Genomic DNA, 54468 nt, shown 5'->3' with positions numbered 1-54468 from the left:
CCCAGCAGCCCGGCGGGCCCGGGGGAGACCAGGAAGTCGGCCGCCGCCGTGCGGTAGTCGGCGACGCTCCGTCGGCGGAGCGCGCCGGAGCGGATGAAGGGCGCGGAGAGGGCGAACAGGGCGTGGGCGTCGACCCCGACCGCCGGACGGATCGGGGCCGGGGCGAGGGTGGTGGCCGACGACGGGGAGGACATCCGGGCTCCTGGAGTTAGGTTAGCCTAACCATATCCAAGGAAGCCCTAGGGTCGGGTCGCCCGCTCCAGTTCGAGCAGGACGGAGTGGTACGGCCGGCCGGTGGCGTGCTCCATGCCGACCTCGCACATCCGGTTGGCGGAGAGATGGGCCGAGAACGGACGGGCCGTCACCTCGGCGGCCTCCCGCTCGGTGGCCGACTCGGTCAACTCCCGGTGCAGCATGCCCCGGTCGCCCGCGAAGGCGCAGCAGCCCGCGTCGTCCGGCGTCACCACCTCGTCCGCGCAGGCCGCCGCCACCGTCCGCAGCTGCTCCTCGTCGCCGAGGTGCCGCATCGAGCAGGTCGGGTGGAGCACGGCCGACTCCACCGTCCGCAGCACCTTTAGCGCGGGCAGCAGTTCGGCCGCCCAGACGATCGAGTCCAGCACCGTCAGCTCGGCGTGCAGTTCACGGTTGCGCGCGGTCAGGTACGGGACCACCTCGTGCGCGATGCCGAGCGTGCAGGAGGAGGCGTCCACCACCAGCGGGAGCCGGCCGCCGGCCGTCCAGCCCCAGGCGGCCTCGACGATCCGGTTGGCCATCACCACGTTGCCCCGGTCGTAGCCCTTGGAGTGCCAGATGGTGGCGCAGCAGGTGCCGGTCAGGTCGGACGGGATCCAGACCGGCCGACCGGCCCGGGCCGAGACCGCGACCAGGGCCTCGGGCAGGGTCGGTCCCTGATGGCCCTTCGGTTCGCCGAAGATCCGGTTCACGCAGGCGGGGTAGTAGACGGCGGCGGCGCCCGGCCGGGTGGTCGGCGGCATGGTGCGCTCCGCCGCGCCGGGGAGCGCGGGCAGCCAGGCGGGCACCAGGTCGGGGCGGACGGCCCTCCGGGCGGCGCCGGTCACCGACTCCAGCAGCCGGTCGCCGATCCGCTCGGCCGCGCCGACCGCGAGTCTGGCCGAGCGCTCCACCGCCCCGAAGTGCTCGGCCAGTTTGGCGGCGGTGCGCTCCTCGCGCGGCGAGTGCCGCTGGTGCCTGAACTCCTTCATCAGCGCCCCGGTGTCGATGCCCACCGGGCAGGCCAGCCGGCAGGTGGAGTCGCCCGCGCAGGTGTCCACGGCGTCGTAGCCGTACGCGGCCAGCAGCTCGGACCCGACCGGGGAGTCGGCCGGCTGGCGCATCAACTCACGGCGCAGCACGATCCGTTGGCGCGGGGTGGTGGTGAGGTCGCCGCTCGGGCAGGTCGGTTCGCAGAAGCCGCACTCGATGCACGGGTCGGCGATCGCCTCCACCCGGGGGATGGTCTTCAGCCCGCGCAGATGGGCCGCCGGGTCGCGGTCCAGCACCACCCGGGGCGCCAGGATGCCGTTCGGGTCGAACAGGCGCTTGGTGCGCCACATCAACTCGGTCGCCTGCGGGCCCCATTCGAGCTCCAGGAACGGTGCGAGGTTGCGCCCGGTCGCGTGCTCGGCCTTGAGCGAGCCGTCGAACCGCCGCACCGTCAGCTCGCAGAACGCGGCCATGAAGGCGGCGTACCGGTCCAGGTCGTCCTGCCGGGCCGGGTCGAAGGCGAGCAGGAAGTGCAGGTTGCCGTGCGCGGCGTGCCCGGCCACGGCGGCGTCGAAACCGTGTTCGGCCTGGAGCGCGAGCAGCGCCTCGCAGGCCTCCGCGAGTCGGGACGGCGGGACGGCGACGTCCTCGGTGATCAGGGTGGTGCCCGGCGGGCGGGCCGAACCGATCGCGCTGACGAAGGCCTTGCGGGCCTTCCAGTACCCGCCGACGGCAGCCGGGTCGCGGGTGAAGGCGTTGGTCGCCGAGGCGACCGGCGTGATCAGCGGCAGCCCGGCGAGCAGCCCGGCCGCCACCGACTCGGCCGCCGCCAGCGCCGCCTCGTCCGGGGCGCGGAACTCCACCAGCAGCGCGGCGGTCTCCTTCGGCAGCCCGGCCCAGTCGGCCGGTACGCCCGGCACGGCGGCCGAGGCCCGCAGGGTGTTGCCGTCCATCAACTCCACCGCCAGCGCGCCTGCTTCGTTGAACGCGGGAACGGCGGCGGCCGCCGCGCGCAGCGAGGGGAAGAACAGCAGCGCGGCCGAGACCAGCCGGTGCAGCGGCAGGGTGTCGAAGACCGTCTCGGCGATGAAGCCGAAGGTCCCCTCGGAGCCGACCATCAGCCCGCGCAGGATGCCGGCCGGGGTCGAGGCGTCGAGGAAGGCGTCCAGCCGGTAGCCGTTGGTGTTCTTGATCTCGTACTTGGCCCGGATCCGCCGCACCAGCGCCGGGTCGGCCTCGATCTCCGCCTTCAGCGCCAACAGCCCCGCGCTGAGCGCCGGTTCACGCTCGGTCAGCAGCCGGTCGGCGTCCGGGGCGGCGGTGTCGACCACGGTGCCGGAGGGCAGCACGACGGTGAGCGAGGCGAGCGTGCGGTACGAGTTGCGGGTGGTGCCCGCAGTCATCCCGGAGGAGTTGTTCGCCACCACCCCGCCCAGCGTGCAGGCGATCGCACTGGCGGGGTCGGGGCCGAGCACCCGCCCGTGCCGCGCCAGGGTGGCGTTGGCCCGGGCCACCGTGGTGCCCGGCCTGATCCTGGCCCGCTCGCCCTCGACCTCGATGCCCGCCCAGTGCCGCCGGACGTCGACCAGGATGTCCTCGCCCTGCGCCTGCCCGTTGAGACTGGTGCCGGCCGCCCGCAGGACCACGTGCCGACCGTGCCGGTGCGCGTACCCGAACACCGCCGACACGTCCGCCACCGTCTCGGCCAGCACCACCACCTGCGGCACGAACCGGTACGGGCTGGCGTCCGAGGCGTACCGCACCAGGTCCGACACCTTGCTCAGCACCTTGCCCGAGCCGAGCAGCGCCTCCAGCCCCTGTCGCAGCTCCACCGGGGTGCCGCCCGCCCGCTCCGCCCCGAGGCGGTCGTGGGCGGGGGCCGCCAGGGTGGTCGGCCGCAGGGCCTCCGGGTCCGGCTCCAGCAGTGGCATCGACGGCACCTCTCCTCGACTCCTACGGGCAGGCTCCAGCTGTACCAGAACCGCGCCGCACCGGCGGGGGATACGCCCTCCTGAGGCCGGGTCAGGCCGGGTCCCGCCGGCTCAGTGCGACCGCAGGTGTCCCAGGACGGTGCGCATCGCCTGCTCGACCGCCCGCACGGACTCCTCGGTGTGGTCGAGCACCTCGAAGCCGTGGTGGCCGTTGGGCACGTCGACCACCTCGACGGCCGTACCGGCCTCCTGAGCGGCCGTCAGGAACGCCTCGATCGTGACGTCGATCTCGGGGTCCTCCAGGCCCGCCCGGGTCAGCACGACCGGCAGCCGGCCGGCGCCGCCGACCGCCTTCGCGGGCGCGAACCGGGGGTCGACGATGCTCCAGCTCGGCAGCGCCGCCAGCACCGGGTAGGTGGCGGCCAGGCAGCGCAGCCAGGACGGCGGCGCGGAGAGCCAGTCGGTGCTGAGCAGCCCGCCGCCGGAGAAGAACCAGACCGCGACCCGGTCCCCGTCCACGCGCGGGTCGGCGCGGACCAGCTCCACCGCCTCGGCGATGTCCTGGGCAGCCTGGTCGTAGTCGGCCAGCCCGTGCAGGCGGTGATCCACCGTCACCCCGACCACGCCCTGGCTCGCGGCGTACCGGCCGTACCCGAGGTACTGCGGCCAGTCGCGCGGCATCGGCTCGAGGTCGGCCGGGAGCGGGCCGCCGTGGACGAACACGACGGCGGGGCGGGGCCCGTCCGCCTCGGGCAGGTGGAGGTCGACCCGGCCGATCCGCTCGCGCGGGTACTCCGGCAGGTCCAGCAGGAACGGCCGCAGGAACATCGGCACCTCCTCGGCCGGCGCGGCGATCCGGTGCCCCTCCCCGGCGGCCGCCGCCAGCAGCGTGTCGGCCAGCTCGGCCGGGCAGGAGAGCATCGGCCAGTGCCCGGTGGGGAGCTCGAAGAAGCCCACCCGGGGGTCGGCGAGCACCCGGAACTGCGGCGGGCCCGCGGTCACCAGGTGCTCGATCACCGCGATGCTCAGTCCGCTCGCGGTGCAGATGATCCCGCTGGTCGGCACCGCGGCGACCGCGCCCGAGAGTTCGAGCGGCTGGGTCAGGGTGGCCCGGGGCTGCGGCGCGGCGAGCGCGGTCAGCCGGTCCAGGTCGGCCGGGGCGAGGCCCTCGGTGCTGCCCCAGCGCTGCCACTCGTCGGCGGCCGGGGACGGGAGGGTCCAGCCGTCGCCGGCCGGGGCGGTCAGCTCCTCCCGGACCGCCGCGTCCTGGATCAGGGCGATGGCGGCGTCGCCGTGCTGCGGCATGCCCGCGTCCAGGTAGACGATCCGGGCGACCCGCTCCGCCCTGCGGTCGGCGGCGCCGAGCACCGGGTGGATGCCGTAGCCGTGGCCGACCAGCACCAGCTCGGGTGCGGCGGCCTCGTCGATCAGCCGCACCACGTCCGCGATGTGCGTCTCCAGGTCGGTGCCGGGGCCCGCCTGGTCCCGGCGGTCGCCCATGCCGGTGAGGGTGGCCGGGTGCACCTCGGCGCCCGAGGCCAGCAGCCGCTCGGTCACGTCCTGCCAGACCGGGCCACCGGTGAAGCTCTCCGACACCAGGATGAAAGCAGTCATGATCGGTCTCCTCCGCTTGTCACACGATCAGCCGGCCGGACCGCCGTTCCGGCCGTCCGCTCCGGTCCGTACGGTAGGAGCTCCCCCTGAGGGAGATTCAAGTGATGACATGCTTGGGGCATGTGGAGCATCGGAGAACTCGCCGAGCGCGCGGGGGTCACAGTCAAGACGGTCCGCTTCTATTCGGACCAGGGCCTGCTGCCGGAGGCGGCCCGCAGCAGCGGCGGCCACCGCCGGTACGGCCCCGAGGCGCTCGACCGCCTCAACCTGATCCGCTCGCTGCGCACCCTCGACCTGCCGGTCGCCGACGTCAGCCGGGTGCTCGAACGCGAGGAGGTGCTGGAGGACGTCATCGCCGGCCAGCTGAAGGAGCTCGGCTCGCAGCTGACGGCACTGCGCTGGCGGGAGTCCGCGCTGCAGCTGATCCAGGACTGCACCGCCGAGGAGCGCACCGACCGGCTCCGGCTGATCGGCGCCGTCAGCACCCCGCCGAACACGTCCGCGATCGCCCTGTTCTGGCGCCGGCTGCTGCCGCTGCGGATGCCCGCGCGGCTGGTCTCCTCGATCCTCGACGCGGCGGTGCCGCAGCCCCCGGCCGATCCGACCCCGGCCCAGGTGCTGGCCTTCGCCCGGCTGCACGCGCTGGCCGACGGGGTCAACCGGGCCGACTGCCGCCCGGCCCCGCCGCACGAGGAGGGGTACCGGCCGGAGGTGTTCTACGACGGACTGGCCGAGGCGTACGCGCTGGCCAGGACGGACCTGCTGGCCTACCGGCCGCCGGGGGAGCAGGCGGTGGACTGCTTCGTCGCCGCCTACGCCGACTCGCGCGGGCTGCGCGACACCCCGGCGTTCCGGCAGCAGCTCAGCGGCCTGCTGGGGCAGAGCGAGGACGCGGTGATGGGCCGCTACTGGAAGCTCACCGCCGAGGTCTCCGGCTCCCCGGAGCCCACCATGGGCGCCACCCACCACTGGCTGCAGACCGCTCTGGACACCCGGGTCACGACCGGCTGACCGGGGCCGGTGCAGGCGGCGGTCGGCGGCGGTTCGGGGGACGGTCGGGAGGCGGTCGGCGGCGGGTGGTGCCAGGCTCGGAAGCGCTCGGCCCGACCCGCTGAGCACCCGTCAGCCCCCGCCGGCCGTCGTCGGCACCGCACGGAGGAGAGCCCGTCCATGGCCACACAGATCTTCGTCAACCTCTCCGTCTCGGACCTCGGCAAGGCGGTCCGGTTCTTCGAGGCGCTGGGGTACTCGTTCAATCCGCAGTTCACCGACGAGCACGCGAGCTGTCTGGTGATCAGCGACACCATCTACGCGATGCTCCTCACCGAGGCCCGGTTCAAGGACTTCACCAAGAAGGCGGTCGTCGACGCGACGAAGAGCACCGAGGCGATCATCGCGCTGAGCGCCGAGGACCGGGCCGAGGTCGACACCCGGGTGGACCGGGCGATGGCCGCCGGGGCGAGCCCGGCCGGCGACCCGATGGACCTGGGCTTCATGTACAGCCGCAGCTTCTACGACCTGGACGGCCACCACTGGGAGTACGTCTGGATGGACACGGCCGCGATGGAGCAGCAGCAGTAGCAGCGGCGCGCCGTCACCCGTCCTGGCGCCTGCGGTGGCGTCAACTCCCGGCGGGGCCAAGGGTGGGGGTTACCTGTACGCCGATTCGGGAGGCCCGGGAGCTTGTCCGCCACCGCAGTAGCCGACCCACCCAAGGCACCGCCCGCCCTGAGCCGCCGTCAGACCAACGTGGTCTTCGCGACCATCGTGCTCGGCATGCTGATGGCCGCGCTGGACCAGACGATCGTCTCCACCGCCCTGCCGACCATCGTCGCCGACCTGGGCGGCGGCGGGCACATGGCCTGGGTGGTGACCGCCTACCTGCTGGCCGAGACGGTGGCCACCGTGCTGGTCGGCAAGTTCGGCGACCTGTTCGGCCGGAAGATCGTGTTCCAGCTGAGCGCGGTGGTCTTCATCGTCGGCTCGATCGTCTCGGGCGCCGCCAACGGGATGATGCTGCTGATCATCGGCCGCGCGGTGCAGGGCATCGGCGGCGGCGGTCTGATGGTCACCGCGATGGCCCTGATCGCGGACGTGATCCCGCTGCGCGAGCGCGGCAAGTACCAGGGCGCGCTGGGCGCGGTCTTCGGCGTCACCACCGTGGTCGGCCCCACCCTGGGCGGCCTGTTCACCGACCACGCCTCCTGGCGCTGGTGCTTCTACGTCAACGTGCCGATCGCGATCGTGATGGTGGCGATGGCGGCCTCCACCATCCCCTCGGTCAAGGCGGCGGTCCGCCCGGTGATCGACTACGCCGGCATCGTGCTGGTGGCGCTCGGCGCCTCCGGCCTGGTGCTCGGCCTGGAGTGGGGCGGCAACGAGTACGCCTGGGGCTCACCGGTGATCATCGGCCTGTTCGTCGGCTCGGTGCTGCTGCTGGCCGCCTTCGTGCTGGTCGAGCTGCGGGCCAAGGAACCGATGCTGCCGATGCACCTGTTCCGGAACTCGGTCTTCACGGTCTGCTCGATCCTCAGCTTCATCGTCGGCTTCGCGATGCTCGGCGCGATGACCTACCTGCCCACCTACCTCCAGTTCGTGGACGGGGTCTCGGCCACCATGTCGGGCGTGCGGACGCTGCCGATGGTGGTCGGGCTGCTCGGCACCTCGATGCTCTCCGGCGTGGTGGTCAGCCGCACCGGCCGGTACCGGATCTTCCCGATCCTGGGCACCGGGGTGATGGCGGTCGGGCTCTGGACCATGTCCACCATGGGCCCCGGCACCGGGGTGTGGCTGGAGTCGCTCTACATGTTCGTGTTCGGCCTCGGCATCGGGCTGGCCATGCAGGTGCTCACCATCGCGGTGCAGAACACCGTGCCGTACCACGAACTGGGCACCGCCACCTCGGGCGTGACGTTCTTCCGGACCCTCGGCAGCGCGTTCGGCACCGCCGTCTTCGGCACCCTGTTCGGCAACCAGCTGACGCCCAGGCTGGCCCGGGCGGCGGCCGAGCAGCCGAGCGTGCCGCCGGGGGCGGCGTCCAGCCCGGCCGGGCTGGACGCGCTCACGCCGGAGCAGGCTGCGCCGTTCATCACCGCGTACGCGGACACCGTCAACTACGTGTTCCAGTGGGTCGTTCCGGTCGCCCTGGTGGGCTTCGTGGTGGCCTGGTTCCTCAAGGAGGTGCCGCTGCGCGACAGCGCCAGGGCGGCCGCCTCCGACCTCGGTGAGGGCTTCGGCGCGCCGGACACCGCCGACGCGGACAAGCAGTTGGAGCGGGCGCTGGCCAACCTGCTGCGCAAGGCCAAGGGCCGTCCCGGCGTCGGGAAGCAGATCCTGGCGGACTCCGGCAGCAGCCTGCCGCCCGCCCAGGCCTGGGCACTTGGCCAGATCTACTGGCGCGGCCGGTTCACCGGCGGCGCGGACGTGGAGTCGATCGCGGTCGCCCACCACCTGCCCGGCGACGTACTGGAGCCGACCTTCGACCGGGCCGTCCGGACCGGCTACGCCACCGCCGAAGCCGGTCGGCTCGACCTCACCCCGGCCGGCCGGGCCGAGGTGGACCGCCTCTCCGAGGCCTGGCGCCGCTGGCTCGGCCACCACCTGGACGACTGGGACGTCACCGACCCCGACGACCGGGCCAGCCTGGACCGGGCGATCGAGTCGATCGCGGCCCGCCTGTTCGAGGAGGAGCAGGAGCACGCCTCGGTCTGAGCGGCCGGCCGAGCCTACGTGCGGGGCCTGGCCGAGTACCTGCTGATCTGCGAGCGGGACGACGTCGATCCGCTGGGGGCGGGCCAACTGCACGTTGGCGCGTCCGTGAAGGACCCGTCCACACGGCCGGGCCGTCGCCCACTGCGCGAAGATCACCCCGAACACCCTGGCCAGGGCACCAGGCCCCGCCGCACAGGTCGGCACCGGTCAACGGGCGGGGAAGGCCTGCAACTGACGGTCCCATTCGTCGGCCGCACTCAGCAGTCCGGCCCCGGTGAGCTCGATCTCCAGCTCGTACGGGGTCAGGTCGCCCTCGATGTCCGGCCGCCATGGCGGCGAGGCCTCGAGCGACAGATGGACCCGGACCGTCACCGACCCGTCGGTGCGGCCGGCCAGACTGAAGGCCAGGATCGGTTCGATGAACGTCAGGGACGGCGTCCACTCGCCTTCCCCGTCCCGCTGGGCCACGGCGATCCTTCCCCCGGCGGCAGCCCGTAGCCAACGGGACAACCGTCGGCCCTCGTCGGTCAGCAGGGCTGGATCGCTGAAAGTCCAACGGCCTTCGGGGGTCGTCACCCTGCCACCGATGACGAGCCAGTTGTCGTCGTAGGAGTCACCGTTCGTCGCGGCGAACTGGTAGCCCACGGGTCGCAGCTCAATACTGCGGTCATCGCTGGTCAGTAGCACCGCCACAGGATGTCACGAGCGACTGGCGCACCGGCCGCACCGGCCTCGCGCTCACGGCTGGAACGTGGAACGGCAGGCTGGGGCGGGCTCAGGGCAGGGTGCGGCCGAGTCCGCGGAGCAGGTCGGCCAGCGTGGTCAGCTCCTCGGCAGCCCGGTCGTCGCCACCCTGCTCGGGGCCGGGCGGTGGGTCACTCGTAGCGGTGCAGCAGTGCCTCGCGTTCGTTCTGCTCGATCATCTCGATGGTCAGTGCGGGGTCGCGCAGATGGGAGAGGGTCACCTCCGCCGAGCTGGGGGCGGCGTCCGGGGCGAGCCACTGTGCGGGCTTCCAGGCGGCGCCGCGTAGGAAGGCCTTGGGGCAGTGGCCGTAGACCTCCTCGACGCCCACCACGACCGCGCTGCGGGGCGGCTTGCCGACGGGGGTGAGCCGGGCCAGCAGCTCCGGGTCGGCCGAGACGAAGGCGCTGCCGTTGACCCGGAGCGTGCTGTCCCGGCCGGGGACGACGAAGAGCAGCCCGACCCGGCCGGTGGCGACGATGTTGTGCAGGCTGTCCAGCCGCTTGTTGCCGGTGGCGTCCGGGATGGCCAGGGTGCGGTCGTCGAGCACCGAGACGAAGCCGGGCGGGCCGCCGCGCGGGGTGACGTCGCAGCTGCCGTCCGCTCCGGTGCTGGCCATCAGCACCAGCGAGGAGCAGCCGATCAGCCGGCGGGCGCTGTCGTGCAGGCTGTCCACCTGCTTGCGCCGGGCGTGGTCGCCCGGCTGCTCGTACAGCTCGCGGAGCTGCTCGGCGCCGGTCAGGGCGCCGGACTTCAGGGCCTGGAATGCGTTCGGTGAGGTCACGTACCCGCACGCTAGCCGACCGCCGATCTTGGGGCCAGGGAATTGTGCTGATAGTTTCTCCGGGAAAGAAAGGGGTGGGCCATGGAGGCTTCCGTCGTGGTGCTCGGTGCGGCGGGCGGGATCGGCCGGGCCTGCGTGCGCCGCCTGCGGGCCGGCGGTGCCCAGGTGATCGCGGTCGACCGCACCGCCGACGTACTCGAACTGGCCGACTGCACACCGCTGTTGGGGGACGCGACCGACCCGGAGGTGCTCCGGGAGGCGTTCCGGCTGGCCGAGCACCCGCCGAGCGCCCTGGTGCACGCCCTGCTCGGCGAGGACCGCGCCCCGCTGGCCGAGCTGACCGCCGAGCGCTGGCACGCCGTGCTCGACACCGGCCTGGTCTCGGCCTGGCAGGCCGGTACCGAACTGCTCCGCGCCGCCGCCGGCCGCCCCGCCTCGCTGGTCCTGGTCGGCTCGGTGCACGCGCACGGCGCCGCCCCCGGGATGGCCCCGTACGCCGTCGCCAAGGCCGGGCTGGCCGCGCTGGCCCGGGCCGCCGCGGTCGAGTGGGGCCGGTACGGGCTGCGCTGCAACGTGGTGGAGCCGGGGTTCGTGCCGGTTCCGCGCAATGCCCACCGCTGGCAGGATCAGGACGAGTTGGGCCGTATCCTGGCGGCCTACCCGCTCGGGCGGCTCTGCTCGCCGGCGGAGGTCGCCGAGGTGGTGGCGTTCCTGGCCGGGCCCGCCTCCTCGTACGTCACCGGTACCTGTCTGCCCGTCGACGGCGGAGCGCTCGCCGTCCTCCCGGAGGTCAAGCCCAGATGACCACGCACCCGATGAAGCCGATCGACGACCGCGTCAGTGAGCTGGGCGAGGGCCCGGTCTGGGACGTCCGCAGCGCCACCCTGCGCTGGGTCGACATCCCCGGCGGGCGGGTGCACTGCTCCGACGGCAGTACGGAGGAGCTGCCCCCGCCGGTGACCGCGGTGCTGCCCACCGCCACCGGCTGGGCCACCGTCCGGCAGGACCGGGTGGTGCAGGGGGACCGTGCGGTCGCCGTCCCGCTCGGCGCGGCCGACCGCTGCAACGACGCCAAGACCGACCCGGCCGGCCGGATCTGGGTCGGCACCATGTCCCGGGGTGAACTCACCCGGCGGGCAAGCCTGTTCAGGCTCGACGCGGATGGCGTCACCGAGGTGGTGAGCGGCGCCTCGATCTCCAACGGCCTGGGCTGGAGCCCGGACGGCCGCCGGATGTACTGGGCCGACACCCCGACCGGCCGGATCGACGTGTTCGACTTCGACCCGGCCGACGGCAGCGTCCGCGACCGGCGGCCGTTCGCCGCCACCGAGCTGCCCGACGGACTGACCGTGGACGCCGAGGGCGGCGTCTGGGTCGCCCGCTGGGGCAGCGGCCTGCTGCACCGGTACGCCCCCGACGGCACCCTGGACACCGTGCTGCCGGTCGGCGTCCCCCATCCGACCAGCTGCGCCTTCGGCGGCCCCGATCTGCGCACCCTGTACGTCACCACCGCCCGCCGTCCGGGAGCGGACGGTCAGTTCGCCCGCCACGCCGGGCAGTTGCACGCGATCCGGCTGGCCGTGCCCGGTCTGCCGGCCACCCCCGCGCTATTCCCGCCGGACGCAACCTGACGGAGTGAAGCAGGACACAGCATCGCCCCCTCCCGGCCCTCTTGCGCACCGTGGCACAATGACCGCAGAAGTAGCAGTGACGTTCAGCGCACTCCGGGGTCGGTGAAAATCCGAACCGGCGGTTACAGTCCGCGACCCGTCCGCAGCCAGCGGCCGGTTGACCAGGTGAAATTCCTGGACCGACGGTTAAAGTCCGGATGGGAGGCGTGCGCGGGCGAGTGGTGACCAGCGGTGCCACGGCTCTCCCCGAAGAGCCGTGGATCAGGAGGAGAGCTCTCGATCACGGGAGCCGGTCCCTGTGCATCCGCCGGGTGCCGTTCGTCGTGTCATCTCCCAGTGCCGCCCCGGAGTCCGCGCCCCAAGCGCGAGGAGAACCCGGGTGTTCACCGGCATCATCGAAGAGCTCGGCGAGGTCGTCTCCATCGAGGAGATCGGCGAATCGTCGCGGATCCGCCTGCGTGGCCCCGTGGTCTGTTCCGACGCCGGGCACGGCGACTCCATCGCGGTCAACGGCGTCTGCCTGACCGTGGTCGACACCCCTGACCAACTGGCCTCCGCCACCGGCGAGTTCAGTGCCGACGTGATGGCCGAGACGCTGCACCGGTCCAGCCTGGGCGCGCTCGCACCCGGCTCCCGGGTCAACCTGGAGCGGGCCATGGCGCTCGGCGCCCGGCTCGGCGGCCACCTGGTCCAGGGCCACGTGGACGCCACCGGCGCCCTGCTCTCCCGCGAGCCGGGCGACCTGGACGCCGAGGGCCTGCCGCGCTGGGAGGTGCTGCGCTTCTCGCTCCCGCAGTCCATCACCCGCTACCTGGTCGAGAAGGGCTCCATCACCGTGGACGGCGTCAGCCTCACGGTGGTCGAGGCCGCGATCGACAGCTTCACCGTGAGCCTCATCCCGGCCACCCTCGCCCTCACCACGTTGGGCACCAAGGCGATCGGCGACCCGGTCAACCTCGAGGTGGACGTCCTCGCCAAGTACGTCGAGCGGCTGCTCGACACCCGTACCCTGCCCGATCCGCTCGCTGGGGGAGCCTCGTGAACTGGCTGAACGACACCGCCTTCTCGATATTCGGGCAGTCGGTCAAATGGGCGGACATGGTGGGCAACCTGCTCGGCCTGACCGGGCTGGTGCTCGGCTGGCGCCGCCTGGTGCTGAGCTGGCCGGTCCAGCTGCTGGCCGGCGCGCTGCTGATCGCCGGGTACCTGGCGGCCGAGCACCCCTCGTCCGGGCTGATCGGCAAGCAGGTCATCGTGATCGTGGCCGCCGTCTGGGGCTGGACCCGCTGGCGGCAGGGCCGCAAGGCCACCGGTGAGATCGAGGTCCGGTTCGCCACCGGCCGCGAGCGGCTGCTGCTGGTCGGTGCCACCGCACTGGCCACGGTGGCGCTGGCGGGGGTCTTCCTGGCCTACCCCTGGCTCTCCTGGAGCCCGTGGGCCGACGCCTACATCTTCGTCGGCACGCTGGCCGCGATGGTCGCCCAGGCCCGCGGCTGGGTCGAGTTCTGGTTCGCCTGGATCGCCGTCGACCTGGTCGGCGTCCCGCTCGCCTTCGCCAGCGGCTACACCTTCTCCGGCCTGACCTACGCCCTCTACTTCGTCCTGGTGCTGCTCGGCCTGCGGGCCTGGTGGCTGCGCACCCGCACCCCCCGTCCCGCCCAAGCGGCCGTCCTGCAGGGAGTCTCGGCATGACCATCCAGCCCGACCACGACATCCGCCACCTGATCGACGACGCCTTCGCGCTCGACCCGGTCGAGCGGGCCATCGCCGAGATCGCCCTCGGCCGCCCGGTCATCGTGGTGGACGACGAGAACCGCGAGAACGAGGGCGACATCATCTTCGCCGCCTCGGCCGCCACCCCGGAGCTGATGGCCTTCACCATCCGCTACACCTCCGGCGTGATCTGCGTGCCGATGACCGGCGAGGAGCTGGACCGGCTCAAGCTGCCCCCGATGACCCAGGTCAACGAGGACCGCAAGGGCACCGCGTACGCCGTCTCGGTGGACGCCCGCGACGGTGTCGACACCGGCATCTCGGCCGCCGACCGGGCCCGCACCGTCAAGCTGCTGGCCACCGCCGCCACCGAGCCGGGCGACCTGACCCGCCCCGGCCACGTCTTCCCGCTGCGCGCGGTCGAGGGCGGGGTGCTGGCCCGCGACGGCCACACCGAGGCCGCCGTCGACCTGGCCCGGCTGGCCGGCCTGGCACCGGTCGGCGCGATCGCCGAGGTGGTCAACGACGACGGCACCATGGCCCGGCTGCCCGAGCTGGTCGCGTTCGCCCGCGAGCACGGTCTGGCGATCATCTCGATCGAGGACCTGATCGCCTACCGGCGCCGGACCGAGCTGCACGTCGACCGTGCCGCGGTCACCCAACTGCCGACCATCCACGGCGAGTTCACCGCCGTCGGGTACAAGGGCACGCTGGACGGGGTCGAGCACGTGGCCCTGGTCGCGGGCGGGCTGGGCGCGGACGGCAAGCTCCCGGTCGGCGAGGACGTGCTGGTCCGGATGCACTCCGAGTGCCTCACCGGCGACGTGTTCGGCTCGCTGCGCTGCGACTGCGGCCCGCAGCTCCAGACCGCGCTGGCCGAGGTCGCCGCGGCCGGCCGCGGCGTGGTGCTCTACCTGCGCGGCCACGAGGGCCGGGGCATCGGCCTGACCCACAAGCTGCGCGCCTACGAGCTCCAGGAGCAGGGCCGCGACACCGTGGACGCCAACCTCGAACTCGGCCTGCCCGCCGACGCCCGGGACTACAGCATCGGCGCCCACATGCTGGCCGACCTCGGGGTGCACTCGCTCACCCTGCTCACCAACAACCCCGACAAGATCGCGGCACTGGCCGGGCACGGCCTCAAGGTGACGGACCGCCGGGGCCTGGAGATCGCCCCCGGCGAGCACAACGCGGCCTACCTGCGCACCAAGCGCGACCGGATGGGCCACGAGCTGCCGCGGCTCGACCAGAACTCCTGACACCCTTTCCGCACGTACCACCACGACAGACGACAGACAGGACGAACGACGTGAGCGGCCACGGAGCCCCCGAGCTGACCCTCAAGAACTGCGCCGACCTCCGGGTCGCGGTGATCGCCGCGCAGTGGCACCAGGAGGTGATGGACGGCCTGCTGGACGGCGCCCACCGCGCCCTGAAGGAGCTCGGCATCGAGGAGCCGACCATCGTCCGGGTGCCGGGCACCTTCGAACTGCCGGTCGCCGCCAAGGTGCTGGCCGAGCGCGGCTACGACGCCGTGGTCGCGCTCGGCGTGGTCATCCGGGGCGGTACCCCGCACTTCGACTACGTCTGCCAGGGCGCCACCCTCGGCCTCACCCAGGTCAGCGTCGACACCGGCGTCCCGGTCGGCTTCGGCGTGCTGACCTGCGACAACGACCAGCAGGCACTGGACCGCGCGGGCCTGCCCGGCTCGGCCGAGGACAAGGGCCACGAGGCGGTCACCGCCGCCGTCGCCACCGCCGCCGCGCTGCGCTCGGTCGCGGAGCCCTGGCGCTAGGGCCTGGCTGGTCCCGGCTGCCGTGGTGTCCAAAGGACTGTCCACGGTCCGGGACTGTTTACCGTCCGTCAGCCCGCAAGCCGTAAGGTGAGCCCATCATGGCTTCGAAGACATTCGAGGAGCTGTTCACCGAGCTCCAGCAGAAGGCCGCCACCGGCGACCCCTCGTCCTCCCGTACCGCGCAACTCGTCCAGCAGGGCGTGCATGCCATCGGCAAGAAGGTCGTCGAGGAGGCCGCCGAGGTCTGGATGGCCGCCGAGTACCAGTCGGAGGAGGAGACGGCCGAGGAGATCTCGCAGCTCCTCTACCACCTTCAGGTGATGATGGTCGCTCGCGGGCTGACGCTCGACGACGTCTACAAGTACCTCTGAACCGCACCCTCCTGCACACCCCCGTTCACCACCACAGCGAAGGATTCACCTCTCATGCTGCGCATCGCCGTCCCCAACAAGGGTTCGCTCTCGGGTCCCGCGGCGGAGATGCTCCATGAGGCCGGGTACCGCCAGCGCAAGGACCCCAAGGAACTCGTGCTGGTCGACCCGGAGAACCAGGTCGAGTTCTTCTTCCTGCGCCCCCGGGACATCGCCGTCTACGTCGGCTCCGGCCGGCTCGACATCGGCATCACCGGCCGCGACCTGCTGCTGGACTCGGCGTCCAACGCCGAGGAGGTGCTCGCGCTCGGCTTCGGCGGCTCGACCTTCCGGTTCGCCCGCCCGGTCGGCTTCGACGTCTCGGACGTCGCGGGCCTGGAGGGGCTGCGGATCGCCACCTCCTACACCGGCCTGGTCGAGCAGCACCTGGCCGAGCAGGGCGTGAAGGCGACCGTCACCAAGCTGGACGGCGCGGTCGAGACCGCGGTGCAGCTCGGCGTCGCCGACGTGATCGCCGACGTGGTGGAGACCGGCACCAGCCTGCGCAACGCGGGCCTGGAGATCTTCGGCGAGCCGATCCTGGTCTCGGACGCCGTGGTGATCCGGCCCAAGGGCGCCGGCGAGGATGCCAGGGTGGAGCAGTTCCTGCGCCGGCTGCAGGGCGTGCTGGTGGCCCGCAGGTACGTGCTGATGGACTACGACATCCGCGCCGAGCACGTCTCCGCGGCGGTCGCCCTGACGCCGGGCCTGGAGTCGCCGACCGTGTCCCCGCTGCACACCGAGGGCTGGGTCGCGGTCCGCTCGATGGTGCTCCGCAAGGAGGCGCAGCGGATCATGGACGACCTCTGGAGCATCGGCGCCCGCGCCATCCTGGTCACCAACATCCACGCCTGCCGGCTCTGACGACCGCTCAGGGCGGGACCGGCTCGCGCCGGTCCCGCCCTGCCTCTTCTGGAGAACCACCGTGTCCAGCCCCGTCGAACTGCCCGTCACCTGGGCACCGCGCCGCAACCGGGTGGTGCTCGCCTCGATCTGCGCGCTCTTCCTGGTGCTGTTCACCGCGCTGGCGTTCGCGCTGCCGTCGAACTGGCAGTTCAACGACCGGGTGGCGATCTTCGTCAGCGGGCTGCTGTTCGCGGCGGTCGGCCTGATGCTGGCCCGGCCCCGGGTGAGCGCCGACGCCGAGGGCGTCACGGTGGTCAACTTCGTCCGCCGGCACCGGCTCAGCTGGCCGCAGATCGTCCGGGTGAACTTCCGTCAGGGCGACCCCTGGGTGATGCTCGACCTCGCCGACGGCACCGCGCTGGCCGCCGTCGGCATCCAGCCCGCAGGCGGTCGGGAGCAGGCCGTCCGGGCCGCCCGCGCACTGCGCGACCTGGTCGACGGACAGGGCGCGGCGCGGAGCTGACGGCTTCCTTGTCCTCGGATCGATATCGTTTACGCTGGTCGAGCCGGAGCAGAGCTCCCTCCGGTCCGCCCGCGACCAGAGGAGTGACACCTCCCCTCGATGGACGATCCGTCCGGTAGTACCCGCGCCGTCCCGCCTCCGCCCGCCGGAAGGCAGGCGGCACTGTGATCACCGCCTGGCTGCTGCTGCTCGCGGCCGTGCTGCTCATCCTCGCCAACGGTCTGTTCGTGGCCGCCGAGTTCGCCCTCGTCACGGTGGACCGCGGCGCGGTCGAACGCGCCGCCGCGACCGGTGACCGCAAGGCGGAGAGCGTCCTGAAGGCGCTCCGCCGGCTCTCGTTCCAGCTCTCCGGGGCCCAACTCGGCATCACCGTCACCTCGCTGGTGGTCGGCATGCTGGCCGCGCCCGCGCTCTCGGTGCTGCTCAGCCCGGTCTTCACCGCGGTCGGCGTGCCCGAGCGGGCCGCGCACGGGGTCTCGGTGGCGGTCGGCATGCTGCTGGCCACCGTGTTCCAGATGGTGGTCGGCGAGCTGGTCCCGAAGAACTGGGCGATTTCCCACCCGACCCGGGTGGCCGCCGCGGTGATCGGCCCGCAGCGGCTCTTCTCCACCGTCTGCGGCCCGCTGATCGGCTTCCTGAACGGATCGGCCGACCGGCTGGTGCGCGGCCTCGGCATCGAGCCGCAGGAGGAGCTCGGCCACGCCCGCACCCCGGCCGAACTGGTCTCGCTGGCCCGGCACTCGGCGAGGGAGGGCGCGCTGGACGAACAGTCCGCGACGCTCTTCGTGAAGACCCTCAGCCTGGCCGAGCTGACCGCCGAGAGCGTGATGACGCCCCGGGTCGACGTGGCCGCGCTGCAGCAGGACGCCACCGCCTCGGACGTGCTCAACCTGACCCGGGCCACCGGCCTGTCCCGCTTCCCGGTCTACGCCGACAGCCTGGACGAGGTCACCGGCACCGTCACCCTGAAGGACGCGCTGGGGGTCAGGGCCGAGCGCCGCTCGCACACCCGGGTGGCCCAACTGGCCACCCCCGCCCTGCTGGTGCCCGAGACGCTGCCCGCCGAGCTGCTGCTGGACCGGCTCCGCCGGGAGCAGCCGATGGCCATCGTGGTGGACGAGTACGGCGGCACGGCCGGGGTGGTGACGATCGAGGACATCGTCGAGGAGATCGTCGGCGAGGTGCAGGACGAGCACGACCGGGACGACGTGCCGGAGCTGCGCGCCCTGCCGCCCCGGCACGGCCTCCCGGTCTGGGAGGCCGACGGCCGGGCCAGGACGGACCAGTTGGAGGCGATCGGCCTGCACGCCCCGGACGGCCCGTACGAGACGCTCGGCGGCCTGCTCTCCGACCTGCTCGGCAAGCTGCCCGCCCCGGGCGAGCAGGCCTTCCTGCCCGGCTGGCGGTTCACCGTGCTGGGCGTGGAGCGGCACCGGACCAGCCGGGTGCTGGTCGAGCGGGTCGGCGAGTTCTCCGCGGACGGGGGCCGGGACCGATGACCGCGCTCCAACTGGCGGCCTCCGTGCTGCTCCTGCTCGGCAACGGGTTCTTCGTCGGCGCCGAGTTCGCGGTGATCTCGGTCCGGCGCAGCCAGATCGAGCCGCTGGCGGAGGCGGGCAACCGGCGGGCCAGGACCGTGCTGCACGCGCTGTCCAACGTGTCGGCGATGCTGGCGACGGCTCAGCTCGGCATCACGGTCTGCTCCCTGCTGCTCGGCGCGCTGGCCGAGCCGACCATCTCGCACCTGCTGGCGGGCCCGCTGGAGGCCCTCGGCGTCCCGTCCGGGCTGATCCACCCGATCGGCTACGCGGTGGCGCTGGCCCTGGTGGTCTTCCTGCACATGGTGGTCGGCGAGATGGTGCCGAAGAACATCGCGCTGGCCGGACCGGAGCAGGCCGCGCTCTGGCTCGGCCCGCCGCTGGACCGGCTGTCCCGCTGGCTGAGCCCGGTGATCCGGTTCCTGAACGCCTTCGCCAACGGCCTGCTGCGGCTGGTCAAGGTGGAGGCGAAGGACGAGGTGGAGTCGGTCTTCACCACCGAGCAGCTGCTCTACCTGCTGACCGACTCCAAGGAGGCGGGCCTGCTGGACCAGGGCCGGCAGGAGCGGCTGGAGGACGCGCTGGAGCTCGGCGGCCGGCCGGTCACCGACGTGCTGCTGCCGGCCGGTCAACTGGTCACGGTGGGGAGCACGGTGACCGCCGCGGAGATCGAGGAGATCGCCGTCCGGACCGGGTTCTCCCGCTTCCCGGTGGTCGGCGCGGCAGGCGAGGTGCTCGGCTACCTGCACGTCAAGGACGTCCTGGACGTCGACGACCGGGACGCCCCGATGCCGGCCCGGCTGTGGCGCCCGGTCACCGTGCTGCGGGGGAGCCTGCCGCTGGACGACGCCCTGGGCGCGATGCGGCGGGCCGCCTCCCACCTGGCCGCCGTGGTCGACCAGGACGGCCGGCCGCTGGGCCTGGTCGCGCTGGAGGACGTCCTGGAGGAACTGGTCGGCGAGATGCACGACCCGGACCACCGGGCCCGCTGAGGCGCCCGGCCCGGCAGCCGGCCCCGGTCGCGGGCCGGTCAGGCGCGGCCGTCGATCAGCTCGCCGTAGGCCTGGACCAGGTCGGGCAGGCGGAGGGTGGCGAGGTCCTCGCGGGACGGGGTGCCGGTGAGGGCGGAGAGGCGCAGGTCGCGGTAGGCGCAGCACTTCTCGTAGAGGGTCCTGATGAAGCGTCCGTTGCCGAGGTCGTCGATCCAGCCCTCCTGGACCACGTGGGCGCAGATGCTGGCCAGCTCCTCGGTGGCGTCCCGGTCCCAGGAGTCGCCGCCGCCGGCGGCCAGGGTGCGGCCGATCGCGGTGAGCTCGGTGGGGCGGTAGCTGGGGAAGTCGACCCGGGTGGTGAAGCGGGAGTTGAGGCCGGGGTTGGTGGCGAGCAGCCGGTTCATGCCCTCGGGGTAGCCGGCCAGGATCACCACCAGCCGGTCGCGGTTGTCCTCGGCCCGCTTGAGCAGCACCTGGAGGGCCTCGTCGCCGTACGCGTCGCCCTTGCTGTAGCCGGAGTTGGAGAGGCTGTAGGCCTCGTCGATGAAGAGCACGCCGTCGAGCGCGGAGTCGATCAGCTCGTTCGCCTTGACCGCGGTCTGGCCGAGGAACTCGCCGACCAGGTCGGCCCGTTGGGCCTCCACCAGGTGGTCACCGGAGAGCAGGCCGAGGGCGTGGAAGACCTGGCCGAGGATCCGGGCCACCGTGGTCTTGCCGGTGCCGGAGGGGCCGGAGAAGACGAAGTGGCGTTTCGGGGGCTGGACCGGCAGGTCCTGGTCGGCGCGCAGCCGGGACATCCGTAACTGGGCCGACAGCGCCCGGACCTGGCGCTTGACCGGGTCGAGGCCGACCATCTGCTCCAACTCGGCCAGCGCGGCGTCCAGGCCCTGCGGGCTGCGGCGGCGGCCGGTGACCGGACCGGCCGGGGGAGCGGCGGCGGGGGCCTCGGCCCGGACCGGCAGCGGGGTGGGCTCGGGCGCCGGGGCCGGGGGCTCGGCGGCCGGGGCCTCGTCGAGTTCGAAGAAGGGGACGAAGTCCTCGTCGGGCATCGGGAGTTCGCCGTCGCGGTCGTCGACCGGGACCAGGACGTCGAGCACGCCGTCCTCGGTGGCGATCGCGGCCAGCCGGGCGGCGGTGTCCATGAAGGCGGGGTCGGCCCGGTGCACGGCGCGGTAGAGCGGGAGGGCGGCGGCGCTGCGCCCGGCGCCCTCGTACGCCCGGGCGAGCCAGTAGCGCAGCTCCTTGCGCTGCGGCTGCTCGGACCGGCAGCGGGCCAGCGAGGCGGCCAGCGGGTGCTGGGCCTGCGCGCACATGTCGAGCCGGACCCGGGCCATCCCGGCGAACAGGCCGGCCTCGATGCCGAGCAGCGGGTCGTCGAGCAACTGGTCGGTGTCCCGGATGAGTTGCTCCCAGTCCTTGAGCAGGTAGGAGCGGCAGGCGTGCAGGAAGCGGACCGAGGGGTCGTGCTCCGGCGCCGGGCAGCCGGCCAGCGCGGTGTCCAGCTCGGCCAGATGGCGCCCGTCCAGCCAGTGCGAGGCGTGCGCCAGCGAGAGGTCGCGGGTGTCCTCCAGCACGGGCTGCACCCACCAGCCCAGCCAGAACCAGGAGCTGAGCGGACGGCGGTGCCTTTCCCGCTGCTCGCCGAAACGTTTCTGGTGGCGGTGCATCGCGAGCAGCGCACCCGAGGTGTCGCAGCGCAGCGCGTGCAGGCCGAGCCAGGCGTCGGCCATCCCCGGGTCGAGTTCGACGGCCGTGCGGAACTCCTCCTCCGCGCGGGCGTACGACCCGGCCGCGTACGCGTCCATGGCGCGCAGCCAGGCGCGGTCGGCCAAGCGCTCGGGTCCTGCTGTACCGGAACTGTCCACTGTCACTCAGCCCCCCGCCGTGTGCACCGAAGGCACCCCCTGCCAGGAAAGCGTACCGGTGGGAGGCTGATCCGTAAGGGTGCAGCGCGGAGTCAAATCCGGCCGTGCGGGCGGGGGTTGGAGAAAGGGGAACGGCACCTCCGGCTCACGGGGGAACAAGTCGGAGGTGCCGCGTCTAATGTTGCGCGATCAACTACTCTCGCGCTGAGCAGAACCTAAGTCCTGAAGACTGCCCAGGTCAAGGGCGTGGAACAGGCTCACCGAGGGTGCTCCGGACGATCCGTCCGGTGACTCCGTGCACCAGTCGATCGGCGTACGGACGGCTCGGATCGGCGGCGAAATGCGCCAGCTCGTCCCGGGCCCAACCGGCCCAGAACTCGGCCAGTTCCGGCCCGTCCCGCCGCTCGCCCCGGGCCCTGGCGGCCGGCTGGTCGAGCTCCATCCAGACCAGCGCGGCCAGCTCCGGCCGGATCTCGCGCCGCCCGGCGCCCACCCCCTCGATCAGTACCACCGGCGCGAGCGGCACCCGGGCGGTGCCCGCGAAGCGGTGCGCCACCCAGTCGTAGACCTGGTGCCGGGCCGGTTCGCCCCGGCGCAGCGGCGCGATCACCTGGTCCAGCAGCCGCCCGGTCCAGCCGAACGGCTCGGTGTGGGTGGCGAGGTCGTCCAGGTGCACCACCGGTGCCCCGTCGAGCGCCGCCGAAAGCCGGGCGGCGAAGGTGGTCTTGCCCGAGCCGGCGTGCCCGTCCACCGCCACCAGCCGCACCGGACCGCAGGACGGCGGCAGCGCGCGCAGCTCGCCGGCCAGCGAGAACAGCTCGGATCGGGTCACCGCCCCACTCTACGGTCGGGCCCGACCCGACGAAGTGGCACCGACAGTCAGGTGATGTGCCGAATCGGACCGTGACGGCGCGCCCGGTATCGGGCATACTCACATCGCCAAGCCAAGTGAACGAGCGTTCACCGTGATCCGGTGGCGCTCTGGCCGACCTGCCGTGCCGTACCCGAACCCCCGTGGGGACCGGCGCCCGACCGAGGAGGCGACGTACCGTCATGACCCCCGCCGCTGCCAAGCCCGTGGACCGCCAGCTGCCGAGCGAGGAGGCCAAGGAGCTGCTCGCCCTCACCAGGGACCTGGTGCGCAACGAGGTGCAGCCGCGCGCCGCCGAGGACGAGGCGGTCGGCCGGTTCCCGCGCGAGGTGTTCGCCACCCTGGGCGAGGCCGGGCTGCTCTCGCTCCCGTACGAGGAGCAGTACGGCGGTGGCGGCCAGCCCTACGAGGTCTACCTCCAGGTGCTGGAGGAGCTGGCGGCCGGCTGGCTGGCGGTCGGGCTCGGGGTCAGCGTGCACACCCTGTCCTGCCACGCCCTGGCCACCTTCGGCAGCCCGGAGCAGCGCGAGCGCTGGCTGCCCGGGATGCTCGGCGGCGACCAGCTCGGCGCGTACTGCCTGTCCGAGCCGCAGTCCGGTTCGGACGCGGCCGCGCTGCGCACCCGGGCCGACCTGGACGGCGAGAGCTACGTGGTGAACGGCACCAAGGCGTGGATCACCCACGGCGGGCACGCCGACTTCTACAGCACCATGGCCCGCACCGGTGTGGACGGACCGCGCGGGATCAGCTGCCTGCTGGTGCCCGGCGACAGTGCCGGCCTGTCGGCCGCCCCGCCGGAGCACAAGATGGGCATGCGCAGCTCGCCCACCTCGCAGATCCACTTCGACGGGGTCCGGGTGGACCGGGACCGGCTGGTGGGCGAGGAGGGCCAGGGCTTCCAGATCGCGCTGTCCGCGCTGGACTCGGGCCGGCTCGGCATCGCCGCCTGCGCGATCGGGGTGGCCCAGGCCGCGCTCGACCTGGCGGTGGACTACGCGGGGACCAGGCAGCAGTTCGGCCGCAGCATCGCCGAGTTCCAGGGCCTGTCCTTCATGCTGGCCGACATGGCCACCAAGGTGGAGGCCGGCCGGGCGCTCTACCTCGCGGCGGCCCGCCGCCGGGACGCCGGGATGGCGTTCTCGAAGGAGGCCGCGATGGCCAAGCTGTTCTGCACCGACGCCGCGATGGCCGTCACCACCGACGCCGTCCAGGTGCTCGGCGGGTACGGCTACACCCAGGACTACGCCGCCGAGCGCTACATGCGCGAGGCGAAGGTGCTGCAGATCGTGGAGGGCACCAACCAGATCCAGCGGCTGGTGATCGGCCGTCACCTGACCGGGCGCTGACCCGGGGCCGGAGGACGTGAGGTCCGGCGTTCGCTTCGCGGCGGACGCCGGACGACCGCGGGCCCGGCGCCGGGATCAGTGCCGGACGAGGCTGCTGCGCGAGCGCTGGGCCGGGATCCGCGGGCGGCGCTCCAGCGGGCCCGAGCCCGGGGCGCCCGCGTGCGAGAACGGGTGCGTGCGCCAGTCGAACTGGTCGGCGGAGCTGCCCGGCTGGAGGGTCTCGTCGGCGGCGTGCTCGATCGAGTCGCACTCCGTCAGGTCGTCGGTGGGGGCGCCGGTGCCGGGGCAGAGCGCGGCGGAGAAGGGGTGCCAGGCGGTCGGCAGCACCGCGTGCTGCGGCAGCCGCTCCTCGTCGCCCAGCAGGGCGATCGGACGGTCGCACTCCGGGCAGTGCACCCGGAAGATCTCCCAGGTCTCCATCCCGCCCGGATCGACCCCCGGGAAGTCCTCGGAGTCGAAGCGTTCGTCATCCTCCGCAACGGTGCGGGAGGGCTGGTCAAGAGCAGGCATGTGATCCCCCTCGGAATCGGGCCGACCGACGTCGGCCCTGGCCAAGAGCACCAGTTCCCGCTGACGGGGGCTCATAACCCTGCACTCGGACGCAGTGTGATGCACGTCATGTGGCGTTCGCCACATTCGCGCGGCATGTGCCGGAGCGCGCGCCCCCTGACCCGAAGTCAGCCCACCGGACACCCTGCTGTCGGCGGAGCGGGCCCCGGGGCAGTAGGTTTGCGGACTGTGGAGGATCTAGACCAACGCATCGTTCAGCTGCTCCTCGAGGACGGCCGGATGAGCTACACGGACCTGGGCAAGGCCACCGGCCTGTCCACCTCGGCGGTGCACCAGCGCGTGCGCCGCCTCGAACAGCGCGGGGTGATCCGCGGCTACACGGCGATCATCGACCCGGACGCGGTCGACCTGGCGCTCACGGCGTTCATCTCGGTCAAACCCTTCGACCCCAGCTCCCCGGACGACACCCCGGACCGGCTGGCCGGGCTGTCCGAGATCGAGGCCTGCCACAGCGTGGCCGGCGACGAGAACTACATCCTCAAGGTCAGGGTCGGCGCCCCCGGCGACCTGGAGGACCTGCTGGCCCGGATCCGCAGCGCGGCCGGGGTGTCGACCAGGACCACCGTGGTGCTGTCGACGCCGTACGAAGCGAGGCCGCCCAAGCTCTGACCCGGTGGAAAACCGCCGGTCCGTACGGGTGCAGACTTACCCTCATGAGCGCACCCACCCACCGGACCGTGCTGCTGCGCGGCGGTTCCGTCTACAGCCCCGTCGACCCCTTCGCCACCGCGATGCTGGTCGAGGGGGAACACATCGCCTGGGTCGGCAGCGACGGCGCCGCCGCGCCGTACGCGGCCACCGCCGACGAGGTGATCGAGCTGGACGGGGCGCTGGTCACCCCCGCGTTCGTGGACGCGCACGTGCACGCCACCTCGGCCGGTCTCGCGCTGACCGGGCTCGACCTGACGGGCAGTCCGTCGCTCGGCGAGGCGCTGGCCGCGATGGCGGCCTTCGCCGCCGGCCGGGAGGGCGTCCTGATCGGGCACGGCTGGGACGAGACCAAGTGGCCCGAGGGGCGCCCGCCGACCCTGGCCGAGCTGGACGCCGCCGCCGGCGGCGCCGCCGTCTACCTCTCCCGCACGGACGTGCACTCCGCCCTGGCCTCCACCGCGCTGCGGGAGCTGGCCGACGGCCTGGCCGACCGGGCCGGGTACGACCCGCAGGGCCCGCTCAGCCGGGACGCCCACCACACGGTGCGGCGCGCGGCGCTGGCCCACCTGACGGCCGGTCAGCGCCGGGCCGCCCAGCAGGCCGCGCTGGCCCGGGCCGCCGCGCTCGGCATCGGCGCCCTGCACGAGTGCGCGGGCCCGGACATCTCCTCCGAGCAGGACCTCGCCGAACTGCTCGCACTGGCCGCCGAGGGCGCCGGACCCGAGGTCTTCGGCTACTGGGGCGAACTCGCCCCGGCCGGCGTCGAGACCGCCCGCCGGACCGGCGCGCTGGGCGCCGCGGGCGACCTGTTCGTGGACGGCGCGCTCGGCTCGCACACCGCCTGCCTGCACGCCCCCTACACCGACGCCGACCACACCGGCGCCGCCTACCTGACGGCCGAACAGGTCGCCGACCACGTCGCCGCCTGCACCGAGGCGGGCCTCCAGGCCGGCTTCCACGCCATCGGCGACGCGGCGCTGACCGCCGTCCTGGACGGCGTCCGGGCCGCCGCCGACCGGGTCGGCCTGGACCGGGTCCGCGCGCAGCGGCACCGGATCGAGCACGCCGAGGCGCTGGACGAGAAGGCCGTCGCGGCCTTCGCCGAGCTCGGCCTGACCGCCTCCGTCCAGCCCGCCTTCGACGCCGTCTGGGGCGGCCCCGACGGCATGTACGCCCAGCGCCTGGGCGCCGACCGGGCCGCCGGGCTGAACCCGTTCGCCGCGATGCTCAAGGCCGGTGTCCCGCTGGCCTTCGGCTCGGACGCCCCGGTCACCCCGCTCGACCCCTGGGGCACCGTCCGGGCCGCCGCCTTCCACCGCACCACCGCGCACCGGATCTCGGTCCGGGCCGCCTTCACCGCCCACACCCGGGGCGGCTGGCGGGCGATCGGCCGGGACCAGGACGGCGTGCTGGTCCCCGGCGCGGTGGCCAGCTTCGCGGTCTGGGCGACCGGCGAACTGGTGGTCCAGGCCCCCGACTCCCGGGTGGCCGGCTGGTCCACCGACCCCCGCTCCGGCACCCCCGGCCTGCCCGACCTCACCCCGGGCGAGCCGCTCCCCACCTGCCTGCGCACCGTGGTCCGGGGCCGCACCGTCCACACCGCCTGAGCCCCCGCGCCCCGTCCGCCCGCCGTCCCTCCAGGGGCGGCGGGCGCACTCGTCCCCGGCGGATGACAACCCGGGGCGGGGGCTCGGTCTCTAGGAGGGTGAGGTCCCGACCGCGGGACAGGGGGAGAGGAATCCGTGGCACCCGATCCACGCGAGTTGGACGCCTACATAGCCGGCCGGCACCACCGACTGCTGCGCAGCGCCTATCTGCTCTGCGGCGACCCGCACGAGGCGGACGACCTGGTGCAGTCCACCTTGGTCAAGGTGATCCTGGCCCGGCGCCGGATCGACCGCATCGACAGTCTCGACGCGTACACCCGCCGGACGCTCTACAGCACCTTCATCAGCTCCCGGCGACGGCTGTGGCGCCGCGAGCAGCCGTACGGCGAGCTGCCCGACCGGGCCGGGGGAGCCGCCGGGGACATCGAACTCGGCGTGCTGGTCCGGGCCGCGCTGCGGCAGCTGCCCGCGCGGCAGCGGGCCGTGCTGGTGCTGCGGTTCTGGGAGGACCTGGGCGTGGCGGAGACGGCGCAGGTGCTGGGCATCGGTCAGGGCACGGTGAAGAGCCACACGGCCAGGGCACTGGCCTCGCTGCGCTCGACGCTGGGCGACGCGCTGGCCGACGAGATGCTGGACGAGATGGGAGCGGCAGCCTGATGGGGGACCTGATGAACGAGGAGAGCGCCGTGCACGGCCTGCTGGACCGGGCCCTGGACCAGGTGGAGTTCCCGGCCGTCGACCCGGTCGCCGCCGTCCGGGCCCGGGCGCAGACGGCCCGCCGCCGCCGACGGGGGCGCCGGGCCCTGAGCGCCGCCGTGGGCGCCGTGGTGCTGGCCGGGGCCGTGCTGGCCGTACCGTCCCTGCGCTCCGACCGGGAGAGCACCCCGCTGCGTACCGACGACCGGTACTACCCGGTCGGCACCCTGCTGCCGGCGGACGTCTCCGGGCTGCGCGTCGCCGAGCTGCCGGGCGGCCCGGTGGAGAGCGGACCGCCGAACAAGGCGGTCCGGGGGACCACTTACACCTTCGACCGCAAGGGCCGGTCGGGCTTCCTGGAGGTGAACACCGTCGACCCGGCCCGGGGCCCGGGGGCGCCGGACCTGAGCGAGATGTTCACGGGCTGCCCGACGGCGCTGCCGCCGAGCCGGACCTGCTGGTCGAGCGACCGGCACGACGGCTCGGTGCTGGAGGTGAGCACCGTGACGTCGTCCAGCCGGGCCCCGCAGGGCGAGGCGGCGCCCTGGTTCGGCCCGGTCGTCGGTGTGACGATCCTCTACCGGGACGGGCGGCTGGTGCAGTTGAACGCCGTCACCGCCCTGGGCAGCCCGGCGCCGGTCACCGACCCCCCGCTGCTGACCGAGGGCGAGCTGATCGCGATGGCCGGCAGCCAGGCCTGGTTCGGCCGGGACAGCGTGGGCTGAGCCGGGGTACGCCGGACCCTCGGCGACGGGGGTGTCGAGGGTCCGGGGTACTGTCGTCCGACCAGGATGGACCTGCACAGACAGAGAGGTGGTGCGCCGATGGCACTGCCAGTCGAGCAGGAGCGCCCCGTGGCAGCACCCGAACCGGAGCCCGCGGCTCCCCGTACCGGCCGCTCGGTCCGGCTGGTCGCCGGACTGCCCCGGACGGGGCTGGCGGTGCTCTGCGGTCTGCTGCTGGCGCTCTCCTTCCCCCCGTACGAACACCTCTGGCCGCTGTCGGTGGTCGGCGTGGCCGGGCTCTCGCTGCTCACCCGGGGGCGGACGGCCCGGCAGGGGGCGTGGACGGGCTTCGCGTTCGGGCTGCCGTTCTTCCTGATGCTGCTGTTCTGGCTGCGGGTGATCGGCCTGGACGCCACCATCGGCCTGTCCGCGCTGGAGGCCCTGTTCATCGCGGCGATGGGCGCTGGTCTGGCCGCCACCTCCCGACTGCCCGGCTGGCCGCTCTGGGCCGCCTGCCTCTGGGTCACCCAGGAGTGGGCCAGGGACCGGCTGCCGCTCGGCGGCTTCCCCTGGGGCCGGCTCGCCTTCGCCAACACCGCCACCCCCTTCACCCCGCTGGCCGCGATCGGCGGCGCCCCGCTGGTCACCTTCGCGGTCGCGCTCTGCGGCACCCTGCTGGCCTGGGCCGTGCTCCGGCTGCGCCGCGGTCCGCGCCGCAACCCGGTGGCCGCCGCGCTGGCCGGGCTCGGAGCGGCCGCCACGCTGCTGGCCGGCTACCTGGTCCCGGTCCCGACCAGTGCCGCCGACACCGTCAAGGTCGCGGTGATCCAGGGCAACGTGCCCAACCCGGGCATGCACTTCCTCGGCACCCCGATGACGGTGCTGAAGAACCACGCCAGCGCCACCGAGCAGCTCGCCGCCGACGTCGCGGCCGGCCGGGCCGAGCGCCCCGACATCGTGATCTGGCCGGAGAACTCCTCCGACTTCGACCCGTTCGAGAGCGCCGAGGCGTACGGCCGGATCGACGCCGCCGTGAAGGCGATCGGCGTCCCCGTCCTGGTCGGCGCGCTGGTGGACGGCCCGGACGAGCAGCACGTGCTGAACCAGGGCATCGTCTGGGACCCGAAGACCGGCCCCGGCGCCTCCTACACCAAGCAGCACCCGGTGCCGTTCGGCGAGTACGTGCCGTTCCGGGACCAGCTGTCCAAGGTGATCACCCGGCTCCAGCAGGTGGCCCGGGACTTCTTCCCCGGCACCACCAGCGGCGTGCTCCAGCTCGGCCCGGCCCGGATCGGCGACGTGATCTGCTTCGAGGTCGCGTACGACGACATCGTCCGCGACACCGTCAACGAGGGCGGGCGGGTGCTGGTCGTGCAGACCAACAACGCCACCTACGCCAAGAGCGGCCAGCCCGACCAGCAACTGGCGATGTCCCGGCTGCGCGCGGTCGAGCACGGCCGGGCCGTGCTGATCGCCGCGACCAGCGGGATCAGCGCGATCGTCGCGCCCGACGGCGAGGTGACCCAGCGGACCGAGGAGCTGACGGCGGCCCAGTTGAGCGCCGTGGTCCCGCTGCGGGACGGCACGACGGTGGCCGACCGGGTCGGCGCCACCCCGGAGTGGGTGCTCGCCCTGGCGGGCCTGGCGGCCTGCGGCCTGGTGGCCTTCAACGGCCTGCGCCGGCGGAAGGGCGCCGGGACCCCGGCCGAGGGCTAGGCCCAAGGTCCGACCGTTCCCGCCGGGGCCCACGACCGGCACCCGGCCGGTGTTCCGACGGCCGCAGGGCCGTCGGAACACCGGCCGGGTGCCGGTCGTTGTGCCAGGTGGTGCCCGGTAGCCGGGCCGGATCAGCCGGTCGGGCGGTGGAGCGGGCACCACGACGGAGTGGATTCGTACCGTGAGCCAGCAAGTTCCCCCGGCCCCCTCGGCCCCGCGCGGCCGGGTGCGGCGGGTCCTGCCGTTGTTGATCGCCGCCTGGCTGGTGCTGGAGATCTGGCTGCTGACCGTGGTCGCCGCGGCGACCAACTGGTTCGCCGTCCTCATGCTGCTGCTCGGCGGCATCCTGCTGGGCGGCTGGCTGATCAAGCGGGCCGGGCTGAAGGCGATCAGGGCCGCGGTCGAGCAGAGCAGGCAGCCGCAGTCCCAGCAGGCGCAGACCGGTACCAGCATGACGGTGCTGGCGGGCATGCTGCTGATGCTGCCCGGCTTCCTCTCGGACGTGCTCGGGCTCTCGCTGCTCTTCCCGCCGACCCGGGCGCTCTGGCGGGCGCTGGGCCGCCGGTTCGCCAGTACGGCGCTGCGCTCCACCGCGCCTGCGGGCGCGGCGGGTCCGCTGGCCGACGCGGTGCGGCTGCAGGAGCAGATCCGGATCCACCGGCCCGACGGCAAGGTGATCCAGGGCGAGGTGGTCGACCCGGCGCAGCCCTCGGGGTCGTCTGGGCCGTCTGGGTCGAACACCGACTACCGGCCGCCGATCAACGGCTGACGCGGGCAGCGGCGAGCCGGAAACGGAAAGCCGAGGGGCCCGGGCTTCGGGAGAAGCTCGGGCCCCTTCGGGTTCGGTCGCCGCCGGATGGCGGCCTTGGTCAGGCGCTCTTGCGGGTGTCGCGGGGGTGGACCGCGAGGTTCATCCCGCCGGAGCGGAGAACGGCCAGGCGCTCTGCCAGGACCTCCTCCAACTCCTCCCTCGTCCGACGCTCCATCAGCATGTCCCAATGGGTGCGTGTCGGCTTGGTCTTCTTCTCCTCCGGCTCATCACCGTCCAGCAGCATGGCCTCCTGGCCACAGAAACGGCATTCCCAGGCCGAGGGGATCTCCGCCTCGATGGAGAAGGGAACCTCGAATCGGTGTCCGTTCTGACATGCGTACTCAACGGTCTGGCGGGGAGCCAGATCAATTCCACGGTCGGTCTCGTAGCTAGTGGCCCCGAGTCGCGTGCCGCGGAGAGCTCGCTCGCTCATGAATCGTGCCTCCAGGGCTTATGGCCCACAGGACTAGTGGTCGCTGTCATCGTCGTTCGGTCAACGCTCGGCCGTCGACGAAGATTCCCGTCCGGGGACATGCGTCGCCTGTCGTACCGCCACTGTTTGTACCCATCGTCGCCCGATTTGTCACATCTGAGCGTATTTATCACCCAGTGTGTCACCTATTGTGCGGAGAGCGACCGGTGCAGGTGCGGCGCGCCAGCTTACCGCCGCTCCGTCACCACACCGGACGCGGGCGGACCGACGGCGGGTCCTTCGGCATCTCGGGGGCGCCGACCGGGGCGCTGACGGAGGTGCCGGCGGGGGCTGCGGAGGCGGCCGGTTCGGCCTTCAGGTCGACGGCCGGGGCCTCGGTCCTGGTGTCCCGGTGCGGCAGCAGGGCGATCACGGCCTCGCGGTGGGCGGCCTGCGCCTCGTCGTCCAGCGGGTCGACGGTGACCGGGACCTGGAGCCGGACCGGGGCGCCGGTGCCGATCCGGGCGTAGCCGCGGCCGGCCGGGGTCCGGGTGGCCGGGGTGATGTCCAGCGGGCCCGCCAGCACGGCCTCGGCGGTGCCGGGGGTGGCCGGGCCGAGCACCACCCGGGCTCGGGTGGTGGCCCGGACGGTCGGCGAGATCCGGTCGTACGCCGTCAGGTCGTCGGCGACCACCACGGTGACCCGGGCGGCCCGGCCGTGCCGCAGCGGCAGCTCCAGCAGCTCCTGCGGGTCCGGCCGGCCCTCGGCGTGGGCCAGCTCGGTCAGCTCGGTGGGGTGGTCGAGCAGCAGCCAGAGCGGACGGGTGACGTCCTCGGGGGCGGCCACGCCGTGGTGGCGGGCGGCGTTGAGGGCGGTGAGCCGGCGCTCGGTCTCCTGGGCGGCCCACTCCAGTGCGGCCAGCGCGCCGTGCAGGCTGGTCTCCACGGTGTGCACGCCAGGCCGGTTGACCAGGCAGGCGTGCTCGCCGGTGCCCGCGCCGTCGATCACCATCAGGTCGCCGTGGCGCAGCGCCTGCAGCGCGATCGAGCGGACCAGGGTGGAGGTGCCGGAGCCCGCCGTACCGAGGGCGAGCAGGTGCGGCTCGGAGGAGCGGGCGCCGGTGCGCCAGATCACCGGCGGCTGCTGGGCGGTGCTGCTGCCCTGGGTGACCGGGATGGTGCGGCGGCTGCCGTGGCTGTCGGTGAAGCCGAGCACGATCTCGCCCGGGGTGGTGACGAAGGGCTGGGCGGCGATGTCGGTGGCCAGCGGCGCGAGCGCGGTGACCCGGAGCCGGTTGGACTCCTCGTCCCAGTCGAAGCGGTACTCCCGGGAGCGCCCGGCCTTGCCCTGGATCACCTGCTCGATCCGGGCCCGGGCGGCGGGCTCGGTGTCGGTGAAGTAGGCCGGGTAGCCCAGGTCGAGGACGGCCAGCCGGCCCTCGCCGTCGAACTCCCAGCCGCCGAACACGTCCTTGTAGCTGCCCTCGGCGCGGTACAGCGGGCTGAGCTCGTCCGGCCCGGCCAGGTAGGGCGTCAGGGCGGCGTACAGCGCGGTCAGCTTGAGGTCGGCGGCGTCCGGCTCGGGCGGGGCGGGCGGGGCCTTGGGGGAGCGGCCGACCCAGGCGGCGCTGGCCATCAGGGCGACCAGGGCGAGCAGCGGGCCGTGCGGCAGCAGGAAGACGCCGAGCAGGCCGGCCGCGGTGAGGAAGAGCGTCGGGCCGCGCTTCTCCTTGGGGGTGGCCGCCCAGCGGGCCTTCAGCCATTCGGAGTGGTGGCGCAGGCCCCGGCCGATCACGGTGAGCGGGGCGAACATGTCGGAGGCGTGGTCGCCTGCGGTACGGGCCAGGTCGCGGCCGCGGCTGAGATGGCGGGTCAGGGACATTCGGTACTACTCCCCGGGCAGCTCGGGACGGGTGGGGGGTCGCGTACGGCCCGGGGCGGTTGGGAGCCGCACCCGGGCCGGAGTGGAGAGCCGATCCGCAGTCAGAACTTCAGGCCGCCGAGCAGGCTGGCCAGACTCGCACCGCCCGCCTGAATGCTGGGCGCGATCGAGGACCCCGCGATGTAGAAGCCGAGCAGCGCGCACACCAGTGCATGCGAGATCTTGAGACCGTCTCGCCGGAAGAACAGGAAGGCGATGGTGCCGAACAGGACGATGCCGGAGATGGAGAGAATCACGCGACTGCTCCTCGGTCTGGGGACGGCGGGACATCTAAAAGAAAAAAGGCGTTACCGAAAGTGCCCTTATCGTGACAAAAAGTAATAGATGATGGAACGTGGCAAACGGGTGGTTCTCTCCGGGCCGCCGGGCTGGGCCGTGTACGAGCGGCAAAATTCGCCCGAACGGCCGTCCGGCTCACTCCGCCGCGTGTCGTCCGATACCGTGCCGTACGGCACTACCGACCCGATCCGAGAGGGCCCAGTCATGGCCGACTCCGCACCCCAGACCCCGGACGCCGAGGTCATCGCCCTTGCCGGCAAGCTCTTCGACGCCGCCCGCACGGGCGACACCGCGCTGCTCACCGCCTACCTGGACGCCGGGGCCCCGGCCGACCTGGCCAACGACCGCGGCGACTCGCTGGTGATGCTGGCGGCGTACCACGGCCACGCCGAGACGGTCCGGACCCTGCTCCGGCACGGCGGCGACCCGGACCGGGTGAACGACCGCGGCCAGACCCCGCTGGCCGGCGCCGTCTTCAAGGGCGAGGCCGACGTGATCGACGCCCTGCTGGAGGGCAGCGCCGACCCCAGGGCCGGCGCGCCGACCGCGATCGAGACCGCCCGGATGTTCGGCAAGGACGATCTGGTGGCCCGGTTCGAGCAGGCCTGACCTGCGGTACTAGGCTGTTCGGCCATGGAGATTCGCACCACCGGTTACGGTCACCCCGACGCCGAGAAGCTGTCGGCAGAGGTCCAGCAGGAGTACATCCAGCGCTACGGCGGGATCGACCTGACGGTGATGCACCCCGACCACTTCGACCCGCCCGCCGGGCTGTTCGTGGTCGGTTACCTGGACGAGCTGCCGGTGGCCTGCGGCGGCTGGCGGGTCAAGCAGGCCGGCCCCGACGACGTGCGGGACGGCGACGCCGAGCTGAAGCGGATGTACGTCTCCGCGAACGCCCGGGGCCGCGGCCTGGCCCGGCAGATCCTGCGGCACCTGGAGCAGGCGGCGGTCGGGCACGGGCTGACCCGGCTGATCCTGGAGACCGGCACCGAGCAGCCGGAGGCGATCGCGCTGTACGGCTCCGAGGGGTACCTGCCGATCACCAAGTTCGGCTACTACCGGGACTCCCCGGAGAGCCTGTGCTTCGGCAAGGAGCTCGGCTGACCGTGGTCGATCTCCAGGGGGTGGCCGACCGGCTGGCCGCGGTCGACGGAGTGCTCGGCGTCTGCCTGGGCGGCAGCCGGGCCCGTGGCGCGCACGGGCCCGGCTCCGACTACGACCTCGGGCTGTACTACCGGGGGCCGCTGGACACCGGCGGACTGCGGGCGCTGGCGGCCGAGCTGACGGGGCGTCCGGTCGAGGTGAGCGAGCCCGGTGGCTGGGGCCCCTGGGTCGACGGGGGTGCCTGGCTGCGGCTGGACGACGCCCCGATGGACTGGATCTACCGCGACCTGGACCGGGTGCGCGGGACCTGGCAGGACTGCGAGCAGGGCCGGTTCGAGCTGGCCGCCCAGATCGGCCACCCGTTCGGCTTCGCCTCGTTCTGCTACCCCGGCGAACTGGCGCTCGGGGTGCTGCTGGCGGACCCGAGCGGTGAGCTGACGGAGCTTCAGGCCGCCGTCCGGAGCTACCCGGTGGCGCTGCGGGAGGCGGTGCTGGAGCGGGCCCGGTTCGAGGTGCCGTTCAGCCTCGCGACCGCCCGCAAGGGCGCCGACCGGGGCGACACCACCTACCTGCACGGCTGCCTGTTCCGGGCCGTGCTGCTGCTCGCGCACGCACTGCACGCCCGGGCCGGGCGCTGGCTCCTGAACGAGAAGGGCGCCGTCCGCGAGGCGGCCGAACTCCCGGGCGCACCCGCCGACTTCGCAGCCCGCGCGCACGGGCTGTTCGGGCTCCCCCCGGCAGCGGCGCTGGCCGGGGCCGAGCGGCTGGCTGCCGAGGTGCTCTGAGCCCCGCGCTCGGCGCTAGGGGCGTCAGTGGTACCGGCACCGCAGGACCACGGACTTGTCGGGTGGGGGAAGGCGTTCTGCTCCTACGGGTCGATGCAGACCGACATGATGTGGACCAGGGGTCCATTCGGGCGGAAGGATGAGTTTCTCCATGCGGATGGGTCTGAAGGTCGGCGGTCTGGTTGTTCTCGGCCTGGCGGTGGTCGCGGGGTGCGGATCGCCCAAGGCTGTGGTCTCCGACTGGGGGCCGGTGAGCACTGATGTCGAACGGGCGGCCAAGTGCGTCGCGTTCCCTGACGGGATTGCCCAAGTGAAGTGGTCCGCAAGGACCATCGGAGCGAACTCGAGGGTCCCGGGTCCGGTGGGGCAGCAGATGTACGGGATCGCCTGGCTCGCCAAGCCGGGGGCCGCCGTCGACATCATGAAGTCCGGGAAGTGGGATCCGGTGAAGCTGTCGGAGGTCGGCCTCAAGCGGCTGGGGATCGCAAGCCCGTCGGACGGTTGGTTCAACGCCCAGTCACCGTCGGACAGTTCTGTCGCTGGCGGTGACACGCTGTACTTCAACGCTGCCGAGAACGCTGTGTACTTCTCGGTCACGGACCCCAGCTGCTGATCGACCGTCACCAACTCCGCAGCTGATGCTGCAGGCGAGTCGGTCATGACTCATCGAGCTGAATGAGGAGGATGGCTATGCGGATGGGTCTGAAGGTCGGCTGCCTTGTGGTTCTCGGCCTGACGGCAGTCGCGGCGTGCGGATCGACCAGGGCCGCAGTCGCTGAGTGGGAACCGGTGAGTGCCGATATCCAACGGGCAGTCGAGTGCGTCAGGCTCCCTGACGGGATTGCCAGAGTGATGTGGTCCGGAAAGAGCATCGGGGCGAACTCGAGGGTCCCGGGTCCGACGGACCACCAGATGGACGGCATCGCTTGGCTCGCCGAGCCGGGGGCTGTCACCGCCATCATGAAGTCCGGAACGTGGGATCCGGCGAAGCTGCCGGCTGACCGCCCTGAGGGGCTGGGGATGTCGGGTTCGCCGGACGGCTGGTTCCATGCCCGGCCGCCGGAGGACGGATCGGCCCTCGGTGGGGACATGTTCTACTTCAGTGCTTCCGAGAACGCTGTGTACTTCTCGGTCCTGAACCCCGTGTGCTGACTACCTGTCACCAGCTTTCTGCCCGTACTCGTTCCTAAGCGTTGTCTTCGCGGCCATTGGCGACCGTTGCGCGCCACGCTGGGACTCCGGGTTCTGATTCTGAGCCTCGACCGTGCGATGGAGTCAATCCGGCGGGACTGGGAGGAGCTGACGGTCAGCTATGCAGTTGCAGCAACCGGTCAGGTGACTCGCCAGGCAGCCGACTTGATCTCCGAGTATTGCCGGGGCGCCGGGCGAAGGTCGCTCCGCCGAGGCTCTGGCGGGTGCATGGCACCGTCCTATCCGTGTGCGCAGTTGTAGTGGCCGGTCCGTTTCGTCGGCCATGGCGTTGGCCTGAACCCTGGATGTGCCCTTGGGGAGACCTGATGGGAAGGGCACGTGGTGCTGCTACTCGTCGTCGGGGTGCTCCGAGTAGAGCCTCGCGATCTTCTCGCGCAGGTGTGCGACGACCCTCTCGCTCACCCCTGACCGGGCCACCACCGCCTCCAACTCCAGGTTCGCCTCGTGTGCGAGGACGGCCGCGTTGATGAGGTCCTCGGCCGGCTGGGCGGAGGGCCCTTTGTCCCTGACGTTCGTGCTCATGACTTGCCAACGACTGGAGGGTCCGACGGTTGCGCCAAGCTGCCTTCAGGTGACGTGAAACCGGTAGGTCGCGCACGCCGATCGCCGCTGCCACTATGCGCGTCCACGCCGCGCACGTGGCACAGTCGGCCAAGGCTCCCCCGAAGTTCGTCGGCACGGGCCCGCGAATCCCGACGCCTGTTCTCGGACGACCCGGCGGAGTCGCGTGGAGCCCCGCAGTGGAGATTGCCGTGACCAAGCGCGGTTCGACCATTCGCAAGGCGCGTGTGCGCGCGCTCGCTGCTGCCCAAGGGCAGAGCTACCAGCAGGCAGCCCGTGCCCTCAGAAGGGATTCTGCCAAAGTCATGAAGGAGCGCACCGATGCTGAGAAAGCCGCTTGGCGGGCCTGGCCCTTGGCGCCGGAGATCTTGAAGGACCGTCGCGATTACTACCTCTGGCAGATGCTGGGGTCCGACCTGCCGGAGATGGTCAAGGTCTGTCTCTTTGGCCTCTCCAGTCGTGTGGGCACCACCAGGCTCTTTGATCCCAGTGGAGTGCGATGCACGATGGACGAACTCGCCTCCGATACTGGACTGGACATCGAAGCGGCATGCCTGGCTGTGCATGTCGCCGAGGCAAACGGCTGGTGTGCCGAAGGGCTTGGGCCAGCTCGCCCGGTGTGCTGGCGCGCTCCAGCCACCTCGCCACCAGCGGTACCAGAGCCAGCACTTCGGCCTCACCCAGCCGCAGTCGGGGTTCCGCCTTGATCACCCCAAACAGCGTCACCGCAACTGTGCGCTGACGTGCGCAGGGACGGGAGGCACAGGTGGGACTCCGACCGGCCGTGGTCGATGGTCCGTCAGGCTTGGGCGGTGCGGAGGGGATCGGCGGTCTGGGGGAAGTAGCGGCGCCAGGGGTCGAGGAGGGGTGCCTAACGGTGGCGCTGGCTGACCGTGGACCGAGGTCCGCGACATCCGCCGCTTTGTCCACCGGGGCATCCGTTCTTCCGCTCGAACCGTCCTCCACGAGGCTGGACGTTCGACAGAATGTCGGAGTGGAGAATCGGATCACTGGTGGTGAGATCTACGGACCGGTTGTTCAGGCCGGGACGATCGGCGAGTTGCACATCCACAGCGGTCCACTGCCACCTGGCGATCGGTTAGCGGACTACCTCAAGGCCGCCGCCCAGGCCGCCGCCGAGCACCCCTACCCAGCTGTGCTCCCCACTGTTGTTCCATCGCTGGCTCAGATCCATCTGCGGCGGATGGTGCGGCTGCTCTCGCCTGACATCCACCCAGCTGAGAGTAGTCACCCACCAGTCCCAACTGACGAGGTGCTGGGCGGTATTGCCGGTGTGACTGTCGTCGTGGCCGAGCCGGGCGGGGGAAAGTCCAGCCTGCTGCGATTGCACCTTGCTGGGGTATGTGAGCGCTGGTTGCGGGGGGAAACCCACGAGGCGCTTCCAGTACTGGTCCATGCCTCAGCCCTGGTTGCTGGGCCGCTAGCGGACTGCGTCGCCAGAGCGGTCAACCTCGACCTCGGGGGACTGGCCGAGGCGATGCCGGCAGAGCTTTTCCGGCAGCCACCAGCGGCCGGGGCACAGTGGATGGTTTTGGTCGACGGTCTGGACGAACTCCCCGAGCCGCGTGACCAGGAACGGGTGCTGCGGAAGATCATCGCCTGGCAGCAGTCCCACACAGACCGTTACCGCTTCGTACTAGCCTCCCGGCCGCTGCCGGACAGCGTGCTCCACCAGCTCGGCGAGTCCGTCGTCGTCCACGAACTACAGTCCTTCGGGCCGGCCGAGATCGAACAGGTTGCGGCCAGTTGGTTCCGGGGCTTTGAGCTCACTCATCCCGAGGCCGTCGCTAAGCGTTTCATGGCCGCCGTCCAGCGTGCTGGGCTGACCGTGCTGGCGGGCGCCCCCCTGATGATCGCCATGCTGTGCCAACTGCACGCTGCCTCACCTACCGAGGGTCTTCCGCGTAACCGCGGCGCGCTGTACGAGCGCTTCGTCGAGTTGCTTCGCGAACGTCGGCGGCCCGCTGGCCCAACCGCCCAGGCTCTCTCCGGGCACGGTCCGACCGCTGTGGCTGCCGCCGACCGTGTGCTTGGCGAGTTGCAGGAGCATCTCGAGGTCATCGCACACCGTCTGCTCTTCGCCGGACACGGTACCCCCACCGTGCTGGACCTGCTGGCGAAGCGAGTTACGGCTCCGGCCCGCGTCCCGCCTGCGGAATGGCGGGGCTTCCTGGTATCGGCCCTGCTGTCCACCGGGCTGCTGACCGTGACCGCCAACGGCTACGTCGCGATGCATCGGAGCGTGCTTGAGTTCCTTGCTGCTCGGCACGCTACCCGGACCCCTGCCGCTCGGGACGCGGAGCTGCGTCGAGCGTTCCGATCTGTCCGGCATCGGAGCCTGCAGGCTCCCAAAGGCATTCGCCCACGGCTGGCGCGCTGGCGGCCGTGCTCTTGTCCGACTCTGCCAGACTCGTACTTGGGCTTCGTCATCGATGCCGCCCCCGAACAGGCAGTTCGGCACCTTGGTCGACTGGCCACCGGGGGTGCCGGTCAGTATGGCTGTTGGTTCGTTATTGATCAGTCGTGGCTCGGCACTGGGGTGCCAGTCGGCCTGGTTCTCACCGCTCTCCGGGAGCTGCGGTTCGAGAGAAGTCGTTGGTCGCGCCCTCAGATGGAGCGGGTAGTGGCAGCGGTTGCTGCAGCTGAGAACTTGGCCGAGCTTGGGGATGCCCGCGGGGCTGAGGTGCTCGCGGGACTGGCTGCCAATCCGCGGCTGCGGTATGCCGACCGGGGGTTTGCCGCAGAAGCGTTGGCTGCCCTCGGCGACGCCAGGGGAATCGATGAGTTGCACACGTTGGTGGCCAACCATGATCGTGTGGGCGGCTACCGGCAAGTGGTTGCCGGGCATCTGGTCAAGGTGGCGGGGGCTGAGCGAGGCATTGCCGCCTACCGGGAGGCCGTCGCAAATCCGTCCGCCACGAGCATCGACCGGGTGTTCACAGCGATCTCGCTCACCAAAGCGGTCAGTGCTCGGGCGGGCGGTGAGGAGCTTTACACCCTGGCAACAGACCCGGGTCTCGACCCGGGTCAGCGGTCCTTCGCGGCGCGTCAGCTCGCTACTGCCGCCGGGGATCCTCGCGGTGTGCAACTGCTGTGTTCCGCTGCTACCAGCGCTGGCCTCCGGGTGCGATTGCTGGCGATTTCGGACCTGATCGGTTGCCCAGGCGGAGCTGAGGCATTACGCGAACTGGCGGCGAACGGCGCACTCCCGCGACTGGTTCGGTGGGCGGCGAGTCGCGCGGCTGCCCGGGGGCGGTGAGGCACGAAGGGCACAGCGCTTGCTGTCTCCAGCGCTGTGCCCTCGATGTGTCCTCCCGGAGCGAAGAACCCGCGTTTTCACAGGTCAGCCGGGTCTGCTAGCGGTAGTTCACGAAGCGCTCCAGGACCAGGGCCGTGATCACCGCGTACCAGAGCAGTGGCACGGTCCAGTGGTAGTGGCCGACCGCCCGGCGGAGGGCGGGGAGGTTGTGCAGGGTCAGGTACCAGGCGAGTGGCAGCACCACTGCCCAGACCAGCATGCAGTACGGGCAGAGCGCGCCGATGGAGTACAGCGCCTGGCCGATCAGCCAGACCGTGAAGCCCAGGCCGAGCAGGCTGCCCAGTTGGAGTGCCAGCCAGTACCAGCGTGCGTACACCGCGCCTGCGAGCAGGCCCGCGCCGGTGGTCAGCACGGCGGCGAAGGCAGCCAGGCCGATCAGGGAGTTGGGGAAACCGAAGGCGGAGGCCTGGTCGGTGAGCATGACGGAGCCGCAGCTGATGATCGGGTTGATGTTGCAGCTGGGGACGTAGGACGGGTCCTCCAGCAGCTTGATCTTGTCGAGCGTCAGCATGGCGGAGGCGAACAGCCCGAGGACGCCGCAGGCGGTGAGCAGCAGGCCGAGCGGGCGGGTCCGGGTCATGGCGTGCCCACGCTCTGCTGGATCAGGGTCTTGAAGGCGTCGCCGGTGATGGGCTGGTTGCCGGGGAAGATGTTGAGTTTGGTGCCGTCGAGCTGGACGGTGGGGGTGCCGGTGACGCCGCTGTTGTCGAAGGCGGTGGAGACCTTGGCGGCCCAGGGGAGGTAGGTGCCTTCCTTGACGGCCTTGACGAAGGCGTCGGTCTTGAGGCCGGGGACCTTGTCGGCGAGGTCGAGGATGGTGTTGGTGTCGCCGAAGCCGTCCTTGCGCTCGTCGGGCTGGTTGGCGTAGAGCACGTCGTGGAAGGCCTTGAACTTGTCGACGCCTTCGTTGAGGGCGGCGCCGGCGGCGTTGAGTGCGGTGCGGGAGCCCTTGCCGCCGAGGTTCTTGTCGAGGAAGGTGGCGAGCTGGTACTCGATCTTGTAGGTGCCGTCGTCGGCGAGTTGCTGCATGGTGGTGCCGGCGCTGGTCTCGAGCTTCTCGCAGATCGGGCAGCGGAAGTCCTCGTAGACCTTGAGGGTGTGCGGGGCGTCGGCCTTGCCGTAGGTGATCAGGGTGCCGTCGGGGCCGGAGGCGTTCGCCGGGACCACCAGCGTGGTCGGGGCGGCGGCAGGCACGGGCTCGGCGGCCGGAGTGCGGGCTGCGCCGACCACGGCGGCGGTGGCACCGGCCAGGGCGAGGACGGCGACGACCGCGGCGGCGGTGATCACCCGGCGGCGGACGACGGCGCGGCGGGCTTCGGCCTCGCGGGCCTGCTGGAGCCGTGCGCGGGCGGGGGTGGGCTGTTCGGGCGTGGTGTTCATGGTGGTCCGTCAACTCCTGGAGGCGGGCGGGCCGCAGTGGGCCGGGCCGGGAAGGGGTGAGCCGCCGGAGGGTCGGACCTGGAGGGGTGACGCGCTCCGTCAGCGGGCGAGGGCGAACTCGCCCGCCGGGGGGCCGCGCCGGGGTGCCGGAGTGAGGACGACGTCCTGGGGCCGCAGGAGCACGGGGGCGGCGTGCGGCGACGGGCTGAGCGCCCGGGGGCAGAGCGGCAGCGGGGCCAGCAGCACCCGCAGCGGCGGCGGCAGCAGGCCCGCGAGCATCCGGGCGGCCTCGGCCAGGGCGGTCAGCGCCGCGTCCCCGAGCCGCAGCCAGCAGGCGGCGGCCAGCGCCAGCACCAGGTGGACCAGCAGGACCAGGGCCCGTCCGGTGCCGGGGGTGTCGGTGAACAGCGGACCGTCCAGCGAACCGCCGCCGCAGACCAGCAGGTCCACGCCCCTGGCCGGGGTGGCACAGGCGTCCTGCCCGAGGTTGAAGCCCACGTTCAGCAGCAGTTCCACCGGTACCAGGACGGCGATCACGTGTGGCAGCCGGAGCTGCTGCGCCCCGCAGACCGCGAGCGCGAGCAGGAAGACGACGGCCGTCGCGGCGGCCACCAGCAGCAGCGGGAGCGGATGCCCGGTCACCAGCACCTGGCCGAGCGCGGACAGCGGAACGGCGAGCGCGGTGAACACCGCTGCCCGCAGAGCCCTGGTCGGCCGCATCCTGGTCATCGAGACCGGAGTATGCCACGCCCCGACCCGCCCGCACGAGGGGCCCCGGCGCGGAGCACCGCAATCCCCGCCCGGCGTACGACACCTGACGGAGTCGCACAGGCGGACCTAGCCTGGAGGGGTGCGGAGGTGAACGGCATGCCGAAGAGACGGCCGCCGACGGGCGAGCTGCTGGCCGCCCGGATTGCCGGGCAGACCGAGGTGCTGGCCGGGCTGGAGCCGCTGGTGCGGGCGGACGCTCCCGATGCGGTGCACCGGATGCGGGTGGCCTGCCGGCGGCTGCGGAGTGCGCTGCGCGAGTACGGCGGGGCGGAGCCGGCCGGGGTGTCCGGGGAGCTGGGCCGGCTCGGGCGGGCGCTGGGTGCGGCGCGGGACGCCGAGGTGCTCGGGGCCGAGCTGACGGCGGCGGCGCGGGAGCTCCCGGCGGAGTGCGAGCCGGAGCTGATCGCGGCCGAGGTGGCCCGGTGGGCGGAGCAGCGGGTCGCCGGTGCCCGGCCCGAGGTGCTGGCCGCGCTGGACAGCGAGTGGTACCGGGTGCTGCTCGGTGCGCTGGGGGAGTTGGCGGTCCGGCCGCCGGACGGGGCGGGCCTGGCGCCGTACCCGGAGCTGGCCCGGACGGCGGAGCGGCGGGTGGCCCGGCGGCTCGCCGACGCCCGGGGCCGGGCCGGGGCGGACCGGGACGCCGCCCTGCACCGGGCCCGGAAGGCCGCGAAGCGGGCGCGCTACCTGGGTGAGACGGCCGGGGCGGCGGGGCTGACGGCGCGGATGAAGGCGGTGCAGGACGCGCTGGGCGTGCACCAGGACGCGGTGGTCGCCCGGCAGGCGCTGCGGGAGCTGGCCCGGACTGGGCACGCCTTTGCCTACGGGGTGCTCTACGCCCGGCAGCTGAGCCGGGCGGAGGCGGCCGAGCGCGACCTCCCCCGACTGTGACCCCGCCCGGCTGTGCAGGGTCAGGCCAGCGGTTCTGCGTCCAGCCGGATCACCTCGGCGGGGCCCGCCCGGAACGCCGGGCTGGCCGCGTCGGCCTCGACCATGTGGGGCGTTGCGTCGTGCGCGGCGAGCGCCGCCGCCGAGGCCCAGCGCTCGATCAGGACGAAGCGGTCGGCGTCGTCGGTCACCCGGTGCAGGTCGTACTGCAGGCAGCCGTCCTCGGCCCGGACGACCGGTGCGAGCCGCTCGAAGGCGGCGACCTGGTCCCCGCCGCGGCCGGGGAGGGTGGTGATCAGGATGACGAGCTTTACGGGTGCTACTGGCTGTGACATGGGCCGGAGCCTATCCGGCGGTGCTGCCACCGGAGTTGGCGGGGCCGGGCCGGAGTCCGGCGGCGGTCGCGGCGGTGTGCAGCAGCTCGCGGAGCATCGGGGTGGTGAGGCGGCCGGTGTACGTGTTGCGGGGGCTGACGTGGTAGCAGCCGAAGAGTTCGAGCGGAGGGCCGCCGTCGGCGGCGCGGAGGGTGGCCCGGGCGCCGTGGCCGAAGGCCGGGCGGGGGCGGGGGAGCTCCCAGCCGGCCGCGGCCAGAGCGGGGAGGGCGGCCTGCCAGGCGAAGCCGCCGAGCGCGACCACGGCCCGGACGGTGGGCCGCAGCAGCTCCAACTCCCGGGTGATCCAAGGGCGGCAGGTGTCCCGCTCCGCAGTGGTAGGCCGGTTGTCGGGCGGCGCGCAGCGCACCGGGTCGGTGATCCGGACGCCGTACAGCTCCAGGCCGTCGCCCTGCACCACCGAGGTCGGCCGGTTGGCCAGGCCGAGCCCGTGCAGGGTGGCGTACAGCAGGTCGCCGGACGGGTCGCCGGTGAAGATCCGGCCGGTCCGGTTGCCGCCGTGGGCGGCCGGGGCCAGGCCGACCAGGAGCAGCGCGGCGTCCGGCGGGCCGAAGCCGGGGATCGGGCGGGCCCAGTAGTCCCAGTCCAGGTAGGCCCGGCGCTTGACCCGGGCGGCCTCCTCGCGCCAGGCGACCAGGCGCGGGCAGGCCCGGCAGCCGGTGACCTCCCGGTCGAGCGTCGCGAGGTCGGGGAGGAGGGGCGCCTGCGCTGGGTGCATGGCATCGATCCTAGAGAGGGGCGGGCGGAGTAGCGTGGGACGCGGGTCCGTCGGTCGGGTTCCCTAGGTGGCGGCGATGATCGTTCTTGACGCTGTGTTGGCCGTGTTGCTGCTGGCGGCGGTGCTGGCCGGGCTCGGGGTGCGGGTGGTGCAGCAGTACCAGCTCGGGGTGGTGTTCCGGTTCGGCCGGGTCCGGGAGGAGATCAGGCAGCCCGGGCTGGCGTTCCTGGTGCCCGCGGTGGACCGGATGAAGCGGGTGAACATCCAGATCATCACCCTGCCGATCCCGGCCCAGGAGGGCATCACCCGGGACAACGTGACGGTGCGGGTGGACGCGGTCGTCTACTTCAAGGTGGTCGACCCGGTACGGGCCACGGTGAACGTGCAGGACTACGAGTTCGCCATCTCCCAGGTGGCGCAGACCTCGCTGCGCTCGATCATCGGCAAGAGCGAGCTGGACGACCTGCTGGCCAACCGGGAACCGATCAACCAGGGGCTGGAGCTGATGCTGGACAGCCCGGCGCTGGGCTGGGGCGTCCAGATCGACCGGGTGGAGATCAAGGACGTCGCGCTGCCGGAGTCGATGAAGCGCTCGATGTCCCGGCAGGCCGAGGCGGAGCGGGAGCGGCGGGCCCGGATCATCACCGCGGACGGGGAGTTCCAGGCCTCAACCCGGCTGGCGGAGGCGGCCACCATCATGAGCCGGGCACCCGCCGCGCTCCAACTGCGGCTGCTGCAGACCGTGGTGGAGGTGGCCGCGGAGAAGAACTCCACCCTGGTGCTGCCGTTCCCGGTGGAGCTGCTGCGGTTCCTGGACAGCGCGACCAACGCGACCAACGCGGCCGCCGGGCCCGCAGCTGCCGGGCCGGTCGCCGCGACGGCCGCCGCGCGGGGGATCGAGCAGCTCGAACTCCCGGAGCTGGAAGAGGTGCTGGCCCATCCGCTGCTGGGTGGCGGGGCCCCGCGCGGCGGCACAGGATGAGAGGGAGACCGAGGCTGGAGGCGGGACGATGACCACTGCGAGTGACATCATGCACACCGGAGCCGAGTGTGTCGGGGAGCAGCAGACGCTGGCCGACGCGGCTCGGATCATGAAGGAACGCGACGTCGGTGCGCTGCCGATCTGCGGCGAGGACCAGAAGCTGCTCGGCATCCTCACGGACCGCGACATCGTGCTCAAGTGCGTCGCGCAGGGGCTGGACCCGGCCACCGTCACGGCGGGCGAACTGGCCCAGGGGCGGCCGATGGTGGTGGAGGCCGACGAGGACGTGGACCAGGTGCTGCGGGTGATGGAGCAGCACCGGGTCCGTCGGCTGCCGGTGATCGACCACCCGGACCACAAGCTGGTCGGGATGATCAGCGAGGCGGACATCGCGCGCGGGATGCCGCAGGAGCGGGTCGCGGAGTTCGTCAGCACCATCTGCGCGGAGTGAGCGCCGGCAGTGGCCCCGCCCGGACCGTTCCGGGCGGGGCCACTTCGGCGTGAAGGCGACGGCCCGGCCGGGTCCGGGGGACGGGTCAGCCCGGGAGGGCGTAGACGGTGGTGGCGTGGGCGGCCAGTGGGTCGTCGGTGCCGGGGCCGTCGGTGGTCAGGGTGATGTCGAGGAAGGCGAGCCGGCGGCCGAGCTTGGTGAGGCGGGCGTCGATGAGGACGTCGGTGCCGAGCACCGGGCGCTGGAAGGTGATGGACTGCTGGACGGTGGTCATCGGGCCGAAGGCGCCGAGCGCGGCGGAGACGGCGATCACCGCGGCGGTGTCGGCGGCGGCCATCAGGGCCTGGCCGGAGAGGCCGCCGCCCTCGCGGGCCAGTTGGTCGGACCAGGGGAGCCGGAGCACGGCGTGGCGGTCGCCGGTCTCGGTCACCGACAGGCCCAGGGCCTGCACCCAGGGGGCGAAGTGGTCGGCCAGGATCCGGTCCGCCTCGGCGGTGGTGAGGGTCACCGGGACATTGTGGCGCCCGGGTCGGGCCGGGCGCCAGCAGCCGGGGGCGGTCAGGCGGCGAGCTGCACGCCGGTGGTGGCGCCGGCCAGGGCGGCCCACACCACCTCGGGGTGCCTGATGTCGCTGTGGGCGCCGGAGAACGGGGACTGGTCCTTGCTGATCACCTGGTCACCGCAGAGCCGGTAGAAGTGCCCGGCCAGCAGCGGGTACGGGTCGCCGGCGGACTTGAGGTCGAACCGTTCGGCGCCGTCCTGCTGGAAGCCGTCGTGGCCCAGGCCGCCCCAGCGGTAGGTGAGGTCGGAGGCGGCCTGGTCGTCCTCGTTGCTGAGCATCGAGGCGGCCGGGTACCACCAGCCCACCGCGCGGTCGTTGAGCGAGAAGGTGCTCTGGAGCGGTCCGGCCACCCGGTCGAAGAACGGGGCCAGGAAGCCGTGGCGGCCGCTGTCGGTGGGGAGCGGATCGGCGAAGCCGAAGTGCGAGAAGGCGCCCTGGACCAGGAGCAGCGAGGCGACCGGGCTGCCGATGCCGTCGGGCAGGCCGGGGAGGGCGTAGGAGACCAGCCGGGCGCCGAAGCTGTGGCCGATCAGGTGCACCCGGAGGCCGTTGCCCGCGACCCGGCCGAGCAGCGGGCCGAGGCCGTCCCGGCCGATCACGCCGGCCCGGTTCTTCATCTCGTAGTAGCTAGCGGTGCGCAGGGCCTCGCGGGCGCCGTGCCAGAGCACCTTGAACGGGTTGGGGAAGTCCTGGGCGTCGCCCTGCTCGCTCGCCAGCCCGGCCAGTGCGCCGAAGACCTCGCCGGTGGGCTTGGTGAGGACGGCCTCCTGCCCCTTGTCCTCGGCCGCCAGGGCGGGCGAGGTGACCAGGCCGCCGACCAGGCGGTGAAAGTGCGTCAGCTGCTCCGGGTCCTGCGGCTCGGCCTCCAACAGGGCGGTGAGCTCGGCAAGTTGTGCCTGCTGCGGGGCGGCGAAGGCCGGGGCCAGCGCGGTCGCCAGCTCGGCGGGGGTGGACGGGGTGGAGGGGGTGTCGGGTGCGTCCTCGGGGAAGAGCAGCGAGGGCCAGAGGACACCGACCGCGCCGACCCGGCCCCGCCAGGCCGGGGCGAACCGGTCGATCTGGTGCGCGAGTTCGTCGAAGGTGTAGGCGTAGAGGCTGCGGGCGCCGGTCTCCGAGTTGTTCCAGCCGTGCGAGAAGACGAACAGTTCGCGGACCCCGCTCGCGGGCAGTCGGGCGACCAGTCCGTCGTCGTCCAGCAGCCTGCCGTCCTGGTCGAAGCGGACCTCCCAGTAGGGGAGCCCCGCGATCGGATCAGCCATGGTCAACCCACTCCTCGGTACTAGACGTTGGACATCACACGCATCAGGTCGAGCAGGCCGTGGCCCTCCAGGTAGCGGTCGCGGCCGAGCGAGGTGGCGTTGGCGCAGAACAGCTCCTTGATCTCGCGCGGGCGCCCGATGAACTCCTGCCGGACGGAGAGGAAGGCGGCGATCGCCCCGGAGACGTGCGGCGCCGCCATCGAGGTGCCGCTCTGCTCGACGTAGGTCGGCAGGGTGTCGGGATCGGCGTCCGGCGGGAACAGCGAGGCGAGTTGGGCGCGCTGCCGGCCGCCGGCGCAGGAGGTGATCCGCTCGCCCGGGGCCAGCAGGTCGGGCTTGAGCCGGCCGTCCAGGGTGGGGCCCTTGGAGGAGCTGTAGGTGACGCCGTACTCGTGCGGGCGGTCGCGGTGGGTGGAGCCGACGGTGATCGCGCCGTCGGCGTTGCCCGGGTCGGTGATGGTGGCGAGCACCCCGCGGTTGTCGGCGTCGGCCGCGTCGGGGTTGCGCCGGCTGAAGCCGCCGTTGCCCGCGCTGACCACGACCACCACGCCGCTGGCGGCCAGCAGGTTCACCTCGCGGCAGAGCGGGCTCTGGCCGCAGGCGTACTCGGCGGCGTCCCAGGCGCAGCCCAGGCTCAGGTTGACGCCGTGGACCACCAGCAGCCGGCCGCCGGTGTTGACCTGCTGGCGGAGGTAGTAGAGCGCCTCGATCACCGCGCTGGAGGAGGTCACCAGCAGGTTCTGCGGCCCGCGCTCGGCCAGCACCTTGAGGCTGACCAGCTGGGCCCGGGGAGCGATCCCGGTCAGGGTGCGGCCCTCCTCCAACTGCCGGTTGCTCCACCGGGGGAGGCCGCCGGCGAGCAGTTCGAGCCGGCCGATCAGCGGCGGTACCTCGGCCGGCAGGCCGCCCGCGACGATGCCCGCGACATGGGTGCCGTGCCCGGCGGTGTCGGTCAGCGGGCTGTTCGGCCCGTCCGGCGCCTCGCCGGGCACCAGGTTGGTGAAGTCCTGGTGCAGCCCGGCCACCCGGCCGGTCAGGGTGCCGGCCGCGAAGTGCGGGTGGCGCGCGTCCACGCCGCTGTCCAGGACCGCCCAGACGATGCCCCGGCCGGTGGCGGCGTAGGCGCGCAGCACCGCGTCGGCCTTGATGGTGGCGGCGGAGCGGTCGATGTGTGCGTCCAGGGTGTAGTCCGGCCAGACCCGGTGCACCGTCGGCGGGTCGGGACCGCTGCGGTCGCGCTCCAGCAGGAGCTGGATCTCGGCCGGGCTGAGCAGGCAGCGCAGGTAGGCGGCGGCGACCGGGATCGGGTCCGGCAGGCCGGGGAGGACGTCCGCGTACGTCCGGCGGAAGGCGGTCCGGGTCAGCTCGGTGTCGGCGTCCCGGGTGAGGTCGACCTCGACCAGGACCGGGCTGCGGTCGTCGGCCAGCACCGGGACGACCTCGCTGCGCAGTCTGGCCGACCCGCCGACCTGGAGCACCGGGCTGACCGCGTCGCGGGCCGCAGCGGACCGTCCGGCGGGGGAGTCGGCTGGACCGGTCATGGCGGTGGCCCCTCTCAGCGGCGTACGCAGGGCTCAGCGGCGTACGAAGGCCGCTCGACGGCGTACGCAATCCACGATCCGCCTGCCGGTGCGGCCTGTCATCCGGGGTCTCCCCGGAGCGCGTCGCGGAGCAGCTCGGCCAGGTGGACGGCCCGGCGGCCGTGGCCCAGTTGGGCGATCTGGGTGCGGCAGCTGAAGCCGTCCGCGAGGAGCACGGTGGCGGGGTCGGCGGCCCGGACGGCGGGCATCAGGACGCGTTCGGCGGCGGCCACCGAGACCTCGTAGTGGCCGCGTTCGAAGCCGAAGTTGCCGGCCAGGCCGCAGCAGCCGGAGTCGAGCACCTCGTTGGCCAGGCCGAGCGCGCCGTCCAGGCGGCGGTCGGCGGCGGTGCCGAGGACGGCGTGCTGGTGGCAGTGGGTCTGGGTGACCGCCCGGGTGCCGTCCAGGCGGGGGAGTTCGACGCCCTCGGCGTCCAGGAACTCGGCCAGGGTGCGGACCCGGCCCGGGAGGTCGCCGGCGGCCGGGCCGAGCAGCCGGGGCAGCTCCTCGCGCAGGGCGGCGGTGCAGCTCGGGTCGAGGACGAGCACCGGCAGGCCGGGCGGTACCGACCGCAGGCTGCGGCGCAACACCCGCTTGGCGGTGCCGAGTTGGCCGGTGGAGTGCCAGGTGAGGCCGCAGCAGACCGGCCCGTCCGGCAGTCGGACGGTGTAGCCGAAGTGCTCCAGCACCTCGACGGCCGCCCGGGCCGGCGCCGGGTCGAGCCGGTTGGTGAAGGTGTCCGGCCAGAGCAGCACGGTGGGTCCGCCGGTGCCGGTGGCGGGGCGGCGGCGGAACCAGTGCTCGAAGGTCTCGGCGGGCAGCGGCGGCAGTTCGCGCCGGTGGTCGATCCCGCCGAGGCGTTTGAGCAGGGCGGCGGCCCGGGACCGGAACAGCCGGTTGACCGGGCCGGGGGCGAGTGCAGCGAGCCGCAGGGTGAGCGGCAGCCAGCCCATCGAGTAGTGCGAGACCGGGCGCAGCCGCCGCCGGTAGTGCTGGTGCAGGAACTCGGTCCGGTAGCTCGCCAGGTCGACCTGGACCGGGCAGTCGCTCGCGCAGCCCTTGCAGCCCAGGCAGAGGTCGAGCGCCTCGCGGACCTCCTCGGAGCGCCAGCCGTCGGTGACCAGCTCGCCCCGGAGCATCTCCGCCAGCAGCCGGGCCCGGCCCCGGGTGGAGTGCCGCTCCTCCCCGGTGGCCATGTAGCTGGGGCACATCACCCCGGTGTCGGTGTCGACGCACTTGCCCACCCCGACGCAGCGGTGCACGGCCCGGAGCAGGCTGCCGCCGTCCTGCTCGTACGGCAGGGCCAGCGGCAGCAGGTCGCGGCCGGGGAAGCGAAGGTCGGCGTCGAGCGGGCGGGGGTCGACCACGGTGCCCGGGTTGAGCAGGGCGGACGGGTCCCAGATCCGCTTGAACCGGCCGAACAGGTCGATCACCTCCGGCGGGTACATCCGGCTCAGCAGCTCGCCCCTGGCCTGCCCGTCGCCGTGCTCGCCGGAGAGCGAGCCGCCGTGCGCCACCACCAGGTCGGCCGCCTGCTCCATGAACTCCCGGAACTCCGGCAGCCGTTGGGGGTCCGTCAGCGGGAAGTCCAGCCGCAGGTGGATGCAGCCCTCGCCGAAGTGCCCGTACGGGATGCCGCGCAGGCCGTGCCGCCCGAGCAGGGCGCGCAGCGCGCGCAGGTAGTCGCCGAGCCGCTCGACCGGGACGGCGGAGTCCTCCCAGCCGGGCCAGGCCTCGCCGCCGCTCCCGGGAAGACGCGTGACGATGCCCGCGCCGGCCTCGCGGACGGCCCAGAGCTGGCGCTGCTCGTCCGGGTCGATGACCACGGCGACGGTGGCGCGCGGCTCCCGGCGGACGGCGTCGGCCAGCTCGCGGGCGTCGGCCAGCGCCTCGGCGGGGGTGGCGCCGCCGGTCTCCAGGAAGAGCCAGCAGGCGCCGTCGGGCAGCCGGTCCAGGGCGGGCGGGCGGCGGCCGGCCGCGAGCAGGGCGGCGATCAGGTCGGCGGCCATCCCCTCGGCGGTGAGCGGGCACAGCGGCAGCAGGGCGGGGACGGCGTCGGCGGCGGCCGTCTCGTCGGGGTAGCCCGCGACCACCAGGGCCCGGGCGGCGGGCGACTCGACCAGGCCGACGGTGGCGCCGAGCAGCACCGCGCAGGTGCCCTCGGTGCCGGTGAGGGCACGGGCCAGGTCGTAGCCGCGCTCGGGCAGCAGCGCGTCCAGGTCGTACCCGGAGGTGCGCCGGGGCAGGTCGGGCATGCCCCGGCGCAGGGTGTCCAGGTTGGCGCCCGCCAGGTCCTGCAGCGATCGGTGCAACTCCCCTTCCCGGCCCGGACGTTCGCGCAGTGCGGCGCGTTCGGCGGCGGTGCGGGGCCCGGTGGCGGTGAGCTCGGTGCCGTCGGCGAGCAGCAGGTCGAGCGAGCGGACGTGGTCGGCGGTCCGGCCCCAGGCGACCGAGTGCGCGCCGCAGGAGTTGTTGCCGATCATGCCGCCGAGCGTGCACCGGCTGTGGGTGGACGGGTCGGGGCCGAAGCGCAGCCCGTACGGGGCGGCGGCGGACTGCAGCCGGTCGAGCACGGCGCCGGGTTCGACCGTGGCGGTGCGGGCGTCGGGGTCGACCGCGAGCACCCGGCCGAGGTGGCGGCGGAAGTCCAGCACCACGGCGCCCGGGCCGATCGCCTGGCCGCCGATGCTGGTGCCGGCGCCGCGCGGGACCAGCGGGACGCCGTACGCGCGGCAGAGCCGGACGGTGGCCCGGACGTCGTCGGTGTCGGCGGGTTTGACCACACCGATCGGCGGGTGCCGGTAGTTGGAGGCGTCGTAGCCGTAGACGGCGCGTTCGGCGGTGTCGAACCGGACCTCGCCGCGGACCTGGCCGCGCAGCTCGCGGTGCAGCTCCAGGTGCAGCTCGCGTTGCAGGGCCCGGGCCGGCTCGGTGCTGGACATGGGGCAGATCATCGCAGTGCGGGGGCCGACCCGGTGGGAGGTGACGCCATGTCATAGGGCAGCATCGGGAGGCATGAGCGATCTTGAACACACCCCGAGTCCGTTCGTGGCCGGCCTGCCCATCGGCGCGGAGCTGCCGCTGCCGCCGGTCGCCGAGTGGGACATCTTCCCGTTCGAGGGCGATCTGCGGGTCCGCCCGCTGGACCGCCCCGTGCTGCCCGAACCGCCCCGGCACGGCGAGGACGGGCCGGAGAACTGCGACCAGTGCAACCGCGCGGACCAGGAGTTCCTCTGGACCGACGAGCACTGGCGGCTGACCGGGCTGCGCGAGCCCAGCGGCCTGCCCGCCGTGGTGCTGCTGATGCCCCGCGGGCACCACGACCTGGCCGACCTGCCGGCCGGGCGGGCCGCCGAACTGGGCCCGATGCTCCAGCGGGTCGAGCGGGCCCTGCACGCGCTCGGCGGGATAGCCCGGGTGCACGTCGACAAGCTCGGCGACGGCGCGGCGCACCTGCACCTCTGGTTCAGCGCCAGGCCCGAGGGCATGCTCCAGCTGCGCGGCAGCTACCTGTCGACCTGGGACGACATCCTGCCCCCGATCCCGGTCGCCGACTGGCAGGCCAACGGCCGGGTGATCGCCGCCGCGATGGCCGCCGAGGGCGGCACCGCGCACGTCTGACCCGCCGTCAGCGCCGCCCCACGGCGGTGCGGGCGATCTGCCCCAGCTTGGCCACCTCGAAGGCCGGGTAGGCACCGCTCGCCAGCAGCGAGAACTTGATGCCCTCCCGGCCGTCCGGGCGCCGGTAGCCCTCGGGCAGGAAGGTGCGGTAGTACTCGGCGGCGCGGTGGAAGAACTGCGGGCGCTCGGCCCGCGGTACGCACCCCGCCAGCTCCAGCACGAACAGCAGGTGCCGCACCATCCTGGTGAACAGGTACGGCCGGAACGGCGCCGACCCGCTCCGGGCGTCCAGCAGCTCGAAGCTGCTCCGGTACTGCTCGAACAGGTCGAAGTGGCTGCTGCCGGGCGAGCCGGCGGGGTGCACGGTGTGGCGGCGCCGGATCCGGACGCAGTCGCGGTCCAGGATCGCGATCCGTTCGGCCGCCAGCATCGCCCGGTGCACCACCGGGACCTCCTCGTACTGCCCGTCCGGGAACTGCGGAGCGGTGCTGCGGCGCAGCAGCCGGTCCCAGATCAGCGGCTGGGCGCCGAGCACGTGCGGGTGGTCGAGCGGCCCGAAGACCTCGGCGCCGATCCCGGCCAGCAGCTGGGCCGAGCCGCCGGGCCAGACCTTGCCGCCGTGCTCCCGGCTGTGGCCGAACAGCAGCACGTCCACCGGCCCGGTCGCGGCCAGCCGGGCCGCCATCGCGGTCAGCGCGCCGGGGTCGAGCAGGTGGTCGCTGTCCAGGAAGAGCAGGTACTCGCCGGTGGCGTGCGCCGCCCCCGCGTTGCGGCTGCGGCCGATGCCGACGGCCGCGTTCAGCCGGAGCATCCGCACCCGGGGGTCGCGCAGCTCGTACGCGGCGGCGATCCGCTCGGGCGACTCGGGCGAGCGGTCGACGACCAGGATCACCTCCAGGTCGGGGAGCGACTGGGCGAGCAGCGAGTCCAGACAGTCCGTCAGCTGCTGCTGCCGGTCGTGGACGGGGAGCACGACGGAGATCAGCGGGTTGGGCATGGCGGGGAGGCTAAGGGTGCGCACACGGTCAGGCAAAGGCCCGAAACGCGGTAAAACAGCTGATCATCGGACAGATCGGGAGCATCGTGCCCGATACCTTCACGGCACGCCCACGACCTGCGTGAACACGCCGAAGGGCGGCCACACCCGGTGGGTGCGACCGCCCTTCGGCGTGAGGCCGGCTCAGTACCAGTTGTGGGACTGCCAGAAGCTCCAGGCGCCGCACGGGCTGCCGTAGCGCTCGTTCATGTAGCCCAGGCCCCACTTGATCTGGGTGGCGGCGTTGGTGCGCCAGTCGGCGCCGGCCGAGGCCATCTTGGACCCGGGCAGGGCCTGGACCAGGCCGTACGCGCCGGAGGAGGCGTTGGTCGCGGTGACGTTCCAGGTGCTCTCGTGCTCGACGATGTTGCTGAAGCACTGGAGCTGGCCGGCCGGCACGATCTGCGCGGCGATCTGCTGCGGCGAGCCGGTCGGCGCGGCGAGCGCCTGGCGCTCCTGGCTGCGGGAGGCGGCCTCGGCGTCGGACTTCGCCTTGGCGTCCGCCTTGGCCTTCGCGTCGGCGGCGGCCTTGGCCTTGGCCGCGGCGGCGTCCGCAGCGGCCTTCGCCTTGGCGTCGGCGGCAGCCTTCGCGTCCGCGGCCGCCTTGGCGTCGGCGGCGGTCTTCGCGTCCGCCTCGGCCTGCGCCTGCGCCTGGGCCTGGGCGGCGGCAGCGTCGGCGGCGGCCTTGGCGTCCGCGTCGGCCTGCGCCTTGGCGGCGTCGGCCAGGGCCTTGGCCTGCGCCTCGCCGACCTGCTGGGCCTCGGCGGCGGCGCTGGCGGCGGAGGAGGCGGCCACGGTCTGCGGTGCGACGTCGGCGACGGAGGAGGAGGTGTCCTGCGGCAGCGCCAGGGCCAGGGTGGCGGTGCCCGCCACGGCCAGGG

The 54468-nt window shown here is 73.0% G+C and carries 55 protein-coding genes and 1 riboswitch (2 of these 56 running past the window's edge); of the genes, 32 read left to right on the top strand and 23 right to left on the bottom strand.

Going from position 1 to position 54468, the window contains the following annotated elements; genetic code table 11:
* From ABT118_RS07160 to ABT118_RS07150, 3 genes are all read right to left on the bottom strand, one after another.
* Positions 1 to 194, bottom strand: the start of a protein-coding gene (locus ABT118_RS07160) for a GNAT family N-acetyltransferase (RefSeq protein ID WP_350645555.1). The gene continues 271 nt to the left of window position 1, outside the view; only the first 194 of its 465 coding nucleotides appear in the window; its start codon is at positions 192 to 194; its stop codon lies off the left edge, out of view.
* 45 nt (positions 195 to 239) lie between these two features.
* Complete coding sequence (locus ABT118_RS07155) at positions 240 to 3155, bottom strand: FAD-binding and (Fe-S)-binding domain-containing protein (protein WP_350645553.1); 2916 nt, start codon at positions 3153 to 3155, stop codon at positions 240 to 242.
* Positions 3156 to 3266: 111 nt separating this feature from the next.
* The gene (locus ABT118_RS07150; protein ID WP_350645552.1) at positions 3267 to 4769 is read right to left on the bottom strand and encodes an alpha/beta hydrolase; all 1503 of its coding nucleotides are present in this window, start codon (positions 4767 to 4769) and stop codon (positions 3267 to 3269) included.
* A 120-nt stretch (positions 4770 to 4889) separates the two neighbouring features.
* Between ABT118_RS07150 and ABT118_RS07145 the strand changes: the two genes are divergently transcribed.
* The 3 genes from ABT118_RS07145 (at position 4890) to ABT118_RS07135 (ending at position 8480) form a co-directional block, all read left to right on the top strand.
* Positions 4890 to 5780 (top strand): MerR family transcriptional regulator, encoded by an 891-nt coding sequence (locus tag ABT118_RS07145; protein ID WP_350645551.1) that lies wholly within the window; start codon positions 4890 to 4892, stop codon positions 5778 to 5780.
* Between the two features lie 159 nt (positions 5781 to 5939).
* On the top strand, positions 5940 to 6350 hold the full coding sequence (locus ABT118_RS07140; protein WP_350645550.1) for a VOC family protein: 411 nt from the start codon (positions 5940 to 5942) through the stop codon (positions 6348 to 6350).
* A gap of 102 nt (positions 6351 to 6452) precedes the next feature.
* Entirely contained in the window at positions 6453 to 8480 is a 2028-nt protein-coding gene (locus ABT118_RS07135) for an MDR family MFS transporter (RefSeq protein ID WP_502884493.1), read from the top strand.
* Positions 8481 to 8687: 207 nt separating this feature from the next.
* Here ABT118_RS07135 and ABT118_RS07130 read toward each other — a convergent pair whose 3' ends face one another.
* Positions 8688 to 9167: a WapI family immunity protein gene (locus ABT118_RS07130; RefSeq protein WP_350645549.1), complete on the bottom strand. Its 480-nt coding sequence runs from the start codon at positions 9165 to 9167 to the stop codon at positions 8688 to 8690.
* A 188-nt stretch (positions 9168 to 9355) separates the two neighbouring features.
* Positions 9356 to 10006, bottom strand: a complete 651-nt coding sequence (locus ABT118_RS07125; RefSeq protein ID WP_350645548.1) for an MSMEG_1061 family FMN-dependent PPOX-type flavoprotein — start codon at positions 10004 to 10006, stop codon at positions 9356 to 9358.
* 81 nt (positions 10007 to 10087) lie between these two features.
* On the opposite strand from ABT118_RS07125, the gene ABT118_RS07120 reads away from it, so the two are divergent.
* The 11 genes from ABT118_RS07120 to ABT118_RS07070 all read left to right on the top strand — a co-directional run bounded on the left by ABT118_RS07120 (position 10088) and on the right by ABT118_RS07070 (position 19454).
* The gene (locus ABT118_RS07120) at positions 10088 to 10810 is read left to right on the top strand and encodes an SDR family NAD(P)-dependent oxidoreductase (RefSeq protein WP_350645546.1); all 723 of its coding nucleotides are present in this window, start codon (positions 10088 to 10090) and stop codon (positions 10808 to 10810) included.
* Entirely contained in the window at positions 10807 to 11637 is an 831-nt protein-coding gene (locus tag ABT118_RS07115) for an SMP-30/gluconolactonase/LRE family protein (RefSeq protein WP_350645544.1), read from the top strand. Before ABT118_RS07120 ends, ABT118_RS07115 begins: the two co-directional genes overlap by 4 nt.
* An 85-nt stretch (positions 11638 to 11722) precedes the next feature.
* Positions 11723 to 11850, top strand: a riboswitch (FMN riboswitch).
* Positions 11851 to 12016: 166 nt separating this feature from the next.
* A complete protein-coding gene (locus ABT118_RS07110) occupies positions 12017 to 12679 on the top strand; it encodes a riboflavin synthase (RefSeq protein ID WP_350645542.1) in 663 nt (220 codons plus the stop codon).
* Between the two features lie 56 nt (positions 12680 to 12735).
* A complete protein-coding gene (locus ABT118_RS07105) occupies positions 12736 to 13329 on the top strand; it encodes a nicotinamide mononucleotide transporter family protein (RefSeq protein WP_350646293.1) in 594 nt (197 codons plus the stop codon).
* Positions 13326 to 14609 (top strand): bifunctional 3,4-dihydroxy-2-butanone-4-phosphate synthase/GTP cyclohydrolase II, encoded by a 1284-nt coding sequence (locus ABT118_RS07100; protein ID WP_350645540.1) that lies wholly within the window; start codon positions 13326 to 13328, stop codon positions 14607 to 14609. The genes ABT118_RS07105 and ABT118_RS07100 overlap by 4 nt, the downstream gene beginning before the upstream one ends.
* A gap of 50 nt (positions 14610 to 14659) precedes the next feature.
* Positions 14660 to 15145 (top strand): 6,7-dimethyl-8-ribityllumazine synthase, encoded by a 486-nt coding sequence (ribH, locus tag ABT118_RS07095; RefSeq protein WP_350645538.1) that lies wholly within the window; start codon positions 14660 to 14662, stop codon positions 15143 to 15145.
* A 98-nt stretch (positions 15146 to 15243) separates the two neighbouring features.
* Positions 15244 to 15516 carry a phosphoribosyl-ATP diphosphatase gene (locus ABT118_RS07090; RefSeq protein WP_057238187.1) on the top strand — a complete coding sequence of 91 codons (273 nt, stop codon included), beginning with the start codon at positions 15244 to 15246 and terminating at the stop codon, positions 15514 to 15516.
* 54 nt (positions 15517 to 15570) lie between these two features.
* Positions 15571 to 16419 carry an ATP phosphoribosyltransferase gene (gene hisG, locus ABT118_RS07085; protein WP_350645537.1) on the top strand — a complete coding sequence of 283 codons (849 nt, stop codon included), beginning with the start codon at positions 15571 to 15573 and terminating at the stop codon, positions 16417 to 16419.
* A gap of 61 nt (positions 16420 to 16480) precedes the next feature.
* Positions 16481 to 16924, top strand: coding sequence for a PH domain-containing protein (locus ABT118_RS07080; protein WP_350645535.1), 444 nt, complete (start codon positions 16481 to 16483; stop codon positions 16922 to 16924).
* Between the two features lie 164 nt (positions 16925 to 17088).
* Positions 17089 to 18423 carry a hemolysin family protein gene (locus ABT118_RS07075; RefSeq protein WP_350645534.1) on the top strand — a complete coding sequence of 445 codons (1335 nt, stop codon included), beginning with the start codon at positions 17089 to 17091 and terminating at the stop codon, positions 18421 to 18423.
* Entirely contained in the window at positions 18420 to 19454 is a 1035-nt protein-coding gene (locus tag ABT118_RS07070) for a hemolysin family protein (protein ID WP_350645533.1), read from the top strand. Before ABT118_RS07075 ends, ABT118_RS07070 begins: the two co-directional genes overlap by 4 nt.
* Positions 19455 to 19492: 38 nt before the next feature.
* Here the strand turns inward: ABT118_RS07070 and ABT118_RS07065 are convergent, their stop codons facing one another.
* Complete coding sequence (locus ABT118_RS07065) at positions 19493 to 21259, bottom strand: AAA family ATPase (protein ID WP_350646292.1); 1767 nt, start codon at positions 21257 to 21259, stop codon at positions 19493 to 19495.
* Positions 21260 to 21557: 298 nt separating this feature from the next.
* Positions 21558 to 22151 carry a uridine kinase family protein gene (locus ABT118_RS07060; protein ID WP_350645532.1) on the bottom strand — a complete coding sequence of 198 codons (594 nt, stop codon included), beginning with the start codon at positions 22149 to 22151 and terminating at the stop codon, positions 21558 to 21560.
* A 221-nt stretch (positions 22152 to 22372) separates the two neighbouring features.
* Here ABT118_RS07060 and ABT118_RS07055 point away from each other — a divergent pair, with 221 nt between their 5' ends.
* Complete coding sequence (locus tag ABT118_RS07055) at positions 22373 to 23536, top strand: acyl-CoA dehydrogenase family protein (protein WP_350645531.1); 1164 nt, start codon at positions 22373 to 22375, stop codon at positions 23534 to 23536.
* Positions 23537 to 23611: 75 nt separating this feature from the next.
* Here the strand turns inward: ABT118_RS07055 and ABT118_RS07050 are convergent, their stop codons facing one another.
* Positions 23612 to 24046, bottom strand: coding sequence for a hypothetical protein (locus ABT118_RS07050; protein ID WP_350645530.1), 435 nt, complete (start codon positions 24044 to 24046; stop codon positions 23612 to 23614).
* Positions 24047 to 24274: 228 nt separating this feature from the next.
* Here ABT118_RS07050 and ABT118_RS07045 point away from each other — a divergent pair, with 228 nt between their 5' ends.
* From ABT118_RS07045 to fxsA, 6 genes are all read left to right on the top strand, one after another.
* Positions 24275 to 24715 (top strand): Lrp/AsnC family transcriptional regulator, encoded by a 441-nt coding sequence (locus ABT118_RS07045; RefSeq protein WP_350645529.1) that lies wholly within the window; start codon positions 24275 to 24277, stop codon positions 24713 to 24715.
* A gap of 44 nt (positions 24716 to 24759) precedes the next feature.
* Positions 24760 to 26364, top strand: a complete 1605-nt coding sequence (locus ABT118_RS07040) for an amidohydrolase (RefSeq protein ID WP_350645528.1) — start codon at positions 24760 to 24762, stop codon at positions 26362 to 26364.
* A 135-nt stretch (positions 26365 to 26499) separates the two neighbouring features.
* Positions 26500 to 27021 (top strand): SigE family RNA polymerase sigma factor, encoded by a 522-nt coding sequence (locus ABT118_RS07035; protein ID WP_350645527.1) that lies wholly within the window; start codon positions 26500 to 26502, stop codon positions 27019 to 27021.
* Positions 27021 to 27785 (top strand): hypothetical protein, encoded by a 765-nt coding sequence (locus ABT118_RS07030; RefSeq protein ID WP_350645525.1) that lies wholly within the window; start codon positions 27021 to 27023, stop codon positions 27783 to 27785. Before ABT118_RS07035 ends, ABT118_RS07030 begins: the two co-directional genes overlap by 1 nt.
* 99 nt (positions 27786 to 27884) lie before the next feature.
* The gene (gene lnt / locus ABT118_RS07025; RefSeq protein ID WP_350645523.1) at positions 27885 to 29501 is read left to right on the top strand and encodes an apolipoprotein N-acyltransferase; all 1617 of its coding nucleotides are present in this window, start codon (positions 27885 to 27887) and stop codon (positions 29499 to 29501) included.
* A 181-nt stretch (positions 29502 to 29682) separates the two neighbouring features.
* The gene (gene fxsA, locus ABT118_RS07020) at positions 29683 to 30270 is read left to right on the top strand and encodes an FxsA family membrane protein (protein ID WP_350645521.1); all 588 of its coding nucleotides are present in this window, start codon (positions 29683 to 29685) and stop codon (positions 30268 to 30270) included.
* 100 nt (positions 30271 to 30370) lie between these two features.
* Here fxsA and ABT118_RS07015 read toward each other — a convergent pair whose 3' ends face one another.
* The 3 genes from ABT118_RS07015 to ABT118_RS07005 all read right to left on the bottom strand — a co-directional run bounded on the left by ABT118_RS07015 (position 30371) and on the right by ABT118_RS07005 (position 32902).
* Positions 30371 to 30745 (bottom strand): RNA polymerase-binding protein RbpA, encoded by a 375-nt coding sequence (locus tag ABT118_RS07015; protein WP_350645520.1) that lies wholly within the window; start codon positions 30743 to 30745, stop codon positions 30371 to 30373.
* A gap of 241 nt (positions 30746 to 30986) precedes the next feature.
* Positions 30987 to 32606, bottom strand: coding sequence for an FtsK/SpoIIIE domain-containing protein (locus tag ABT118_RS07010; RefSeq protein WP_350645519.1), 1620 nt, complete (start codon positions 32604 to 32606; stop codon positions 30987 to 30989).
* A gap of 101 nt (positions 32607 to 32707) precedes the next feature.
* Positions 32708 to 32902 (bottom strand): hypothetical protein, encoded by a 195-nt coding sequence (locus tag ABT118_RS07005; protein WP_057238163.1) that lies wholly within the window; start codon positions 32900 to 32902, stop codon positions 32708 to 32710.
* Positions 32903 to 33149: 247 nt separating this feature from the next.
* Here ABT118_RS07005 and ABT118_RS07000 point away from each other — a divergent pair, with 247 nt between their 5' ends.
* The 5 genes from ABT118_RS07000 to ABT118_RS06980 all read left to right on the top strand — a co-directional run bounded on the left by ABT118_RS07000 (position 33150) and on the right by ABT118_RS06980 (position 35989).
* Positions 33150 to 33554: an ankyrin repeat domain-containing protein gene (locus tag ABT118_RS07000; RefSeq protein ID WP_350645518.1), complete on the top strand. Its 405-nt coding sequence runs from the start codon at positions 33150 to 33152 to the stop codon at positions 33552 to 33554.
* Positions 33555 to 33578: 24 nt separating this feature from the next.
* The gene (locus ABT118_RS06995; RefSeq protein WP_350645516.1) at positions 33579 to 34052 is read left to right on the top strand and encodes a GNAT family N-acetyltransferase; all 474 of its coding nucleotides are present in this window, start codon (positions 33579 to 33581) and stop codon (positions 34050 to 34052) included.
* 2 nt (positions 34053 to 34054) lie between these two features.
* Positions 34055 to 34837: a nucleotidyltransferase domain-containing protein gene (locus tag ABT118_RS06990; RefSeq protein WP_350645515.1), complete on the top strand. Its 783-nt coding sequence runs from the start codon at positions 34055 to 34057 to the stop codon at positions 34835 to 34837.
* 151 nt (positions 34838 to 34988) lie between these two features.
* On the top strand, positions 34989 to 35450 hold the full coding sequence (locus tag ABT118_RS06985) for a hypothetical protein (protein WP_350645513.1): 462 nt from the start codon (positions 34989 to 34991) through the stop codon (positions 35448 to 35450).
* A 299-nt stretch (positions 35451 to 35749) separates the two neighbouring features.
* A complete protein-coding gene (locus tag ABT118_RS06980; protein WP_350645511.1) occupies positions 35750 to 35989 on the top strand; it encodes a hypothetical protein in 240 nt (79 codons plus the stop codon).
* 387 nt (positions 35990 to 36376) lie between these two features.
* Here the strand turns inward: ABT118_RS06980 and ABT118_RS06975 are convergent, their stop codons facing one another.
* Positions 36377 to 36571, bottom strand: coding sequence for a hypothetical protein (locus tag ABT118_RS06975; RefSeq protein ID WP_350645509.1), 195 nt, complete (start codon positions 36569 to 36571; stop codon positions 36377 to 36379).
* A 218-nt stretch (positions 36572 to 36789) separates the two neighbouring features.
* On the opposite strand from ABT118_RS06975, the gene ABT118_RS06970 reads away from it, so the two are divergent.
* Complete coding sequence (locus tag ABT118_RS06970) at positions 36790 to 37317, top strand: hypothetical protein (RefSeq protein WP_350645507.1); 528 nt, start codon at positions 36790 to 36792, stop codon at positions 37315 to 37317.
* 287 nt (positions 37318 to 37604) lie between these two features.
* Positions 37605 to 39890, top strand: coding sequence for an NACHT domain-containing protein (locus ABT118_RS06965; RefSeq protein ID WP_350645505.1), 2286 nt, complete (start codon positions 37605 to 37607; stop codon positions 39888 to 39890).
* A gap of 97 nt (positions 39891 to 39987) precedes the next feature.
* Here the strand turns inward: ABT118_RS06965 and ABT118_RS06960 are convergent, their stop codons facing one another.
* The 3 genes from ABT118_RS06960 to ABT118_RS06950 form a co-directional block, all read right to left on the bottom strand.
* On the bottom strand, positions 39988 to 40530 hold the full coding sequence (locus ABT118_RS06960; protein WP_350645504.1) for a vitamin K epoxide reductase family protein: 543 nt from the start codon (positions 40528 to 40530) through the stop codon (positions 39988 to 39990).
* Positions 40527 to 41330: a DsbA family protein gene (locus ABT118_RS06955; protein ID WP_350645502.1), complete on the bottom strand. Its 804-nt coding sequence runs from the start codon at positions 41328 to 41330 to the stop codon at positions 40527 to 40529. The genes ABT118_RS06960 and ABT118_RS06955 overlap by 4 nt, the downstream gene beginning before the upstream one ends.
* A 99-nt stretch (positions 41331 to 41429) precedes the next feature.
* Entirely contained in the window at positions 41430 to 42059 is a 630-nt protein-coding gene (locus tag ABT118_RS06950; protein ID WP_350645500.1) for a hypothetical protein, read from the bottom strand.
* A 138-nt stretch (positions 42060 to 42197) separates the two neighbouring features.
* On the opposite strand from ABT118_RS06950, the gene ABT118_RS06945 reads away from it, so the two are divergent.
* Entirely contained in the window at positions 42198 to 42989 is a 792-nt protein-coding gene (locus ABT118_RS06945; RefSeq protein WP_350645498.1) for a CHAD domain-containing protein, read from the top strand.
* A gap of 20 nt (positions 42990 to 43009) precedes the next feature.
* On the opposite strand, the gene ABT118_RS06940 is transcribed toward ABT118_RS06945, so the two are convergent.
* Positions 43010 to 43321: a putative quinol monooxygenase gene (locus tag ABT118_RS06940; protein ID WP_350645496.1), complete on the bottom strand. Its 312-nt coding sequence runs from the start codon at positions 43319 to 43321 to the stop codon at positions 43010 to 43012.
* A gap of 10 nt (positions 43322 to 43331) precedes the next feature.
* Positions 43332 to 44096, bottom strand: coding sequence for a uracil-DNA glycosylase (locus ABT118_RS06935; RefSeq protein WP_350645494.1), 765 nt, complete (start codon positions 44094 to 44096; stop codon positions 43332 to 43334).
* A 76-nt stretch (positions 44097 to 44172) separates the two neighbouring features.
* Here ABT118_RS06935 and ABT118_RS06930 point away from each other — a divergent pair, with 76 nt between their 5' ends.
* Both ABT118_RS06930 and ABT118_RS06925 read left to right on the top strand, forming a co-directional pair.
* Entirely contained in the window at positions 44173 to 45078 is a 906-nt protein-coding gene (locus ABT118_RS06930) for a slipin family protein (RefSeq protein WP_350645492.1), read from the top strand.
* Positions 45079 to 45106: 28 nt separating this feature from the next.
* The gene (locus ABT118_RS06925; protein ID WP_350645490.1) at positions 45107 to 45529 is read left to right on the top strand and encodes a CBS domain-containing protein; all 423 of its coding nucleotides are present in this window, start codon (positions 45107 to 45109) and stop codon (positions 45527 to 45529) included.
* An 85-nt stretch (positions 45530 to 45614) separates the two neighbouring features.
* Here the strand turns inward: ABT118_RS06925 and ABT118_RS06920 are convergent, their stop codons facing one another.
* The 4 genes from ABT118_RS06920 to ABT118_RS06905 form a co-directional block, all read right to left on the bottom strand.
* Complete coding sequence (locus ABT118_RS06920) at positions 45615 to 46037, bottom strand: PaaI family thioesterase (protein ID WP_350645488.1); 423 nt, start codon at positions 46035 to 46037, stop codon at positions 45615 to 45617.
* Positions 46038 to 46087: 50 nt separating this feature from the next.
* Positions 46088 to 47350 carry a serine-threonine protein kinase gene (locus ABT118_RS06915; RefSeq protein ID WP_350645486.1) on the bottom strand — a complete coding sequence of 421 codons (1263 nt, stop codon included), beginning with the start codon at positions 47348 to 47350 and terminating at the stop codon, positions 46088 to 46090.
* Positions 47351 to 47370: 20 nt separating this feature from the next.
* Positions 47371 to 48891, bottom strand: a complete 1521-nt coding sequence (locus ABT118_RS06910; protein ID WP_350645484.1) for a S8 family peptidase — start codon at positions 48889 to 48891, stop codon at positions 47371 to 47373.
* A 98-nt stretch (positions 48892 to 48989) separates the two neighbouring features.
* The gene (locus ABT118_RS06905) at positions 48990 to 51872 is read right to left on the bottom strand and encodes an FAD-binding and (Fe-S)-binding domain-containing protein (protein ID WP_350645482.1); all 2883 of its coding nucleotides are present in this window, start codon (positions 51870 to 51872) and stop codon (positions 48990 to 48992) included.
* A gap of 73 nt (positions 51873 to 51945) precedes the next feature.
* Between ABT118_RS06905 and ABT118_RS06900 the strand changes: the two genes are divergently transcribed.
* Complete coding sequence (locus tag ABT118_RS06900) at positions 51946 to 52551, top strand: HIT family protein (protein WP_350645480.1); 606 nt, start codon at positions 51946 to 51948, stop codon at positions 52549 to 52551.
* A 7-nt stretch (positions 52552 to 52558) separates the two neighbouring features.
* Here ABT118_RS06900 and ABT118_RS06895 read toward each other — a convergent pair whose 3' ends face one another.
* Together ABT118_RS06895 and ABT118_RS06890 are read right to left on the bottom strand one after the other, a co-directional pair.
* On the bottom strand, positions 52559 to 53548 hold the full coding sequence (locus ABT118_RS06895) for a glycosyltransferase family 2 protein (protein WP_350645478.1): 990 nt from the start codon (positions 53546 to 53548) through the stop codon (positions 52559 to 52561).
* A gap of 183 nt (positions 53549 to 53731) precedes the next feature.
* Positions 53732 to 54468: the 3' portion of an aggregation-promoting factor C-terminal-like domain-containing protein gene (locus ABT118_RS06890; RefSeq protein WP_350645476.1), read on the bottom strand. 55 nt of this gene lie beyond the right edge of the window; the window shows 737 of its 792 coding nt (coding positions 56–792); its start codon lies off the right edge, out of view — the gene reads right to left on this strand; it ends in the stop codon at positions 53732 to 53734.

The sequence above is a fragment of the Kitasatospora sp. NPDC002040 genome (genome assembly GCF_040296785.1).
Taxonomy (GTDB): Bacteria; Actinomycetota; Actinomycetes; order Streptomycetales; family Streptomycetaceae; genus Kitasatospora.
The sequence above is the reverse complement of the archived record's forward strand: the minus strand, read 5'-3'. Positions and strand labels throughout refer to the sequence as shown.

Excerpts from the sequence above, each read along its gene's own strand:
- ABT118_RS07090 (WP_057238187.1), top strand. The coding sequence starts at position 15,244 with ATGGCTTCGAAGACATTCGAGGAGCTGTTCACCGAGCTCCAGCAGAAG.
- ABT118_RS06925 (WP_350645490.1), top strand. The coding sequence starts at position 45,107 with ATGACCACTGCGAGTGACATCATGCACACCGGAGCCGAGTGTGTCGGG.
- ABT118_RS07120 (WP_350645546.1), top strand. The coding sequence starts at position 10,088 with ATGGAGGCTTCCGTCGTGGTGCTCGGTGCGGCGGGCGGGATCGGCCGG.
- ABT118_RS06910 (WP_350645484.1), bottom strand. The coding sequence starts at position 48,891 with ATGACCGGTCCAGCCGACTCCCCCGCCGGACGGTCCGCTGCGGCCCGC.
- ABT118_RS06945 (WP_350645498.1), top strand. The coding sequence starts at position 42,198 with ATGCCGAAGAGACGGCCGCCGACGGGCGAGCTGCTGGCCGCCCGGATT.
- ABT118_RS06940 (WP_350645496.1), bottom strand. The coding sequence starts at position 43,321 with ATGTCACAGCCAGTAGCACCCGTAAAGCTCGTCATCCTGATCACCACC.
- ABT118_RS06995 (WP_350645516.1), top strand. The coding sequence starts at position 33,579 with ATGGAGATTCGCACCACCGGTTACGGTCACCCCGACGCCGAGAAGCTG.
- ABT118_RS06930 (WP_350645492.1), top strand. The coding sequence starts at position 44,173 with ATGATCGTTCTTGACGCTGTGTTGGCCGTGTTGCTGCTGGCGGCGGTG.
- ABT118_RS06985 (WP_350645513.1), top strand. The coding sequence starts at position 34,989 with ATGCGGATGGGTCTGAAGGTCGGCGGTCTGGTTGTTCTCGGCCTGGCG.
- ABT118_RS06900 (WP_350645480.1), top strand. The coding sequence starts at position 51,946 with ATGAGCGATCTTGAACACACCCCGAGTCCGTTCGTGGCCGGCCTGCCC.
- hisG (WP_350645537.1), top strand. The coding sequence starts at position 15,571 with ATGCTGCGCATCGCCGTCCCCAACAAGGGTTCGCTCTCGGGTCCCGCG.
- ABT118_RS07150 (WP_350645552.1), bottom strand. The coding sequence starts at position 4,769 with ATGACTGCTTTCATCCTGGTGTCGGAGAGCTTCACCGGTGGCCCGGTC.
- ABT118_RS07040 (WP_350645528.1), top strand. The coding sequence starts at position 24,760 with ATGAGCGCACCCACCCACCGGACCGTGCTGCTGCGCGGCGGTTCCGTC.
- ABT118_RS06950 (WP_350645500.1), bottom strand. The coding sequence starts at position 42,059 with ATGACCAGGATGCGGCCGACCAGGGCTCTGCGGGCAGCGGTGTTCACC.
- ABT118_RS07050 (WP_350645530.1), bottom strand. The coding sequence starts at position 24,046 with ATGCCTGCTCTTGACCAGCCCTCCCGCACCGTTGCGGAGGATGACGAA.
- ABT118_RS06980 (WP_350645511.1), top strand. The coding sequence starts at position 35,750 with ATGGACGGCATCGCTTGGCTCGCCGAGCCGGGGGCTGTCACCGCCATC.
- ABT118_RS07065 (WP_350646292.1), bottom strand. The coding sequence starts at position 21,259 with ATGGACGCGTACGCGGCCGGGTCGTACGCCCGCGCGGAGGAGGAGTTC.
- ABT118_RS06935 (WP_350645494.1), bottom strand. The coding sequence starts at position 44,096 with ATGCACCCAGCGCAGGCGCCCCTCCTCCCCGACCTCGCGACGCTCGAC.
- ABT118_RS07145 (WP_350645551.1), top strand. The coding sequence starts at position 4,890 with ATGTGGAGCATCGGAGAACTCGCCGAGCGCGCGGGGGTCACAGTCAAG.
- ABT118_RS07155 (WP_350645553.1), bottom strand. The coding sequence starts at position 3,155 with ATGCCACTGCTGGAGCCGGACCCGGAGGCCCTGCGGCCGACCACCCTG.
- ABT118_RS06895 (WP_350645478.1), bottom strand. The coding sequence starts at position 53,548 with ATGCCCAACCCGCTGATCTCCGTCGTGCTCCCCGTCCACGACCGGCAG.
- ABT118_RS07105 (WP_350646293.1), top strand. The coding sequence starts at position 12,736 with ATGGTGGGCAACCTGCTCGGCCTGACCGGGCTGGTGCTCGGCTGGCGC.
- ABT118_RS06905 (WP_350645482.1), bottom strand. The coding sequence starts at position 51,872 with ATGTCCAGCACCGAGCCGGCCCGGGCCCTGCAACGCGAGCTGCACCTG.
- ABT118_RS06975 (WP_350645509.1), bottom strand. The coding sequence starts at position 36,571 with ATGAGCACGAACGTCAGGGACAAAGGGCCCTCCGCCCAGCCGGCCGAG.
- lnt (WP_350645523.1), top strand. The coding sequence starts at position 27,885 with ATGGCACTGCCAGTCGAGCAGGAGCGCCCCGTGGCAGCACCCGAACCG.
- ABT118_RS07030 (WP_350645525.1), top strand. The coding sequence starts at position 27,021 with ATGGGGGACCTGATGAACGAGGAGAGCGCCGTGCACGGCCTGCTGGAC.
- ABT118_RS07070 (WP_350645533.1), top strand. The coding sequence starts at position 18,420 with ATGACCGCGCTCCAACTGGCGGCCTCCGTGCTGCTCCTGCTCGGCAAC.
- ABT118_RS06955 (WP_350645502.1), bottom strand. The coding sequence starts at position 41,330 with ATGAACACCACGCCCGAACAGCCCACCCCCGCCCGCGCACGGCTCCAG.
- ABT118_RS07115 (WP_350645544.1), top strand. The coding sequence starts at position 10,807 with ATGACCACGCACCCGATGAAGCCGATCGACGACCGCGTCAGTGAGCTG.
- ABT118_RS07015 (WP_350645520.1), bottom strand. The coding sequence starts at position 30,745 with ATGAGCGAGCGAGCTCTCCGCGGCACGCGACTCGGGGCCACTAGCTAC.
- ABT118_RS07000 (WP_350645518.1), top strand. The coding sequence starts at position 33,150 with ATGGCCGACTCCGCACCCCAGACCCCGGACGCCGAGGTCATCGCCCTT.
- ABT118_RS06915 (WP_350645486.1), bottom strand. The coding sequence starts at position 47,350 with ATGGCTGATCCGATCGCGGGGCTCCCCTACTGGGAGGTCCGCTTCGAC.
- ABT118_RS07100 (WP_350645540.1), top strand. The coding sequence starts at position 13,326 with ATGACCATCCAGCCCGACCACGACATCCGCCACCTGATCGACGACGCC.
- ABT118_RS07140 (WP_350645550.1), top strand. The coding sequence starts at position 5,940 with ATGGCCACACAGATCTTCGTCAACCTCTCCGTCTCGGACCTCGGCAAG.
- ABT118_RS07055 (WP_350645531.1), top strand. The coding sequence starts at position 22,373 with ATGACCCCCGCCGCTGCCAAGCCCGTGGACCGCCAGCTGCCGAGCGAG.
- ABT118_RS07010 (WP_350645519.1), bottom strand. The coding sequence starts at position 32,606 with ATGTCCCTGACCCGCCATCTCAGCCGCGGCCGCGACCTGGCCCGTACC.
- ABT118_RS06960 (WP_350645504.1), bottom strand. The coding sequence starts at position 40,530 with ATGACCCGGACCCGCCCGCTCGGCCTGCTGCTCACCGCCTGCGGCGTC.